Origin of the sequence: Streptomyces sp. H27-C3 (assembly GCF_030063415.1) — a bacterium.
GTDB lineage: Bacteria > Actinomycetota > Actinomycetes > Streptomycetales > Streptomycetaceae > Streptomyces.
This window is the reverse complement of record NZ_JASITA010000025.1, coordinates 1-56,783: the sequence shown is the minus strand read 5'-3', so window position 1 is coordinate 56,783 and position 56,783 is coordinate 1. Positions and strand designations below refer to the sequence as shown.

Below are 56,783 nucleotides of genomic sequence, written 5' to 3'. Positions count from 1 at the left end.
CTCCGACCCTCATGAACCGTCGGCGGGCTCCGGCGCAGTGAAAAGAGCGGCGGCACCTTGTGCGGAGGTGCCGCCGCTCTACTGTGCTTTCCAGGCGCATGTACCGCCCGCCGGGCGCACACGCCGTCGAGGAGGCCCCCGTGAACGCGGACGGCACCCATGCCCGACCCGTCGTGGCCCCCGCCCTCCAGGAGTGGACCGGAGGCTCGGGAACGTATCGGCTCAGTGAGGACTCGCGCGTCGTGGCCGTCGCCCGCGACGCCACCCGACTGCTGCTCCTCGCGCGGCAGTTGACCCAGGAGATCGCCGACCTCACCGGTATCCGCATCGCATCACCACGCGCCACCACCGGGCCCGCCAGGGAGAGCGAGACCCTGCTGCGCTTTGATCCCGGCGCGAACCACCGGCGCTTCCTGCTCGACTGGGAGGCCGCCGCCGGCCGCGACTACGACGTCCAGGTCTCCGAGGACGGCACGCACTGGCGGTCCGTCGTCGAGCGGCGCGGCCGGCGGTCCGCCGGGCAGGACGCGGCGGAGATCGAGCCGGTGGCAGCGCGGTTCGTGCGGCTGCTGGGCCTCGCACGGCAGACCCGGTACGGATATTCGCTGTGGCGTTTCGAAGTCCGCGGTTGAATCGTGTACTGCTGCCCAACCACCGAATCCGTCCAGCCGGGCGAACGCCGGTGTAACGGTGTGAACCACCGGAGTGGAACCCAGGGCAACAAAAGAAAACAGTGGGAGTACAATTCCGCCATTTTCCCGCCGTCCGCCGGTGAAACGGGGCAAGATGTGGTCGACGGACACCCATCCGTCGACCACATCCTGATACCTCTGCCGGCCACGGAGCCGCACCTTCACCGACCGCCGCCAAGCCCAGCAAAGCCCCCCACGGCCTTCACTGTGCTTTTTCGGTCGCTCCGGTTGCGTGCCCGGCTGGGTACAGCATTTCGTTCGGCACAGGGGTGCCGCGATACGTTTCAACTGTGGCTGAAAGACCGTGGTGACGGCCTGTGATGGCATGCATACTCGGTTGCGGGGGGCGATTGCGGATGCAACAGGTGGGGGTTCGGTGCTACGTGTCCATTTCTCCGACGGGGACTTGTCGAAGGTGCGGCTGGCCGCCCGGCCCGACGCGTTGTGGGAAACGATTCTCAGCTTTCACCGAATAAGGGACCGGCGCGGCGCGCAGGTCTTCGGGGAATGGCGCAAGGAATCCCGTACACGGTTGAAAGGTGAAACACGACTGCTCGCCGCCGTGGTGCCCACCCGGGGCTATTTCCCGGATTTCCTGACCCCCCGTGAAGGTCTGAACGGCATGGAGACGGGCCTCGAAGCGATACGGGCCACCGCACCCGAGCGGCTGCGCGGCGAACTGGCCCTGCTCGCCACGGACCGCACGGCCCCGCCCGACCGGCTCGCTCCGCTTGCCGAGGGCCGCAGCAGCGCCGTGGGCCGCCTCAACGGCGCCCTGCGCGGCTACCACCGGGCCGCCGTCGAGCCGTACTGGCCGCACATCCAGGCGCACGTCGAGGCGGACCGGGCGGCCCGCGGCCGGGCCCTGCTGGACGGCGGCGCCGACGAACTCCTCGCCTCGCTGCCGCCCATGCTGCGCTGGCGCCCGCCGGTCCTGGAGGCCGACTACCCGGTCGACCGCGACCTGCATCTGGACGGCCGCGGCCTGCTGCTCCAGCCGTCGTTCTTCTGCCGGGGCACGCCTGTGGTCTACCGCGACCCGCGGCTGGCGCCCGTCCTGGTCTACCCGGTGACCCACACCGGGTCCCCGGGCGCGGACACGGACCCGGGCCCGTCCCTCGCCCGGCTGGTCGGCGCCACCCGCTCGGCGGTCCTGGGCGCCATCGGAAGCGGCTGCACCACCAGCGAACTGGCCTGCCGGTCCGGGGTGTCCCTGGCCTCGGCGAGCCAGCACGCCTGTGTGCTGCGCGAGGCGGGCCTCCTCGTCACCCTGCGGCACGGCAACGCGGTGCTGCACTCACTGACCCCGCTGGGCGCCGCCCTGCTGAGGGGCGGCGCCACGGCGGAGGGAAGCTGGGCGAAGCCGCGCGAGCGGGCCCGTACGACGCCCCGCGCGGCCGGCCGCTACGCCCGGAACGGGCCCGTCACCTCGTAGGTGATGCCCCCTGACGAGCTGCCGCTCGTGCCGCGCTGGCTGGAGAAGTACAGGCGCCGGCCGTCGGGTGAGAAGGCCGGTCCGGTGATCTCCGAGCCGGACTGGCCCTCGATCCGCAGGAACGGTGCCACCACGTCGTCCGGGGTGATCACGCAGATCTCCATGTTGCCGCCGTCCTCCGACACGAACAGGTCGCCGGAGGATGTGCCGGTGACGTTGTCCACGCCGGTGAGCGGGGCGGTGCCGGAGACCAGGGAGTCGTCGTAGGCCAGCTCGATGGTCTGGGCCGCCGCGTTGTACTGCCAGACCCGGTTGTCGCCCTTGGTGGTGAACCAGCAGGTGTCGTAGGCGTAGTGGCAGCCCTCGCCCCCCGTGAAGCGCTTGGCGCCCGAGACCTGGTCGCGGGTGGCGGTCGAGGCGCCGCTCGGGTCGGGGACGGTGGCCCAGGTGACGGGTCCGGACGTGCCCGAGCCCATCTTCAGCACCTCAAGTCGGCCCGCGGAGAGATCTCCCCAGGTGGTGGGTGTGAAGCGGTAGAAGCAGCCGTCGGTCGTGTCCTCGGTGAGGTAGATCGTCCTGCGCACGGGGTCGGCGGCGGCTGCCTCGTGCTTGAAGCGGCCCATCGCGTCCCGGCGCACGGCCGCCTTCACGCCCCACGGGTCGGTCTCGTAGACGTAACCGCGGTCGACCTCCTCGCAGGACAGCCAGGTGTTCCACGGGGTCTTGCCGCCCGCGCAGTTCTGCCGGGTGGAGGACAGGATGCGGTACGCGCCGGTGATCGCGCCCGTCGAGGAGAAGCGGACCGCGCCCGCGCCGCCCGAGGGGTTGATCTCCGAGTTGGAGACATAGATCCAGCCGGTGCCGTCCGCGTAACAGGCGCCGCCGTCCGGTGCGTTGTGCCAGGTGTAGGCGGTCGAGCCGACCTTCTGGCCGGAGCGGGCTATGACACGGCTGCTGAAACCGGCGGGCAGCCGGATGCGGTTCGCGTCGGCCGTACTCAGCGCGCCGTACGGGCCGGCGCCCGGCTGGGCGGGCGCGGCGTAGGCGGCGCCGCGCCAGAGGGTGCCTCCGAAGGCCGCCGCGGAGGTGCCGATGACCGCGCCGCGCAGGAAGTTACGACGTTCCATGTCTCGCTCCAGGGATGGGGGACGGTGAACCCCCGGAATCTAAGGCTCCCGAATTGACGGAACGTCAACGGCGGGTGAGCGGAAGGTGTTCAGTCAGGTGCCCGGCCCTCCAGGTGCTCAGTCGTCGATGCCGGACCTCTCCACCCCGGCCACGATCCACCGCTGGAACAGCAGAAACACCAGCAGCAGCGGAAAGATCGACACCACCGCCGCGAGGAACAGCTCATGCAGATTGATCACCTGTGCGGTGGTCAGCGTGGACAGTGCCACCTGCACCGTCCAGGCCTCCCGGTCCTGCCCGATCACCAGCGGCCACAGGAAGGAGTTCCACGCGCCGATGAACACGATCGTCCCGACGGCGGCGAAGACGGGCCGCGAGTTGGGTACGACGATGCGCCAGTACGTACGCCAGTAGCCGAGCCCGTCCACCCGTGCCGCGTCCTCCAGCTCCTTGGGGAAGCCCAGAAAATACTGGCGGAAAATGAACGCCGCGAACGCCGAGAACAGCGTCGGGACGATCAGCCCGCGCAGCGTCGAGACCCAGCCGAGCGACGAGACGAGCACGAAGCTCGGCACGAACGTGACCGCCGCCGGGACCATGAGCGTGCCGAGGATCGCGTAGAAGACCTGGTCGGCGTACCGGTAGGGGATGCGGGCCAGACCGTACCCGGCGAGCGACGCGAGCAGCAGCGTCCCGAGGGTCGTCGCGACGGCGATCAGCGCGGAGTTGAGGAGCGAGCGCGCCATCGGGACGGCCGGGTCGTCGAAGAGCTCACCGATGTTTGACCACTGGAGCTCGGCCGGGAAGAACGTCCACTGCGGCGAGGTGATGTCCTGCTCGGTGGCCAGACCGTTGCGCAGGAGGAGATAGAACGGGATCAGGAAGAGCGCCGCGAGCACGAGCAGCAGCACGACCCGCAGGGCCCGGCCGGCCCGTAGCAGTGCCTGGTCCATGGCTCAGTCCTCCTTGCGGCCGAGGCCCAGCCAGCGGGCCTGGAAGAGCGTCACCACGGCGATGATCAGCGCCAGGATCACCGCGCCGGCACTGCCGAGCCCGAGATTCTGCCCCTGCCCGAGCGCCGTGTAGTAGAGGTAGACCAGCGGTGGTCTGGCGTACGGCGGATAACCCCGCGCGTCCGACAGCAGGTTGTAGAACTCGTCGAACGCCTGGAACGCGTTGATGACGAGCAGCAGCACCACGGCCACCGACGTGGAGCGCAGCAGCGGAACGGTGATGTACCGCAGCACCTGCCAGCCGGGCCGCGCCCCGTCGACGGCCGCCGCCTCGTACAGCTGGGGCGAGATGCGCTGGAGCCCGGCCAGGAAGAGAATCATGTAGAAACCGGCCTGGAGCCACAGCCGTACGGTCACGATGACCAGCCAGTACCAGGGCGGCTGGGTCGTCGAGAGCCAGGCGACCTGCTCCAGGCCGAAGAAGTCCAGGACCGTGTTCGCCAGCCCGAACCGCACCCCGTTGAAGATCGACAGCTTCCAGACCAGCGCCGCCACGACGTACGAACAGGCGGCCGGGAGGAAGAAGACGGACCGGAAGAAGGCCTGGGCGAAGCGCAGCCGGTTGACCATCAGCGCGAGCGCGAGCGACAGGGCGTACGTCGTGGGCACGATGAACGCCGAGAACAGCGCGAAGGTACCCAGGCTGCTGGTGAAGGCCTCGTCGCCGAGCATCGCCGTGTAGTTGTCGAAGCCGACGAACTCGGTGGGCGAGACGGTGTTGTGCGCGTCGAAGAAGCTCAGGTAGGCGCTCCACAGCAGTGGAACGTAGGTGAAGAGGGCCAGTCCGAGCGCGAAGGGCCCGACGAAGACCCAGAACCAGAGCGTCCGGTTCTGGGTCCCCAGGACCTTCGCCTTCGTCACGGCTTCTTCTTCCGCACGCGCTGGAGCTCGTCGTTCGTTTTGCGTACGACGGACCTGAGCTCGGTGTCGGGGTTCGCGCCGTCCTTGATGATCCGGCTCAGCGCGTCCTGGTACGCCGTCTGTGAGGCGGGCGTCCACAGCAGCGGCTGCGCGTAGCCGCTCTCGGTGGCGAAGCGCACGGCGTCGGCCGCCGGGCCGCTCCTGAGCTTCTGCGCCTTCTTCGCCAGGGAGATGCGCGCCGGGATGTGGAAGCCGTACGACAGCGCGAAGTCCTCCTGGAAGTCGGCCTTTTCGATCCACAGCCACTTCACGAAGTCCTTGGCCGCGTCCTTGTGCTTGCTGCGGGCGCTGACGGCCGCGCCGTACGCGCCGACCGGCACGGTGTCCTTGCCCGAGCCGCCGTCCTTGGGGAAGGGCAGGACGCCGAAGTCGTCGCCGAGCGCCTTCTGGACGGCGGGCAGCGCCCACAGGCCCGACCACTGCATGGCCGTCAGACCCTGGATGAAGGCCGACGGGTCCGACCAGTCGGTGGGCGCGCCGAGGAGGAGCGACTTGTCGGCGTACAGCTGCCGGATCTTCCCGAGGGCGCGGGCGGCGGCCGGGTCGTCGAAACCGACCTCGCCGTCGTCGGTGACGAGGCCGAGCCCGGCGGCGTACAGGGGCGTACCGCCGAGCACGCCCGCGCCGCCGTCGTTGCCGAGAAAGAGCCCCTTGACCTTGTCGCTCGTCAACTCCTTCGCCACGTCGATCAGTTCGTCGAGGGTGCGGGGCGGCCGGACCTTGGCGTCCGCCAGCATGCTCTTGCGGTAGTACAGCAGCTGCGTGTCGATGGTCTGCGGGATCGACCAGAGCCTTCCGTCGTACGTCTTGGGGGCGAGGACGGCCGGATTGAAGTCGTCGCGCACCCCGTCGAAGAGCTCGGTGAGGTCGATGACCTGCTTGCCTTGGATCTGGTCCAGGGAGGGGCCGTTGACCTCGAAGACGTCAGGCCCCGACGCGGTGAGGAGCGCGGCGGCGGTCTGTTGGTCGTAATTGCCGGGCCGCCACTGGACATCGACCTTGGCCTTGTCGTACGCGGCTGCGTACCGGCGTACGGCCTGCTCGGCGCCGGGCTCGCCGTACTGGTGGTACCACTGCGCCAATGCGGGCTTCCCGGCCTCGGAACCCCCGTCTTCCCGACCGGTGTTGGACCCGCACGCGGTGGACATCGCCCCGGTGAGGGCGAGGCCGGTACCGGCTCCGAGCAGCTTTCTGCGGCTGATGGTCATGTGGTGCCCCCTGTTGTCGTTCCCCCTGGGCGTTCGAGCACCGTTGTGCTCCACGGCCCAACGATCAACCATGCGCGGGGATTACGACAGATGGGTTGCGAGTGTGTGTCGCGCCTTTCGGCCGGACCCTTCCCAGAGGCCAGGGGGCGGAGTCTAGGGGGTGTCCAGGTCGTCGAAGACCTGCTGCGCGACGGAGAACGCCGAGTTCGCCGCGGGGATCCCGCAGTAGACGGCCGTCTGGAGCAGGACCTCGCCGATCTCGTCGCGGGTCAGGCCGATGGTCAGCGCGGCCCGCACATGCAGGGCCAGCTCCGCCTCGTGGCCCTGGGCCACGAGCGCGGTGAGCGTGACGCAGCTGCGGGTACGGCGGTCCAGGGTCCCCTCCGTCCAGATCTCGCCCCACGCGTAGCGGGTGATGAAGTCCTGGAAACGGGCCGTGAACGGGGTGGTGCGGCTGATCGCTCGCTCCACGTGGGCGCCCCCGAGCACCTCCCTGCGGGCGACCAGGCCCGCCGCGTGCCGGGTCGCGTCGTCGCGGACCGGGGGCGGCGCGAAGTGCGCGACCAGCGCGGCCGTCACGGCCTGCGGCATCTCCACATTGGCCAGATGGGCAGCGCCCGCGATCTCCAGGAGGCCGGCGCCCGGCACGCCGTCGGCGATCTCGCGGGCCAGTGCGGGCGGGGTCGCCGGGTCGTCGCGGCCCGCGACGACGAGCGTCGGCGCGGTGATCGCGGGCAGCGCGCCCCGCAGGTCGTACGCCGCCAGTGCGTCGCAGCAGGCCGCGTAGCCCGCGCGGTCGGTGGCACGCAGGTCGGCGATGAGGGCCCGCGCCGCCCCCGACGTGGCGAAGGCGGGCGCGAACCAGGTGCCGGGTCGGCTCGCGACCATCGCCCCGGTGCCTTCGGCCCGCACCAGGTCGGCCTTCTCCCGCCAGGCCGCCGGGTCGCCGAAGCGGGCGGCGGAGCACACCACTGCGAGCGCGGAGACCCGCTCCGGGTGGTGCGCGGCCAGGTGCAGCCCCACCGCGCCGCCGAGCGAGATACCGGCGTACGCGAAGGACTCCCAGCCCTGGGCGTCGGCGGCCCGCAGGACGAGCGCCGCCAGGCCGGCGACGGTGGCGGTGCCGTCGTGGGGGAGCAGGGCGGGGTCGGCGGGGGTGCCGCCGTGGCCCGGGAGGTCCCAGCGCAGCACGCGGCGGGTGCGGGCCAGGGGCGCCAGCTGGGGCTCCCAGACGGCCAGCGAGGTGCCGAGGGAGGGGCCCAGGACGAGCGGCGCGGCATCGGCTGGCCCGTCCAGGCGGAGGTGCGGGAGGCGGGTGGCGTCAGGCATGCGGGGCCTCCGGGGCGCGTTCCAGGGCTCGGTCGACCAGGGCCGCCGCAGAGCCGGTGTAGCCGGTGGGGTCGGTCAGTTCGGCGAGTTCGGCGGGCTCAGTGAGTTCTGTGAGTTCGGCGAGTTCGGTCGCGGGGAGCGTGTCGGCCAGGGCCTCGGCCAGCGGGATGCCCTCGGCTGCCGCACGGCGGGAGGCCGCGGTCAGGAGCTGCTTGGCGCGGGCCCTGCCGAGGGCGGGGGCCAGGGCCGCGGCGATGCGCTCGCTGACGATCAGGCCGTCGGTGAGGCCGAGGTTCTCGTGCATCCGGGTCGGGTGGACGCGAAGGCCCTCGGCCAGGTCCGCCGCGTGGTCCGCCGCGCCGCCCGCGAGCCGCAGCAGCTCGCGCAGGGGCTGCCACTCGGCGTGCCAGGCGCCCGCGGGGCGTTCGTCCTCGGCGGCGGCCAGCGAGCCGAGGAGGGTGGCTGCCAGGGCGGGGGCCTGCTGGGCGGCGGAGGTGACCAGGGTGGCGTGCACGGGGTTGGCCTTGTGGGGCATGGCGGACGAGGTGCCGGGGGCGGTGTCGGTAGTTACCGAGGTGTCTGCGGAGGCTGGACTGGCAGAGGTGGCTTCGGTGACCTCTGCGATTTCCGTCCGGGCGAGGGTGCGGATGTCCGTGGCGAATTTGCCGAGCGCGACGCAGGTGAAGGCGAGTGCGGTGCCCAGATCCGTGATGGGGGTGCGAAGGGTGTGCCAGGGGAGGTGGGGGGCGGGGAGGGCGAGTTCCTCGGCGTAGGCGGTGACGAGGGCCAAGGGGGAGGTGGCCGGGATGGGGGCCGGGGTGCCTGCGGCGCGTTCTTCCGGGGCCCCCTCGTGCGGGCCGGTGGGCGCGGCGAAGCCGGCCAAGGTGCCTGCCGCGCCGCCGAGTTGGGCCGGGAGGCGCAAGGCCCGCAGGCGGTCCTGGGCGTCCAGGACCAGGCTCCGCCAGCCCGCTGCCTTGAGGCCGAAGGTGGTCGGGACCGCGTGCTGGGTCAGGGTGCGGCCCGGCATCGGGGTGTCCCGGTGTTCCCTCGCGAGGATCGCCAGTGCCTCCGCCGTGCGGGTCAGGTCGGCCGTGATGCAGGGGAGCGTGCGCGTCGCCACCAGCATCATCGCCGTGTCGATGATGTCCTGGCTGGTCGCACCCCGGTGTACGTATTCACCGGCCTCCTCGCCCGCCGCCGCCGTCAGGTCGGCCACCAGGGGGATCACCGGGTTGCCGCCCGGCCTGGCCCGCAGCGCCAGGTCGCGTACGTCGAAGCGGTCGGCCCGCGCCACGGCCGCCACCGCGTCGGCCGCCCACCGCGGGCCCTGCGCCCGGGTCAGGGCGGCCTCCGCGTCCAGCATCGCCTGGAGCAGGGCCGGGTCGCCGGTCGCGGCTTCCGCCGCCGTTCCCGCCCGTACGGGGGAGAGGAGGCCCTGGTCGAGGTGGTCGGCATCAGGCGAAATCATGTCAGGCTCGGCTGCATCGGGCGGAGTCGTGTCAAGCGCAGTCGGATCGGGCGAAGTGGTGTCAGGCGAAGTGGTGTCAGGCGAAGTCAAGGAAGACCGTCTCTCCCTCGCCCTGGAGGCGGATGTCGAAGCGGTGGGTTCGGTGCGGTTCGGGCTGTGCGATCAGTGTCGCCCGGCGCTCGGGCTCCAGCGAGGCGAGCAGCGTGTCCGGGACCGGGGAGAGATACGCGCGGGTGAACAGGTGGTGGGTCAGGCCGCGCGCGAACACGCACAGGCTGATGTACGGGGTCGCGGGCGCCCCCGGCGGGAGGGTGCGGAGTGTGTAGTGGCCGTCCGGGTCGGTCGGGACCCGGCCGAAGCCCGTGAAGCCGACACCGTTGCGGCGCATCGACCCCGGCTCTCCGGCCAGGGAACCGTCCGGGGCCGCCTGCCAGAACTCCACGATCGCGTCCGGCACCGGCGCGCCCTGGCCGTCGTACACGTGCCCGTGCAGGGTGAACGCGTCCGGGTGGCCGGGCGGGGCGATGTCACCGCCGCCGGGGAAGCGCAGCGCGTGGCCGTAGAAGGGGCCGATCGTGTGAGAGGGGGTGGGGGGCAGCGGCTTCATGAGCGGCCTTCCTTGATCCAGGTCGCGGACGGCCCGTCCAGGACGATGTCCCAGCGGTAGCCGAGCGACCATTCCGGGCGGGAGAGCGTCGGGTCGTACGCCGCGACCAGCCGCTCGCGTGCCGCGTCGTCCGTCACCGACTGGAGGATCGGGTCGTAGGCGCAGAGCGGGTCGCCCGGAAAGTACATCTGGGTGACCAGACGCTGGGTGAAGGCCGAGCCGAAGAGCGAGAAGTGGATGTGCGCGGGCCGCCACGCGTTCTCGTGATTGCGCCACGGGTAGGCGCCCGGCTTGATGGTGGTGAAGGTGTACGAGCCGTCCTGGCCCGTCAGCGCCCGCCCGACGCCGGTGAAGTGAGGGTCGAGCGGCGCGGGGTGCTGGTCGCGGGGGTGCGCGTAGCGGCCGGAGGCGTTGGCCTGCCAGACCTCGACGAGTTGGCCGCGTACGGGCCGGCCCGCGCTGTCCAGCAGTCGGCCCGACACGGTGATGCGCTCGCCGAGCGGCTCGCCCTGGTGCCCGCGGGTCAGGTCGTGGTCGAGTTCCGAGACGTCGGTGTGGCCGAAGACGGGCCCGGAGAGCTCGACCGTCTCCGGGTCCCCGGCGACGGCGACCAGCGGCTGCTTCGGGTGGCGCAGCACGCTGCTGCGGTACGGCGGGAAGTCACGCGGCGGATGATGCCCGCCGGGTGCGCCCCCGGCGCGTACCTCCGCCTGTATCCGGGCGATCTCGTCGTCGATGTCGGACTGGGTGGACTGGACGGACTGAGTGGACTGGACGGATGCCATCAGGTTCTTCCCCTCACGTTCTTCCCTCAACGTTCTTCCTTTCACGCGGACTTGAGGGCGCGCAGGGCGGTGAGTTCCCCGACGGTCGGGGGCTCGGTGGCGCCCACGGTCCGTGCGCTTCTCAGCTCCCAGCCGGTGGCGGCCCGCACCTGCTCGACGGTGACGCCGGGATGCAGCTCGGTGAGGACCAGTTCGGCGGTGGCCGGGTCGGGGCGCAGGATGCCGAGGTCGGTGATGACGGCGACCGGGCCCGCGCCGGGCATGCCCAGCTTCTCGCGGTCGCCGGGGCCCGAGCCGTGGCCGATCGTGGTGACGAAGTCCAGCTTCTGCACGAAGTTGCGGGTGGAGTGCCGCAGCACCATCAGCACCTTGCCGCAGTTGGACGCGATCTCGGGCGCGCCACCGGCGCCCGGCAGGCGGCCCTCCGGCTTTCCCGGGCCGCGGTCCACGACCGTCGTATTGATGTTGGCGAAGCGGTCGACCTGGGCGGCGCCGAGGAAACCGACGTCGATCCGGCCGCCCTGGAGCCAGTAGTTGAACATCTCGGGGACGGGAATCACCGCGTCCGCGGTCTCGGCCAGTTCGCCGTCGCCGATGGACAGCGGCAGCCGGGTCGGCTTGGACCCGATCGTGCCGGACTCGTAGATCAGTACGAGGTCCCGATTGACGGTGGCGCGGGCGAGGTTGGCCGCGGTGGAGGGCAGGCCGATGCCGACGAAGCAGGTCCGCGCCCCGGCGAGGGCGCGGGCCGCATTGACCTCCATCAACTCGTCCCGGCTGAAGGAAGGGTGGGGAGAACCGCTCATCGGACCGCCGTGCCTTCCGCGTGGGTGTGTATGTGGGTCTCGATCCAGCGGGTGAATGTGTCGCGGTCCCGGGCGATCGAATCCCACGCCTGGTAGAAGTCGTTGTCGCGCACCGAGTACCCGGAGGCGTACGAGGGATGGGCGCCGCCGGGAACCAGCGCGACCGCGTCCAGGACCCACGTCGGCAGGACGACACCGCCGGGCCGCGGCGCCAGCTCGTCGACGATCTCCTCGACCGTGACCAGCACCCGGTCGGCGGCCAGCGCGGCCTCCTTCTGGACGCCGGTCAGGCCCCACAGCTGGACGTTGCCGCTGCGGTCGGCCTGCTGGGCGTGGATGACTGTGACGTCCGGGTTGAGCGCGGCGACGGCGGCCAGCTCCTCGCCGGTGAAGGGGCAGGAGACGGTGGAGACCGTGTTCGTGCGGGTGGCGAGCCCGGAGCCGCGGTAGCCGCGCAGTACGGCGAAGGGCAGCCGGGAGGCGCCCGCGACGTAACGGTTGGCCAGGCCGGCGTGGCTGTGCTCGTCCAGCTCCAGCGGGCGGGGCCAGTCGTTCTCGACAGCGTCGCGGAAGCGGTGCAGTGAGCCGACGCCGGGGTTGCCGCCCCAGGAGAAGATCAGCTTCTTGACCAGACCGGCGCCGATCAGCTGGTCGTAGATGACGTCGGGTGTCATCCGGGCGAGGGTCAGATCGGTGATGCCCTGGCGGAGCACCTCGTGCGCCGCGGCGTACGGGATCAGATGGGTGAAGCCCTCCATCGCGACGGTGTCCCCGTCGTGGACGAGGTCCGCCACGGCGTCGTGCAGGCTGCGAATCTCTGCCATCATCACTCCGCTATTTGCTCAGTGTGCTGACTAATACTCGGTTGAGGCCGTACACTTCCATCGAGTTGTGTGGACGTCAACAGCTCAGTACACAGAGCATCTCACGCAGGAGGCTGATCCCGCATGGCCGCGGTCGATCTGAGCACCCACCCCGGGCATCTGGCCCGCCGGTTGCAGCAGGCGCACACGCTGCTGTGGACCACGATGGTCTCGGAGGAGACCACGTCACCGCAGTTCGCCGTGCTCAACGCGCTGATCGACAAGCCGGACATCGACCAGCGCACCCTCGGCGAGCACGTCCACCTGGACCGCTCGACGATCGCCGATGTGGTGGCGCGGCTGGCCGGGCGGGGCCTGCTGGAGCGGGTCCGTGATCCGCTCGACGGCAGGCGCAATGTCCTCAAGCTGACGCGGGAGGGCACCCAGGCGCACCGCAAACTGGTCACCAGGACGGCCCGGATGAACCAGGTGTTCCTCGCCCCGCTGGACGAGACCGAGCGGGAGACGCTGCTCCGGCTGATCGGGCGGGTCACGGATGCGGCGGAGGAACTGCGGGGGTAGCGCGGGGGCCCTGCGGGCGTGTCCTCAAACGCCGGACGGGCTGAAAACCCTGGCCCATTTCAGCTAGTGCCGCGCCAGGCAACATTTGCCCTGTCGCGGTGTCCGGCACGCGCCCCCGAGTTCTCGGCTTCGCTCGAACGGGGAGGGCCCCCCTTCGCCGCACCGGCCGAAAGCCCAGGTACGTCCAGTACGAGGACTTCCGGCCGGCACGCCGAGAGCACGCACCGGGCGCCGCACCTTGACGGGCAAACGGCACCTGCCGCGGCACTAGTCCGTCCGGAGGACCGGGGTCGGGAGACCGAGCTGCCCCGTCACCCGCCCATTTCGGCCCGTCCGGCGTGTGAGGACCGGGACCAGGGCGTGGGACCGCCCCCGCGTTCTCCCATCCCGCCCAGTTCAGCCGTCCGGCGTTTGCGGACCGGGGTCTGGGGCGGAGCACCAGTTGCGGGAAGCGGTGGGTAGGGGAACGCGCCGCAGGCAACCCGCACCCCACACGTCCCCGCCACGCAACCCCCTCAAGACTCCAAAAGCACCTTCAACGTCCCCAACCGCTCCCGCCAAAACGCCTTCGCTGCCGCCACCGCATCCCCGTCGGCCAGCTTCGTATGCGCCAACGACACCCGCGTCTTCGCCTCGCCCGTGGCCGTGAAGCGCACCGAGATCCGGCCGGGAGGGCCGCCGGGCGCGCCCGAGAAGTCCGCGGTCAGCGTCTTCCCCGCCCGGTGCGACCGCACCGAGAACTCGCCGACGGGCAGCCAGCGGCGACGTACGGCCTCGTCGGTGAAAGCCGCGTCGAGCGACGCCACCGGAGCATCCACCGTCCTGTCGCCACCCGCCTGCCAGCCGCCGCCGGAGGACTGGCCGACCGTGCGCAGACCGCGCTCCTGCTCGTAGCCCACCGTGATCGACTGCGCGTACCAGCCGCCCACCCCGTGGTCGTCGACCAGGCGCCGGGCGATCTCCGTGTGGCCCAGCCCGGTCGCGTGTCGGACGGCGCGCTGACGGCGGCCACGGGCAGCGACTGGGCCACCTGGTTCGGCCTGCTCGACGAGTGGGGCACATCGGCCGACACCCCGGCTCACGCACCGCCCGGACACGGCAGTGGCCGGCGGGTGACGGCGAGGGCCTCAGGACTTGAGGCCCTCGTACGTCACACCGGTGGCCTGCTCGGACGCGGACCACAGGCGTTCGCCCGCCACATCGTTCAGCGTCCACGGCGCGCGCCACGACCTGGTGGGCGCGCCCCGCCAGCTCTGGAACCTCGGCCCGGTGAACGAGTCGGGACGTACGTCGGGCGCGGTCGCCGCGTACAGGGTGGGCAGTGCGCCCTCTTCGGCGGACTGCGCCACGATCCGGTTGCCGAACTCGATGAGCCGCTCGGCCGTCCTGCGGCCCTCCATCCGCGCGCCCGCGGTCTGCAGGTTGGTACGGGCGTAGCCGGGCTGTGCCGCCGCCGCGACGATGTCGGAGCCGATCGCGTCGAGCCGCCGCGCCAGCTCGTGGATGAAGAGCAGATTCGCCGACTTGGACCGGCCGTACGCCACCCAGCGGCGGTACTTGCGCTCGCTGTTGAGGTCGCCCATGTCGATGTTGGCGAGCGCGTGGAGCCCGCTGGAGACGGTCACGACGCGGGCGCCGGGCGTCCGGAGCAGGTGCGGGAGCAGCAGTCCGGTGAGGGCGAAGTGTCCGAGATGGTTGACGCCGAACTGCGTCTCGAAGCCGTCGGCCGTCCTTCCGTACGGGAGGGCCATGATGCCCGCGTTGTTGACGAGCAGGTCGAGACCGTCGTGCGGGTACGCACCCGCGAGGTCCCGTGCGAAGTCCCGTACGGAGGACAGTTCTGCCAGGTCCAGCGGCATGAACTGGACTTGTGCGTCGGGCACGTCGGTCAGGATGTCCGCCGCGGCCTTCCTGCCACGGGCCTCGCTGCGGCACGCGAGAATCACGCGCGCGCCGCGGCGGGCCAGTTCCCGCGCCGTGACCAGCCCGATGCCGCTGTTGGAACCGGTCACCACGGCCGTACGGCCGCTCTGGTCGGGAATGTCGCTCGCGTTCCAGCCGGTCGTCATGGCCCCAGCCTACGACCGGCCCGCCCGTCGGGCGGAGGTCCCGCACCGTCAGGCGGAGCTCCCGCCGTCGATCACCAGGTCGGTGCCGACCACGGATGCCGCGTCGGACGAGGCCAGGTAGAGCACTGCGGCGGCGACCTCTTCGGCCGTGGACACCCGGCCGAGCGGCGACTCCTCCTTCATCCGGACGGCGCGCTCGCCATCGCTCTCGCCGGGCCGCAGCGACATGGTGGTGGCCGAGGCGCCGGGGCTCACGGCGTTGATCCGGATGCCGTCGTGGATGTGGTCGAGGGCGGCTCCGCGGGTGAGGGCGGAGACGGCGGCCTTGGACGCTGCGTAGCCCGCGATGCCCGGAACGCGCAGGTGCGCGCCGAGGTTGGAGGAGATGTTGACGATCGCGCCGCCGCCGTCCTGGACGCGCATCCGGTCGATCTCGGCCTGCATGGAGAGCAGTACGCCCGTCACATTGACGTCGAGGAGGGTGCGCCAGTCGGCCTCGGGCAGTTCGGCGACAGGGCGGCCACCGCGGAAGACACCGGCGTTGTTGACGGCGACATCGAGACCGCCGAAGTGCTCGACGGTCCGGCTGACGAGAGCCCGGACGTCCTCGGAGCGGGTGACGTCCGCGGTGATCGCGATCGCGCTGCCGCCCGCCTCGGTGGCCAGCGCGACGGTTTCATCCAGGGGCGTGGCGCCGCGCCCGGAGGCGACCACATGTGCGCCCTCGGCGGCGAAGGCGAGCGCGATGGCCCGGCCGAGGCCGGATCCGGCCCCGGTGACGAGGACGGTCTTGCCGGTGAAGCGGGCGGTCATGGTCATGGTAGTGACTCCTTGAGGAGAGTGCCCAGAACGTTCTGGAATGATCGGTCTGTTATGAAGGCGTGTATAAGGCGCCCGAAGGCGCCGGTGGAACAGGGGGGTCGGTGGACCGTGGGAGGCGGATCAGTCCAGCAGGGTCAGTGCCTGCTCGGTCGCGTCCCGCACCCTGGCCGGGTCGGTGGATGCTTTGCCCACGATCCGCAGGCCCTGCATCAGGACGAGCAGCATCCGCGCGAGTGCCTGTGGATCGCGGCCCGGAGGCAACTCGCCCTGGGCCCGGGCCCGTACGAGCGCCGAGTGCAGCAGGGTTTCCAGGTGCTCCCAGTTCACCTCGACCCGGCGGGCGGCGTCGCTGTCGTGCGGGCCCAGCTCGGCCGCCGTGTTGGTGATGAAACAGCCGTTCAGTCGCTGGTCTTCGGACGCCGACTCGGCGGCGAAGCGGCGCAGCACGGTCCGTACGGCCGGCAGCGCGGGGCCCGGCTGGGACAGCTCGTCGAGCAGGTGGGGGTTACGGACCTCGGCGTACCGGTCGAGGGCCTTGAGGTAGAGCTCGTGCTTATTGCCGAAGGTGGCGTAGATGCTGGCGCGGCCGATGCCGAGGTGCTCGACGAGGTCCGCCATCGACGTCGCCTCGTAACCGCGCCGCCAGAACAGCTCCAGGGCTGCCTGCAGTGCGGCGTCGGGATCGAATTCCTTGGTCCTGGCCACGTGGGTGACTGTATGGGATTGCAGAACGAGCGGTCAAGTAAGGGTGGGGGTTCGTCCCGCCAGTCGGACCCGAAATGTCCCGACCGACACCGAGTCGTCGTCCAGGCAGCGTCCCGTCGCCAGATCGAAGCGCTGCTTGAGGAGGGGGGAGGCGACGAACGGGCTGCCGTGGCTGGCGCCGAGGAGGCCGCGGGAGAGGACGTAGGCGCCGGAGAAGGGGTCACGGTTGTCGATCGCGTACGGGGTGCCCGCGCGGTCCAGGAAGACCGCGACCTGGCGGCCGTCGGGCAGTAGCGCCGCGACCCCGCGGCCGGGGGTCAGGCCGGACAGCGCGCAGACCGTCAACCAGCCCTGGCCCAATTCGAGTTCGATGTCCAGGTCCAGGTCCAGGTCAGGTTCGAGGTCCAGCTCCAGGTCGAGTCCGAGGTTGGGTCCGATGTCGGGGCCGAGATCTGGTTCGGCGTTCATCACGCGGGTGTCCCTTCGAGCGTACGGATGGCGAGCACCGGGCCCGCCAGGAGAGGTGCCGGGTCCGGCTTGACCTGGTCGCGCTCCGGAATGAACGCCACGGACGGATCGGGCGACTCGGGGGCGTTGACGAAGGAGACGAAGCGGCGCAGGCGATCCGGGTCGTTGAGGGTCTCGGCCCACTCGTCGCGGTAACCGATGACGTGCGCAGCCATCAGGGACTCCAGCTCCGCGCACAGCCCGAGCGAGTCGTGGACGACGACATCCCGTACGTGGTCCAGGCCGCCCTCGATCCGCTCCAGCCAGGCCGAGGTTCGCTCCAGGCGGTCGGCGGTGCGGATGTAGAACATCAGGAACCGGTCGATCAGGCGCACCAGTTCGGCGTCGGACAGGTCCTGGGCGAGCAGGTCGGCGTGGCGCGGGTCGGCGCCGCCGTTGCCGCCGACGTACAGATTCCAGCCGTTCGCGGTGGCGATGATGCCGAAGTCCTTGCCGCGCGCCTCCGCGCACTCGCGCGCGCAGCCCGAGACGGCGGACTTGAGCTTGTGCGGCGAGCGCAGGCCCCGGTAGCGCAGCTCCAGGTCGATGGCCATCTTGACCGAGTCCTGCACGCCGTAGCGGCACCAGCTCTGTCCCACACAGGACTTGACCGTGCGCAACGACTTTCCGTAGGCGTGTCCCGACTCGAAGCCCGCGTCGACCAGCCGCGCCCAGATCGCCGGAAGCTGGTCCACCCGGGCGCCGAACAGGTCGATGCGCTGCCCGCCCGTGATCTTCGTATAGAGACCGAAGTCCCGTCCCACCTCCCCGATCACGATGAGCTTCTCCGGGGTGATCTCGCCGCCGGGGATGCGGGGCACGATCGAGTACGAACCGTTGCGCTGGATGTTCGCGAGGAAGTGGTCGTTGGTGTCCTGGAGTGCGGCCTGCTCGCCGTCCAGGATGTACCCGTCCACGTTGATGGTCGGGGCCAGGCTCGCCAGGATCGACGCGACGGTGGGCTTGCAGATCTCGCAGCCGTCGCCGCCCTGCGCCTCCACGCGCGCGTGGCTGTCGAGGAGCTGGGAGTAGGAGGTGATGCGCAGGGTGCGGACGATCTCGTACAGCTCGCTGCGGGTGTGGGCGAAACAGCCGCACAGTCCCTTGCTCCCCTCGCTCTCGGGCAGTAGCTGTCCGATGAGCTTGACGCAACTGCCGCAGCCGGTGCCCGCCTTCGTGCACTTCTTCACTTCGGGGACGGTGGTACAGCCGGAAGCGTGGATGGCGCCCTTGGTGACGTTGTGGCAGCTGCAGATGACGGCCTCGTCGGGCAGCGCGGACGGGCCGAGGGCCGCGGGGACGCCGACGCCCGCCGGGAGGACCAGCGACTCGGGTGCGACGGGCGGCACCGTCCCGGTGAGGGGACGCAGCATGGCGTAGGTGTCGGCGTCGCCGACCAGGACACCACCGAGCAGTATGCCGTCGGGGCTGACGACGAGCTTCTTGTAGACACCGGAGCGCGAGTCCGAGTACACGACGTCGAGGCAGCCTGCGGCGCTGCCGTGCGCGTCGCCGAAGGACGCGACGTCCACACCGAGGAGCTTGAGCTTGGTGGACAGGTCGGCGCCGGTGAAGGCCCGTTCGCGGCCCGCTATGGTCTCGGCCGCCGTCTCGGCCATCTCGTAGCCGGGCGCCACCAGTCCGTACACCCGGCCGTCCGCCGCCAGCGCGCACTCACCGATCGCGAAGACGGCCGGGTCGGAGGTGCGGCACTGCTCGTCGACCGTGATGCCGCCGCGCTCGCCCACGGTGAGGCCGCTGTCGCGGGCGAGCTGGTCCCGGGGGCGTACGCCCGCCGAGAAGACCACCAGGTCGGTGGCGAGCGCGGAGCCGTCCGAGAGCTTCATACCGTTCACCGCGCCGCGTTCGTCGCAGGTCACCTCCTGGGTGCCCACGCCCGCGTGGACGCTCAGACCCATGCCCTCGATGGTCCGCAGCAGGGCGGCCCCGCCGCCCTCGTCGATCTGGACGGGCATCAGCCGGGGTGCGAACTCCACGATGTGCGTGGTCAGTCCGAGCCCCTTGAGTGCCCCCGCCGCTTCGAGCCCGAGCAACCCGCCGCCGACCACCGCTCCGGTCCGCGAGGTCTTCGCGTACTCCTCGATCGCCAGCAGGTCCTCGATGGTGCGGTAGACGAAGCAGCCCTCCGCGTCCTTGCCGGGGACGGGCGGCACGAAGGGGTACGAACCGGTGGCGAGGACCAGCGTGTCGTACGTGAACGTGCGCCCGGCGCGCGAAGTGACCGTGCGCGCCGCCCGGTCGATGGTGTGCGCCGGGTCGTCCAGATGCAGTTCGATGCCGTGGGCGTCCATGAAATCGGGCGCGGCCAGGGCGAGGTCGCCGGGGGTGCGGCCGTCGAAGTACGAGGTCAGCCGGACGCGGTCGTACGCGGGGCGCGGCTCCTCGCACAGCACGACGATCCGCGCGCGCCCGGTGACTCCCCGCTCGGCGAGGGCCTCCAGGAATCGCTGGCCGACCATCCCGTGGCCGACGACCACGATCGTGGGTGTGGGCATCTCAGGAGCCTCCAAGCAGGTGGAACAGGGGGGAGGAGGGGAGCGGCTCGTCGCCCTCCCAGGTACGGGCGAGCTCGCCGACCGCGCCGAGGTCGCCCAGCAGGATTCCGCCGATCAGGCGGTCCCCGCGGACGACGACCTTGCGGTACGCGCCTCGGGTGGCGTCGGTGAGGCGAACGACGTCGTCGCCGGGCAGCGGGGTCGTCACGCCGAAGGTGGCGAGGTCGAGGGGGCCGTGACCGTTCAGGGTGAGGCGGGTCAGGGCGCGGGTGCCGGTGTAGCGGGGGCCGGAGCCGCTGTCGGTGCCGGTGCCGGTGCCGGTGCCGTCCGACGACTGCGGGTGGGGGGTGGGCCGGCCGGGCTGAGGGGTCGCTCCGGCCGTCGTGCCGGGGGCGTTGGTGGGGGCGCCGGCGGCCGGTGCGTCGGCCACGGGTGCGTCCTTCAGTGGCGCGTCCTTCAGTAGAGCGGCCAGGACGTCCGCCTGTTCCAGTGCCGGGCCGGCGAGTCCGTACACCGTGCCGTTGTGCTCCGCGCAGTCGCCGACCGCGCGGATGTGCGGGTCCGAAGTGCGCAGCTGATCGTCCACGACGATGCCACGCCGGACGTCGAGACCGGCGGCCTGCGCGAGGCCGACCCTGGGGCGCACCCCGCAGGCGAGGACCACGAGTTCGGCCGCGAGTTCGTAGCCGTCGGCGAGCTCGACGGCCCGTACCGCGCCGCCGTCGGAGTGCAGACCGCGAACCCGGCACTCCGTGTGGACCTCCACGCCCAGTGCCTCGATGTGGTCGCGGAGCAAGGCGGACGCCGCCGGGTCCAGCTGGCGTTCCATCAGGCGCTCGCCCTGCTGGGCCAGCACCACCCGGGCGCCGCGTGCCGCGAGGGCGCGGGCCGCCGAGACGCCGAGAAGGCCGCCGCCGATGACCACGGCTCGGGTGCCTTCACGGACGGCGGCACCGAGTGCCAGGCAGTCGTCCATGGTGCGGAAGGGGTGCACACCGTCCGGGAGTTCGCGCGGGGGGAGGCCGCGCAGGGGCGGCAGTACGGGGTTCGAGCCGGTGGCCAGGACCAGGGTCGAGTACGGCACGACACTGCCGTCGTCGCACTGCACAACCCGGTCTGCGCGGTCGACGCGGACCACCCGCACCCCGCGCCGCACCTCCGCCGACGGCAGCGCGGCGACCTCCGGCCCGTACCGGCCGGCGAGGACCTCGGCGAGCAGCACCCGGTTGTACGGGGCGTGCGTCTCCTCGCCGATGACCGTCGCGCCCGGCAGTTGCCGGGCGAGCCGGGCGCCCGCCATGCCGCCGCCTATCACCACGATGTCCGAACTCATGGCCTCAGCGTGCGGACCGGGTGTTACCCGGCGGCATCCCGCCCGTTTCCCCCGCGGAACGCTGTCCTCAGCGCAGCGGGCCGCAGCCTGTGAGGTGCGGGAAACCGAAACCCATCCTGTGAGGTGCGGGAAACCGAAACCCATCCCGTGAGGTGCGGGAAACCGAAACCCATCCCGTGAGGTGCGGGAAACCGAACCTCCGGGATCCGTTCGGGCACGATCGATCCGCGCCCGTGTGGGCGGGAGTCTGGACGCATGGACCACGCAGAAACCAGTCCCAGCCGCAGGTGCTCACAAAAGCGCAGGTGCAGGTGCAGGGGGGTGGGGTCTCGCAGGGGTGGGGTAGGGACTGGAGCACGGTCCGCCGACCGTAGGGTCGCGATCATGCCCGAGATATCGCTGACTGTACTCATCGTCCTCTGTCTCGCCGCGGCCGCGGCCGGCTGGATCGACGCGGTGGTCGGCGGCGGCGGGCTACTGCTCCTGCCGGCGTTGCTGCTGGGCCTGCCGCACGTGCCCGCAGCGCACATCCTCGGCACCAACAAGGCAGTGGCCATCGTCGGCACATCGGGCGCGGCGGTGACCTACGTCCGCAGGGCGCCGGTCCAGGTGGGCACGGCGGTACGGATCGGGCTCATGGCCCTGGTGGGCTCCATGTGCGGCGCGTTTTTCGCCGCCGGGATCAGCAGCGCCGTACTGCGCCCGGTGATCATGGTGGCGCTGTTCGCCGTCGGGGCCTTCGTCCTGCTGCGACCGGCCTTCGGCCGCAATGAGGCCGAGGACGAAGCCCCGGTCACCCGGGCCCGTATCGTCACCGCGATCGTCCTCGTCGGCGGCGGCATTGGCTTCTACGACGGAGTCTTCGGCCCCGGCACCGGCACCTTCCTGGTGCTCGCGCTGACCGCCGTGCTCCACCTCGACCTGGTCACCGCCTCCGCCACCGCCAAGATCGTGAACGTCTGCACCAACGCGGGGGCGCTCGCGATGTTCGCCTATCAGGGGACGGTGCTGTGGCAGCTGGGCGCGGTGCTGGCCGTGTTCAACCTGGCGGGCGCGATGCTGGGGGCGCGGATGGCGCTCAGCAAGGGCAGCGAGTTCGTGCGCGGGGTGCTGCTGGTGGTCGTCTTCTCGCTGGTCGCGAAGCTCGCCTTCGACCAGTGGTCGGGCTGAGACCGGTCAACCGGTCACCGTGGCCGGTCGCCGGTCAGCGCACCTGGGTGAGATTGGCGTACGCCACGACGTTGCCCTGATAGCCGTCCTGCCGTGAGAAGCCGCCGCCGCAGGTGATCACTCGCAGTTCGGCGCGCTCCGAGCTGCCGTACACCCGCTGGTCGGGGAAGGCCTTGTTGTCGTAGACCTCTATGGCGTAGATGGTGAACACGGCGGTACGTCCGTCCCGGCGCGTCACCTCGACGGTGTGGCCCTTCTTCAGCGTGCCCAGATGGTAGAAGACGGCCGGGCCCCGCGCGCTGTCCACATGCCCGGCGACGATCGCGGTGCCCCGGGCGCCGGGCGGGGTGCCGTCCTTGTACCAGCCCGCGACATTGCGGTCGTCGGCCGACGGTACGTCGAGGCTGCCGTCGGGAGCCAGGCCAAGCCGCATCACGGGGGCGTCCGCCTTGACCGCGGGTATGCGGATCCGTACGGGCTCGGACGGCGACATCGGCGCCGCGGCCGGTTCCTCGCGGACCTTCTTGGGTGCCCCTCCGGCGATGAACGCCTCGGCAGGGGACGGCTGGGGCGGGGTCCGCTCCTCGGCGCCGTGCTGGACCAGCCAGAGCCCGGTGAAGGCGGCGATGGCGACGAGCCCACCCTTCGTGCGCTGAGCCGTCATGGGAGGTTCCCTCGGGTCCGCGGGGTGTCGGGTCGGTTCGCGGGCGGTACCCCACGTGCCCCCGCTGACGCTGGTCGGGCGGGGGCACGGGGAAACCGGCGGTACTGGGGAGGTGGAGGCCTGCCCTCAACTGTCCTGCGGGCCGCTCGCCCGGCGACGCAGGAACCAGGTACCGCCTACGGCGGTGGCGGCCAGCACGGCCACACCCGCCGCGATCTGGGAGGTGTCGGGGCCCACGCTGCCGCCGACTCCGGTCTTGACGTGGCCCGTGGGATGCGTGGGCTGGACGGGGTGCGTCGGCGAAGGGGGGGCGCCGCCGGTCACAGTGAGGTCGCCGTTGGCGGTCTTGCCGTTGTCGCAGGCCACCGCGATGCCGTAGGTCCCCGGCAGGGTGCCCGCGGGTACGGTGAACTCACCGATCACGACTTCCTTGTGCGTGCCGGGGTACAGGTCGAAATCACCCGCCCCCAGGGACTTCGCGTCCCCCGTGCCGCCGCCTTCGACACCGCAGGCGGTGGTGTTCACGGTGACGTTCGCGCCCGGCGCGACGCTCGCCGGGTACACCTCCAGCGAACCGGTCTCACCCGCGTACGACGGCCCTGCGTACAGGAGCGTCACGGCGGCTGTCAGCGCGGTGCCGGTCAGCAGCTGGGCAGGTCGCATGGGGATCCTCCGGGAACGTGGGACGTGCCTCTGCCTTCGAGATAACGGGCCGCGGGCGCGCGGCGCCTGCTGATGGAAGGTCAGATTCACCGGCCCGTCCCGGCGCGGCGCGCTGGGCAATCGACCTTCCCGCAGGTCAGGCGAGTGGCGATGGGGGGTCACCAAGGCGGCCTCGCGGAACGCGCTGAATGGGTGACGGCGGGCACGGGGTGACGGGCGGGCGCGGATCGTCGCGACGGGTGCGGCCGTCGGTACGGGGTCGAGGGGTTGCCCGTACCGACCCCCGTACCGACCCCTCTCGTCCCGGCCCCTTCTCGAACCAGGTCTCCGCCCCGGACTCCGGACCCCATTCCCCGTACCGGGCGTGCGGAAGGAGATCGAGCCCGTCCTAGACGCGATCCCACGGTGCCGCGTCGTACGCCGACGCCACGGTCTTCATCAGCTGCGGGTCCACCGTGAACTCCGTGTCGTCGATCCGCCGCACCGGCGCGATCCCCTGCGAGTTCGTGACGAACGCGGCGCGGTACGAGGACAGGCCGTCCAATGTCACCGGGCCCCGCGTCGACGGCAGGCCCGCGTCCGGGAGGCGGGGCTCCACCAAGGCCATCGTGATGCCCAACAGCGCAGGGGCGTCCGGCCAGGTCACCGAAGTGCCGTCGTAGAAACCGATATTGGTGATCGCACCCTCCACCACCACCCCGCCGGGACCGGTCAGCAGCGCGTCGTCGAAGCCCGCGCGGCGCGCGAGTGCACCGTAGTGGGTCTGGGCGAAGCCACCCAGGTGCTTGATGTGCGCGAAGGGCCGCTCGTACGGGACGGACATCAGGGCCTGCGGAGCCTCGGACATCGTCATGGGGGCGCGGACGGTGACCATCAGAGTGGCGGCGTCGGCGCCGGGCGCCCACTGCACGTACACCCGCACCGACGCGTCCCGTGTCCCCGCGCCGTCGAGCGCGTGCCGCACCCGTGCCCGTACGAGATCACCGTCCAGGCCGGTGCCGAACACCTCGGCGGTGTTGGCGTCGAGCCTGGCCAGATGCAGGGCGAGACCACGCACCCGCCCGTCCCTGACCTGCATGGCGGTGAAGTGTCCATAGCCGCCGTACAGGGCGGCGACCACAAGATCCTCGGCACTGGGCAGCCGGCCGTCGATCTCGATGTAGGGCACGGGAGGAGTCGTCATGCGCCCACCGTAGAGGCCGCTCAGTCCTCGATCAGGCGCCGGGGGCCGGGGCCGCGCTCGGCCAATGCGTCGCCCGGATTGGACAGCGCGCACTTCTTCAGCGACAGGCAGCCGCGTTCCAGGCGAGTCGAGTCATGTCCGCCAGAATAGCTTGACCTCAACCATGGTTGAAGTATGACTCTTTCCGTATGGACCTCAACACGAATGAATCCGCCCAGGTCAGCGCCCCTGTCCGGCTCGCTGTCATCATCGCGAGCAACCGCGAGGGCCGCTTCGCGCCCATCGTCGCGGACTGGTTCGTCTCCCGGGCCACCGAGCACGTCGGCCTCGACATCGATGTGATCGACCTGGCCGACATCGACCTGCCGACCGCCTTGTCCATCAACCCGTCCGACGAGGTGACGGCCGTTCTGGGAACCGTCTCGCCGCGGCTGGAGGCGGCCGACGCCTTCGTTGTTCTCACCCCCGAGTACAACCATTCCTTCCCCGCCTCCCTGAAAAACCTCATCGACTGGCACGGCACGCAGTGGCACGCGAAACCGGTCGGCTTCGTCTCCTACGGCGGCATGTCGGGCGGCCTGCGCGCCGTCGAGCAACTGCGCCAGGTCTTCGCCGAGATGCACACCGTGACGGTCCGCGACACCGTCAGCTTCCACAACGTGTGGGGCCACTTCGACGAGGACGGCAAGCACAACGACCCCTCGGCCTGCGACGCCGCGGCGAAGTCGATGATCGACCAGATCTCCTGGTGGGCACGCGCCCTGCGCACCGCCAAGACCGCCTCCCCCTACACCGGCTGAGGGTTACCCGCCATGTCGATCCCGCTCCTGCGCACCCGGCTGCACGCCTCGTAGTCCTCGGCGGTCGACGCCTGATGGGCCGCCCGTTCAGTGCCTCCGGCGGGCGTGTTTGGGGCCCGTCGGGCGGGGCCGGGCGTGCCGTGCGTGGCGGCGCCGGGCCGCGCAGGCCTGGGCCTGCACCCGGGCCAGACCCGCGAGCGCGGCCAGGCAGACCGCGGCCGTCACGGTTATGAACGCCAGGGCGGTGCGGTGCAGGCCCCAGGATCCGGCGAGCGTCCCGGCGGCAACGGCGGGGACCGTCATCGACAGGTACACCACGACATAGACCGCGGCCAGCAACTCGGAGCGGCGGGCCGGATCCGCGAGTGCGGCCAGGGCGCGGAACGCGCCGAGGAAGGCCGTGCCCCAGCCGAGGCCGAGCGCCGCGGTGCCGATGAAGAAAAGCGCGGCCCCGCCCGACGCCAGGGCGGCGTGCAGCAGCCCCAGACCGGCCAGCGTCGCGATCACACCGATCGCGGCCGTACGCAGCGGCGGGAACCTGCCGAGCGCGAGCTGGCCGGCGGTGGCCACACCGGCGAACAGAGCGATCGTCAGCCCGCCGACCAGGAGATTGTCGGTGCGCAGAAGCTGGACGGCCAGCGACGGGCCGAGCGAGAGATAGAGCCCGCCGACCGACCACACCGCGACCAGGGGCAGTGACAGCAGGGCGAACGCACGGCGGGCGGGGGCGGGGACCGATATTCGTGAGGGGCGGATCCGCAGGCCGCCGGTCCGCCCCGGCGCCGTTTCCGGCATCACCAGGACACCGAAGCAGGCCAGTGCGAAGGCGGCCAGCAGCAGCGCGTACGTCAGCACGGTCGGCGCCGGCGCGAACTGGACGAGTAGGCCCGCGAGGAGGGCGCCGACAGCGATGCCGCCGACCGGGCCCGCACTGTTGAGCAGGGTGCCGCGGGACGGCGCCGCGGGCGGAGCCAGCTCTATCAGGGCCGCACCGGTGGCGCCGGTGGCCAGCCCGACGGCGACGCCCTGCACCGCCCGCGCGGCGAGCAGCCAGAGCACGTCCCGGGCGCCGATGAACAGCGCCATGCTCGCCACCTCGCCCACCAGCGCGACGAGCAGCACACGGCGACGCCCGAGGGTGTCCGAGAGCGAGCCGAACAGCAGCAGCGCGACGAGCACCGCGACGGCGTAGATGCCGAAGACGACGGTGAGCACGGTGGCCGAGAAATGCCAACGCTGCTGGTACAGCACGTACATGGGCGAGGGCGCCGACGAGGAGAGCAGGAACAGGATCAGGATCGCGCCGACCAGCCAGAACGCCCGGTCGCGGGACATCCTGCGGACGGCGCGTCCCTCCCGGCCAGGTCCGGGCCGTACGCCGGGCCGCCGATCCTCCGGTTCCGGTGGCGGCTGGGACGGTTGTGGTGGGAGGTGCACGGGCAGGCGCAGCTCGATGGTCCCGGTCCGGTCGACGCTCATCTCACCCCGTCCGTCTCTCTGTATCTCCGTCTGTCCGTTTCTCCGTCGCCCGGTCAGGTGGGCAGTGCCTGCTCGACCGTGGAGACCGTGGCGGTGCGGGCGATCACCTTCAGGGCGGCGTCGTGCGTCTCCTGGCTGTCGGTCGCCGTGGCGTCCTCCAGAACCTCGACGCGGTAGTCCCGGTCGTGGCCGTCACGGGCTGTCGACAGGACCACGAGCTCGGTGGTGACGCCGGTCAGCAGCAGCGTGTTGACGCCGAGATTGCGCAGTAGCACATCGAGGTGCGTAGCGAAGAACGGGCTGATGCGGCGCTTCTCCACCACCGGCTCGTCGCCGGCCGGCTTGAGGGCGTCATGGACCTGGGTGCCCCAGGTGCCGAGCACCACCCGGTCACCGTCGCGCGCCGAAACGAACAGCTCCGAGGAAGCGGGCCAGTCGGCGTACCCGGGGGAGAACCCGACCACCACATAGATCACCGGGACCCCGGCGGTCCTGGCCCGCGCGATCGCGGTGGCGGCCCGTTCCAGGACTCCGCGCCGGGCGACCTGCTCGCAGTATCCGTCTGCCGCGTATTTCCCGTCCGGGTGGACGATTTCATTTATCAAGTCGAGTACGAGAAGTGCCGGACGGCGTTCCATCGGAGTCCCCCCTGGACGGTCAAACCTGGACGGTCAAACCTGGACGGTCAAACCTGGACGGTCAAACCTGGACGGTCAAACCTGGACGGTCAAACCTGGACGGTCAAACCTGGACGGTCAATACGCCTTTAATTCAGCGCCATTGGGCAGCGTATCCCCGCCGATGCGGCACCGTAAACACCATGGGGTGGAGACGGGTCGACACATGAACAGAATTGATGCAATGCATGCATTGATCGCTATTGAACGCCGGTAGAGCCGCGCCTAGGCTCAGGGATCGGGGAATTGCATTTCATTTCCGCGCGATTTCGCGCGGGATTGCTAAACGGGGGGACAGAGTGGGGAACAGTGTTGTGAGGGGGCTCCTGGACGCAGTCGGCGTGCACCGCATCGCGGTCGTCGGGAGCGGTCCGCGTGGTCTGAGCGTGGTCGAGCGTCTCGCCGCGAGGCTGGCGAAGGCTGTCGGGGACCGGCCGGTGGAGATCTACCTCATCGACCCGGCCGAGGTCGGCTGCGGCCGTATCTGGCGCAGCGACCAGCCCGAGTGGTTCATGATGAATACCGTCGCCGACGAGATCTCCGCCTTCTCAGGCGTCCCGGACGGCGGACCGCACCGGGCCGGCGCGGGTCCCTCCTTCGGGGAGTGGTGGCGGGCCACGGACCCCGACCACCCGGGACCCAACAGCTACGCGCCGCGCGCCGTCTACGGCCGCTACATGCGGTATGTCCTGAGCGCCGCGCGGGCCGCACTGCCGGCCCGCGTCCGGCTGCACGAGCTGCGGCTCTCGGTCGAGGATCTGACGCGCGCGGGCGACGGCTACCGTCTGCGGCTCTCGGACGGATCACGGCTGTCGGTGGACAAGGTGGTCCTCACCACCGGCCACGCCAGGCCCGAACCGTCCGGCGAGCAGCGGGACCTTGCCGATTTCGCCGCCACCCGCTCACAACTGCGCTACATACGCGGCGACTCGGCCGCCGACATGCCGCTGTCCGGCATCCCGGCCGGCACCGAGGTCGGCATTATGGGCCTCGGCCTGGCCTTCTACGACGTCATGGCGGCGCTCACCATCGGCCGCGGCGGCAGCTTCAAGGAGGACGACGACGGCCGGCTGATCTACCTGCCGAGCGGCGACGAGCCGGTGCTGGTGGCGGGCTCGCGCAGCGGAATGCCGCTGCCCGCCCGGGGACGCAACCAGAAGTCGGCCACCAACCCCTACCGTCCCGTGCTCTTCACAGTGGAGCGGATACGGCACGGGCAGGAGGGAGGCCCTGTCGACTTCCGGTCCGACGTCATGCCGTGGCTCCGGGCCGAGATGAGCCTGGTCTACTACGCCACGGAGATCCGCCGCCGCTCCGGCGCGGCGGCGGCCGGGGCGTTCACCGCCGAACTGGCCGTCCCGATGGGGGCAGCGCTGCCCGATGTGGCGGGCGTCGCCGCCCGGTACGGGGTGGACGATCTGCCGCCTCTGGACCTCGACCGGCTGGCCAGGCCCTTCGCCGACCGTGCCTACCCCGACCACGCGGCCTTCCAGAGGGAGTTGGTCGCCCTGCTGCGCGGTGACCTCGACGAGGCCGCGCGGGGCAACGTCGACTCGCCGCTCAAGGCGGCACTGGACGTCCTGCGCGACACCCGCTGGGTGATCCGCGCGTTCGTGGACTACTCCGGCCTCAACCCGCGCTCGCACCGCGAGGACTTCCTCGGCTGGTATGTCCCCAGGAGCGCGTTCCTGGCGGCCGGGCCCCCCGCGGTCCGGCTGCAGCAGATCATCGCGCTGATCGCGGCCGGAGTGCTGCGCATCGTCGGCCCCGACGCCCGATTCGCCCCGGACCCGGTCACCGGCCGGTTCGTCACCCACTCACCGCAGGTCCACGGATCGCGAGTGGCCGTGGACACCGTCCTCGACGCCCGTATCCCCACGCCCGATGTGCGCCAGGATCCGTCGGCGCTGACCCGAAGGCTGTGTGAGCAGGGCATTTGGACCAGTTACGTCAACGGTTCCGGCGGGGAGTCCTTCGACACTGGAGGGGTGGCCGTCACCGGGTCGCCCTACCACCCGATCGGCGGCGACGGCCGGGCCGACACCGGGCTGTACGTGCTGGGCATCCCGACCGAGCACACCCGCTGGTTCATGCAGGCGGGCAGCAGCCGGCCGGGGATCTGGAGCGACTTCGTCTACGACGCCGACGCCATCGCCGACCACGCGCTGACCCGGGGGGGCGCGCCCGCTGCCGGGTCGCCGTGGGAGCCCGGCGAGCCGGTGGCCCTGCCGGAACTGCGCGCGATCGCGGCAGCGTTGCCCGGATCGCCCTGCGTGCACGGTATGTGAGGCGCACGCGGACTCTCGGGCCCCGCGTGCGGCTCCGCGGCGGCGCCCGGAGCCCGGTCGAAGGACCGGCTCCAGGTGTCGTCGCGGGCCAGTGCCTGGGCCATGGAGACCAGAGCCTCGACGGCCGGGGAGCGGCGGGCGCCCGTCCTGATGCCGATGCCGAGATGGCGCGACAGCGACGGCGCGAAGGGGACGACCCGAAGCTGCGGGTGGGGCAGCACGGAAGGCAGCGCGAGAGCCGGTACCACCGTGATGCCATGGCCCTCGGCGACCATCGAGAGCAGCCCGTTGACGTCGTGGGCCCGGAAGCCGATCCGCGGCTCAGTGCCGACGACCCCGAAGACCGTACGCAGCATCGGCTCCATGCCGCCCACGGGCAGAATGAACACCTCGTCCACCAGCTCCGTCACCCGTACGTCGCGCTGCCCCGCCAGGGCATGGTCCGGGGGCAGGACGGCGTACAACTCGTCCTGAAGCAGCGGGACCGTGCTGAGGTTCCGCTTGGGCAGGGACACGATGCCGACATCGATCGCGTAGCCGCCGAGCCACTCGGCGATCTGCTGGTCAGTGCCCTCGCGGAGCACGATCCTGAGGCCGGGGAGCGCAGCGCGCACGCCGGTCAGCAGCCGGGGGAGCAGCCGGGCGGCGAAGCTCTGGCTGGTGCCGATCCGGACGGTCCCCGCCCGGTCGGCGCGCGCGGCTTCGGCCTCCTGGCGAATCTGCTCCGTACCGAGCACGATCGCGCGGGCATGAATGAGAATGCGCTGCCCGGTCGCGGTGAATTCCACGCCGCTGCGGCTGCGTTTCATCAGAGCGACTCCCAAGGTCTTTTCGAGACTTGAGATCGCATGACTCACCGCGGACTGACTCAGCGAAAGAGCCTTTGCCGCCCGGGTGAAACTGCCGGTGTCGGCGATGGCGACCAGGGCGACGCACTGGGAGAGGTTCATGGGCAGTACGTTCCGTCCGTTCGTGCCTTCGTTTCGTTGGTTTCGCTGGTTCGGTTGGTGCCGTTGGGGCCATTGGTGTACGAGAATTCAGTTGTGGCCGGGAGAGTGGCGCGGCGGCCCCGCTCGTAGGCTGTGATGTCATCCGCGCAGTCGTCCAGCGTCGTGGCGATCGGGTCGCGCCCGGCGAGCAGCCGCTGCCGGGCGTCCTCGTCGAGGGCGAAGGGCTGCACGAGCTTTCCGCAGCGCACCTCAAGTGCTTCGAGGTCGACGGTGATCGCGGTGAAGGGATCCTGCTCGGTCAGCGCCCACAGCCGCTCGACCACCGCCGTCGGCATCGTGACCGTGAGCAGGCCGCGCATCAGTGCGTTGCCGCGGAAGATGTCACCGAAGCGGGGTGCGACGACGGCCCGGAAGCCGAAGCGCTGCAGGGCCCAGACCGCGGACTCGCGTGAGGAGCCGGTGGCGAAGTCGTTTCCGGCGAGCAGCACGGTCGAGCCCTGGTACTGCGGCAGGTTCAGCGGGAAGTCCGGGTCGTCGCGCCAGTCGGCGAACAGCGCGTTGGCGTGGCCCTGCCAGCTGAAATAGGGCACATAGCGGGCCGGGATGATCTGGTCGGTGTCGACATTGCTGCGGCGCAGCGGCAGCGCGGTACCGGTGTGGACGGTGAACCTGTCCATGACTGTTCCTCAACCTTCTGGGGGTCTACAGATCGGCCGGGGCGGAGAGCCGGCCGGCGACGGCCGTGGCGGCCGCGACGGCGGGCGACACGATGTGCGTACGGGAGCCCTTGCCCTGCCGGCCCTCGAAGTTGCGGTTGCTGGTGGAGGCGGCGCGCTGGCCGGGAAGGAGCCGGTCCTCATTGAGCGCGGCGCACATCGAGCACCCGGCGGCGGGCCGGAAATCAGCGCCCGCCTCGGCGAACACCCGGTCCAGACCCTCGTCGACGGCCTGCCGGCGCACCGGGGCCGAGCCGGGCACGATCATCATGTGCAGGCCGTCGGCGACCCTGCGGCCCTTGAGCACCTCGGCCGCGGCGCGCAGGTCCTCGATCCGGCCATTGGTGCAGGAGCCGACGAACACGGCGTCGATGGACACATCACGCATCGCGGTGCCGGGCGTCAGATCCATATAGGCCAGTGCCCGCTCGGCGGCGGCCAGCTCCTGCGGGTCGGCGAAGTCGGCGGGTGAGGGGACAACACCGTCCAGCGGGATGCTCTGGCCCGGGTTGTTGCCCCAGGAGACATACGGGGTGAGCACGGAGGCGTCGATGAGGACCTCTTTGTCGTACGTCGCGTCCTCGTCGCTGCGCAGCGACGCCCAGTACGCGACCTCCCGGTCCCAGTCGGCGCCCCGCGGCATCCCCGGGCGGGTCCTGAGGTACGCGAAGGTGGTCTTGTCCGGTGCGGTCAGCCCGGCGCGCGAGCCCGCCTCGACCGACATGTTGCACAGGGTCATCCGGCCTTCCATCGACAGGGCGGTGACGGCCTCGCCGCGGTATTCGATGATGTGGCCCACTCCGCCGCCCGTGCCGATCCGGGCGATGATCGCGAGGACCAGGTCCTTCGCCGTGACACCGGGTGGCAGCGCACCGGCGACGGTGACGGCCATGTCCTTGGGCCGGGTCATCGGCAGAGTCTGGGTGGCCAGCACATGCTCGACCTGCTTGGTGCCGATCCCGAAGGCGACTGCTCCGAAGGCGCCGAGGGTGGTGGTGTGCGAGTCGCAGCACACCAGGGTCATGCCCGGCCGCACCAGGCCAAGTTCGGGGCCGATCACATGCACGATGCCCTGGCCGGCTGAGCCCAGCCGGTGCAGCGGAATGCCGAACTCGGCGCAGTTGGAACGCATCAGAGTGGTCTGCCGGCGGCCCGCCGGATCCTGGATCACCTTGTCGACGGCGATCGTGGGGGTGTTGTGGTCCTCGGTGCCCACCGTGAGGTCGGGCCTGCGGACGGTGCGCCCGGCGGTCCGCAGGTCGTCGAACGCCTGTGGGGTATTCACCTCATGCAGGAGATGCATGTCGACGTAGAGCAGATCATCACCGGTGCCACCCTGACGTACGACATGGGCATCCCACGTCTTCCGCGCCAATGTCGAACCCATGGAACGCACAACTCCCTACCCGTAATTGTGGTCGCTTCTATTACTCGGACGACACTGGCGCGATTACATTCCTGGGACTCCTGTTATCCACAAGCCGGTGGCCGCCGCGCGGCCCGCTCCCTTACTGTGGATGCGTTGCGACATCGGCCGCCCGGTCCCGCTTCGCGCTCCGGGGAGAGCTGAGAGGGAGGCACTCAGCCTCCTGGACACAACGGGGGAGAGCATTGTGGAAACTCGTATTTTCGACGACGACTGGTTCGCCAATGGGAGCGTGGCCGAACCGGAGGCCCGCATTCTGCTCGCCGACCAAGATCCGATTTCCCGGCATGTACTCGGCGGAGTGGTGCATCGCGCCGATCAACTCCGGCTCGTGGCCAGCGTGGACGTCCGCCAGCCCCTCCGGGAATGGCGGCTCGAACAGGTCGATGTGGCGGTCCTGGGGGTGGGCCACAACTGCGATCCGGTCGACACGATCCGCGAGCTCGTCGCCACCAAGATCCAGGTCCTGCTCATCGGGGTGGGCTGGACCAGGAGCAAGCTCGACGCTGTCTTCCAGGCCGGCGCGAACGGCGTCCTGACGAAGGACGCCCGCATAGGAGGTCTCGCGGCGGCCGCGCGTGCGGTGGCCTCCGGCCACACCGTGCTCTCCCCCGACCTGCATGAGCTCTACCGCTCCCCTTCCGGGCGCCGCCTCCCGCCGCCGTCGGCGACGGCCCAGGTCGTGCCGGTCGGCCGCGAGACGACCACTCAGCGGCTGCTGAGCGCGCTCACCGACCGGGAGCGCGAGGTGCTCGCACTGCTCACCGACGGGCTGTCCACCGCCGAGGCGGCGGCCCGTCTCCACGTCTCGGCGGCGACGATCAAGAGCCATATCTCGCACACCCTCACCAAGCTGGGTGTACGCAACCGACTGGAGGCCGTCCTCCTGATGCAGGGGGTGCAGGGCATGCGGGGCGCGACCGCGTCCCTGCCGGTGGCCCAGCCCTCCTGATCCCAGCCCTTCAGATCCCGATCCCGATCGAGATCCCGAGTCCCGATTCGCGGGAGGGGTCGCACGCTCCCCGTCGAGCGTGCGACCCCGGCCCGTGGCCGGCCTCCGACTGCTAGTCGCCCACCCGGCCACGGACACCGTCGATCCACCGGTCGGCGTGCTGCTCCGCGTTGGCCTCGTTACGGAACGCGTACGTCTTCAGCAGCCAGCGCGAGCGGGCCCGCTCCGGATCGTTGACCTCGACCTTGTCCCTGCTGTGCAGACCGTCCTGGTTGGCGAAGGAGAACAGGTCGCCCGTGACGATCCGGTGGCGCTTCTTGTCGGCCCTCACCAGCGCGTTCTTCAACGCGATCAGGGCGTCCTTGGCCTCCGGCGGGCTGTCGGGGGCCACCCTGGTGTGGGTGTCCAGGTAGCGGATGCTGTGCTCGCGCTCCAGGATCGGGTGCGCCTCGGAGACCGTCAGGCTCTGGTTGTTGTCCCGGGAGAAGACGTCGAACGGTGTGATGAAGTACGGCTTGCGCAGGAGCTCCTGCTCCTCGGCCGTCAGATGGTTCAGCAGGCTGCGGCCCTCGACGAACCCGGTGTAGATGAAGTCGCCCTCGGGGCACCGCATCCCCACCAGGGTGATGAAATCGGCGCGCACCGGGTGCGCGGTCCGGTCGTTGTGGAAGACGAGCTCGCCGTCGCTGAACCCGGTCTGCTTGCCGCTGTAGCGGTTGATCGCGACGACATCGGTGAAGAAGTCCCCGTTGAACCGGGTGTCGTACGCGAGCAGCGGTGTACCGGCGAGCTGCCCGAACAGCTCCAGCAGCGCCTCGCCCACGAAGGTCTTCTTCTTCGCGTACTTGTCCGCCAGCGGGTCGTCGTGGTCGAGCGCCGGCACGACCGGGTCGATGGGGCAGTTGCGCAGAACATGGGCGTCCGACAGTCCGGCCTCGCGCTCCGCGCGGATCCCGGCGACGGCCTCGGTGAAGGAGACCGGGATGTCGCCGCGGTCCACCAGGTCGGCCACCGAGCGGGAGAAGGACGGGTAGTCCTCGTACGGGCTCTTGGTCACCGATGCCAGAGCCGAGGCCAGCTCTTCGCGCTCGGTGTCGGTGAGCTCATGAAAAGGCTGCATGACTCGATTTCTCCCAAATCACTGGACGTCAGTTCGCGATTGATTCTGCTGTCCCACCACCGGGTCGCGTCATCGGCCGATGGATGAATTGAACGAGGCCGTCTCCACCTTCGGTGGAGCGAACCGCTCCCAAAGGTGGAGGCTCATCTCCGCCTTGTTCGGGAGATGTAGGCCACCCTGCTGAGTTTCAAAACAATTCTTGACTCCGGGGCCTGGCCATTGCTTTCATCAATGGGTGCGCGGCGGCGAGGGAGCCGCCGACGGGGGGAGTTCCGGTGAAGTGGTCGAGGGGGTCGCTTCACCGGGCGGGCAATGGGGCCGGCAGAAGAACTCTCCGCTGTTTCGGTTATTCGCACGTATTCCGAACGAGCGTCGACATAATTCAGGCTGATGCAGCCGGAGAGGTTTCAGGTACAACCGTGGGAACGATGAACAGGCGGAGCGATGTTGCCGGCCCAGTGGCGGAGAGCATCGGGGGAAAGGCCATCACCACCGTCCTGCCGGGGGACGACCGCTACCAGGAATTGACTGTCGGACACAACACACGCTGGGTCGGCACACCCGACTCCGTCAAGGTGGTCCACACCACCGGCCAGGTGGTGCAGGCGGTCCAGGAAGCGGTCAACGCGAACAAGCGCGTCGCGGTGCGGGGCGGCGGGCACTGCTACGCCGACTTCGTCTTCAACTCCGCGGTCAAGACGGTCATCGACATGACCCAGCTGGACGAGGTCTCCTACGACCCGTTCACCAAATCCTTCGTCGTGGAGGCGGGTTCGACCCTGCTCCACGCCTATCAGGCGCTCTACAAGGGTTGGGGCGTCTCGCTGCCCGCCGGCCTGTGCTACTCGGTCGGCATCGGCGGCCACATCTCCGGCGGCGGCTTCGGCCTGCTGTCCCGCCAGTACGGCGTCACCGTCGACCACCTGTACGCGGTCGAGGTCGTCACCGTCGACCGGCAGGGCAGGGCCAGGTGCGTCATGGCCACTCGGGAGAAGCGCGACCCCAACCGTGAGCTCTGGTGGGCGCACACCGGCGGTGGCGGCGGCAACTTCGGAGTCGTCACGCGCTACTTCTTCCGCTCGCCCGACGCCACGGGCTCGGTCCCGGCCGACCAGCTGATGACCCCGCCCAAGGACGTGTACCTGAGCGCGGTCGCGTTGCCCTGGGCCGACTTCGACAAGGAGAAGTTCACCGCGCTGGTGACGCGTTACGGCGACTGGCACGAGCGCAACAGCACGGTCGAGTCACGCAGCCACGGCCTGACGAGCCTGCTGGTGATGAACACCAGGGCCGACGGCGTCATCGGCGTCATCACCCAGCTCGACGCCTCGGTACCCGGCGCCCAGCAGCTGATCGAGGACTACCTCGGGGAGATCACCTCCGCGGCCGGAGTCACCGCCCAGCCGTTGACCCAGTCAGTCGGTGAGCAGGGACCGCTGCCGGCATTCTTCACACCGCGCAAGCTGCCCTGGCTGACCTCCGTCCGGATGCTCGGCACGAACAATCCGGAGCTGACCAACCCGACCCTGCGCTCGGCCAACAAGTCGGCGTACCACCGCAAGGGCTTCACAGCCGCGCAGGCAGGGGTGCTCTACAAGCACCTGACCCGCCCCGACTTCACCAACACCGTCGCCAACATCATGCTCTTTGGCTACGGCTCGAAGGTGAACACCGTGCCCGAGGAAACCACCGCGTGCGCACAGCGCTCCTCCATCTTCAAAGCGCTGTACGCCACCCAGTGGTCAACGCCCGCGGATGACGCCAAGAACACCGCCTGGCTGCGTGAGGTGTATGGCGAGGTGTACTCCGCCACCGGCGGCTACCCGGTGCCCAACGCGAGCACCGACGGCTGCTACGTGAACTACCCGGACATCGACATCACCGACCCCGCGCAGAACACGTCCGGGGTGCGCTGGTCGACGCTCTATTACAAGAACCACTACGCGCGCCTTCAGCAGATCAAGAAGGCGTACGACCCGAGGAACGTCTTCCGGCACTCACAGTCCGTCGAACTGCCGTAGCGGGTGTCCGGCGGATCTCCGCCGGACACCCCCGGCCGGCCCACCACAGACAGGAACGGAAATCCCATGTCCAAGAAGCTCGCCTTCTTCGGTGCCAGCGGCACGTTCGGCTCACGCATCCTCACCGAGGCGCTGAACCGCGGCCACCAGGTGACCGCGGTGGTGGTGGACCTCGCCGACCTGAGCGTCACCCACCCCAACCTGACCATCACCACCGGCGATGTGCTGGACGCCCACTCGGTCGCGAAGGCCGCCGAGGGCAAGGACGCCGTCGCCTCGGCCGTCGGCGGCGGCTACACCGACGGTAAGGCTCACGCGGCCTTCGTCCGCAGAGCCGCCGAAGCCCTGGTGGAGGGGGTGCGACTGCTCGGCGACGACGCACCGCGCCTCATCTCGATAGGCGGCGCCGGCTCCCTCAACACCCCCGACGGCAAAAAGGTCTGGGACACCGAGGGGCTGCCGGAGCTCGTCGTGCAGGTCATGCGCGGTCAGGGGGCCGCCCTCGACTACCTGCGCACCGTCACCGACGTGAAGTGGACCCACTTCTCGCCGGCCGCCCAGATCGAACCGGGCGAGCGTACGGGCACCTACCGGCTCGGCCTCGACGACCTGGTCATCGGCCCGGACGGCAACAGCCGCATCAGCGCCGAGGACTACGCCGTCGCGTTCGTCGACGAGATCGACGAGCCGAAGCACATACGGAAGCGCTTCACCGTCGGCTACTGAACAGCACCGGCCGGACCACAACAGACCACCAACCACAGTCGACCACCAGCCACAGGCGACCTCACCGCAAACCACCAATCACAGCAGACCGCCAAGGGGGAAGTCCCAGTGAAGAGCCGCATCGCGTCCCGGCTTGCCGGCCTGGAGAGGTCGGCCACGGTCGCCCTGCTCGACCAGGTCCACGCCCTGCGGGCGCAGGGCGTCAAGGTGCTCGACCTCAACGGCGGGGAGCCGGACTTCGCCACCGCGGACCACATCGCGGCCGAGGCTACCGAGGCGCTGCGCGAGGGCTTCACCCACTACACGCCGAGCCGCGGTCTGCTCGCCCTGCGCGAGGCCATCAGCGAGAAGCTGGCGAAGGACAACGGTCTCGACGCGGACCCCGCGACCGACATCGTCGTCACCCCGTCGGCGAAGCACGCCCTGTTCATCTCGCTGATGGCGATCCTCGACCCGGGGGACGAGCTCATCGTCCCCACACCGAGCTGGGTCAGCTACGGCTCCATGGCCCGGCTCACCGGTGCCAGGTCGGTCGCGGCGGAGCTGAGCGCGGACGACGGATTCCGGATCACCCGGGAGCTTCTGGAGAGCCGGGTGTCGAAGCGCAGCAAAGCCGTCCTGATCAATACACCGAACAATCCGACCGGCCGCGTGCTGACCCGCGAAGAGGCGCGGGACGTGGCGGAGTTCGCCGTCGCGCACGATCTTTTCATCGTCGCCGACGAAATCTATGAGCAGATCCGGTACGACAACGCCGAGCATCTCAGCCTGGCCGCGTTCCCCGGCTGCGCCGAGCGCACTCTCACGGTCAATGGATTCTCCAAGGGGTATGCCATGACCGGCTGGCGGCTCGGCTATGTCGCGGGCCCCACGGACGTCGTCGGCCAGGTGCTCAAGGTTCAGGAACACACGGTCGGCTGCGCCGGGTCGTTCGTCCAGCGCGGGGGCCTGGCGGCACTGACCGGCAGCCAGGACGTCGTACGGGACATGCTCGACGCGTACACGGCTCGCCGTGAGCTGATAGTCGCCGGGCTCAACTCACTTCCTGGGGTGGGGTGTTCGAGCCCGCAGGGAGCCTTCTACGCCTTCGCGGACATCCGGGGCACCGGTCTCGGATCCAGCGAGGAGTTCGCCGCGTGGGCGCTGCGCGATGCGGGCGTGGCACTGACTCCCGGATCGGCCTTCGGCCCCGGGGGAGAAGGCCACGTCCGGCTCTCCTTCGCCACCTCGCGGACCACGGCCGAAGAAGCGGTCGACCGTCTTTCGTCGGCCCTGCTGGAACAGCGCGACCGCGAGAAACGCCACTTGGCGTAAGTCATGAAGTAACCATGGGGGAAACAGAAATGTCCGAACAGCGTGCCACTCGACGTATCTCCGTATTCGACACCACTCTTCGCGACGGTGAGCAGGCTCCCGCGAATGCGATGAACCCGCAGCAGAAACTGGATCTCGCCCTGCGGATCGAGGCGCTCGGAGTGGACTCCGTCGAGGCGGGATTCCCCGCCTCCTCGCCCAGCGACTTCGAAGCCACCCAGCTCATCTCCAAAGAGTTGTCGAAGGCCCGCTTCGCCACGTTCTCGCGGACCGTACGACGGGATGTGGAGACGGCGGTGGCGGCCGGCGGCACGGTGAACCACGAGGTGCAGATGGTCGCCACCGGCAGCGATCTGCACCTGAAGTACAAGCGGGGCATCACCCGCGAGCAGTCCGTCGCCGAGGTCGTCGACACGGTGGCCTTCGCCCGGTCGCTCGGCATCGAGCACATCTCCGTCGGCATCGAGGACGCCACCCGCAGCGAGGACAACTTCCTGCAGGCACTCACCGAGAGCGCGGTGGAGGCGGGCGCGAACTGCATCATCATCGCCGACACGTCGGGCTGCACCACCCCGGACCAGTTCGGCACGCTGATGGGCAAGATCCGCCGCTGGGCCCCGGCGCCCATCCGGCTGTCCACGCACTGCCACGACGACTTCGGTCTCTCCCTGGCGAACGCCCTCGCGGGCATCGAGGCCGGAGCCGACGAAGTCCAGGCGACGCTCGGCGGCATCGGCGAACGGGCGGGCAACACCGCGCTGGAAGAGCTGGCCGGCGTACTCGCGTACAAGCAGGACCACCTAGGGGTGCACACGGACATCGACATCGCCGCCATGTACGACGCGTATACGGCGCTGCGCGAGGTCATCAAGCTGGAACAGCCGCGCAACAAGGCGATCTTCGGGACCTACGCGTTCGGCACCACCGCGGGCATCCACCAGCAGGGCATCCTCGCCAACCCGGAGACGTACGAGTACGTGGAGCCCTCCCGGTTCGGCCGCGAGCGGTCCCTGCTGATCGGGCGGCACTCCGGCCGGGCCGTACTGCGCCATGTGCTCGGGCAGTTGGGCGTCGAGGTTGACGACACGCACCTCAACGAGCTCTACCGTGTGCACATCGCCGAGCGGACCGGCGGCGACTGCGAGGACCTGGGTGTCGTCAAGGAACGTCTGGCCCACGAGCTCGGCCTCGTGCCGGCACTGGCCTCCTGAGCCCGGCGCCGCCCCACTCCAGGCCCGACGGCCCGAGAGCACAAAAGGCCAATGGGTCCCAAGTATCGATCTCCAAGCATCAGTTCCGAGGAGAACCCTGTGCCCAGCACCATCGCCGGACCCCATACCGGTGTGCCCGAAACCGCCCCGGGAGCGGACGACGCCGTCGCCACCGTGGTCCGGCTCCGTCACCGCATCGACGAGACCGACGGGCAGCTGATCGAGCTCATCGAGCAGCGCATCGCCCTGTCCACGCAGATCCAGACGGTCCGCAAGGCGACCGGCGGACCCCATCTGGCGCTCGCTCGCGAGGCCCAGATCATCAGCCGCTACCGCACCACACTCGGCCGCCTCGGCACCGAGGTCGCGATGCTCGTGCTGCGGTTGTCCCGCGGCAGTGCCAAAAGCAGCCGGTGAGGGCCCGATGACCTACGCCTACCTGGGCCCCCGAGGCACCTTCGCGGAGGCCGCCCTGGGGATGCTGCCCGAGGCCGGGGGCCGACGGTGGGAGCCGTACGCCACCGTCGGCGCGGCACTGGCCGCGGTGCGCGACGGCACGGTCTCCACCGCCGTCGTGCCGCTGGAGAACTCGGTCAGGGGCGTCGTGCCGGCTACCCTGGACGAGCTGGCGACCGGGCGGTGCGAGCTGCACATCGCAGCCGAGATCGAGCTGCCCGTCTGCTTCGCGCTGATGGCCGAACCCGGCACGGAACTGTCCGACATCGAGCGCGTGCGGAGTCACCCGCACGCCCATGCGCAGTGCCGCCAGTGGCTGTCGAGCAGACTGCCGGACGCCCAGGTGCTGCTGTCCACCTCGACGGCGGGAGCCGCCAGGGACGTCGCCGAGTCCGGTGCGCCGGGCGACGCGGCCATCGCCGCACCGGTCGCCGCTGAGCGCTACGGCCTGGAGGTCCTGGCGACCGGCATCGGCGAACGGGACGACGCGGTCACCCGGTTCGTCGCCCTGCGCAGGGCGGGCCCCGCGTCGGCGCCCACCGGCCATGACCGCAGCTCCTTCTTGCTCCCGGCCGACGAGATCGGGGGGCGGCCGGTGGCGGAGGTGCTCGCCGAGTTCCCGCACCGAGGCATCGACGTGACCTGGGTGCAGTCCTGGCCCGCCGGCACCAGCCTCGGCAGCTACCACTTCTTCCTCGACGTGGACGCGCACATCGAGGACCGAGGCGTGGGCCGGGTGCTCATGGCCCTGCACCAGAAGGGGATCAACCTCTGCTTCCTCGGCAGCTACCCGCACGCGCTTCGGACAGGTGATGCCTTTGCGGCATGACGGGCCTGCCAGGTCCTTGCGGCGCACGGCACCGGCGCGCATCACCGGTGCACGGCACCCACAGCAACGCCCCACGGAGAACATTACGCAGCGAAACGTCACACAGAGATACAGAGATGAGGATGGGCGGCGGCCGGTCCGGCCGCCGCCCGGTCGGAAATGAGCCTGTCCCAGATCAATTCGTACCGGTCGTTACCCGCCGCGCAGCAGCCCACCTGGCCGGATACCGAGGCCCTCCACGGCGTACTCACCGAACTGCGCTCCTACCCGCCGCTCGTCTTCGCCGGCGAGTGCGATCTGCTGCGCGAGCGGCTCGCCTCGGTCGCCAAGGGCGAGGCCTTCCTGCTCCAGGGCGGTGACTGCGCCGAGACCTTCGACGGGGTCTCCGCCGAGCAGATCCAGAACAAGGTGAAGACCCTGCTCCAGATGGCCGTCGTCCTGACCTACGCGGCCGCCGTGCCGGTGGTCAAGGTCGGCCGGATCGCAGGCCAGTACTCCAAGCCCCGCTCCAGGCCCACCGAGACACGCGACGGTGTCGAACTGCCCGCGTACCGCGGGGACTCCGTCAACGGGATCGAGTTCACCCCGGAGTCCCGCAACTCGGACCCGGAGCGGCTGAAACGGATGTATCACGCGTCCGCGGCGACGCTGAACCTCGTCCGGGCGTTCACCACCGGTGGCTACGCGGACCTGCGTGAAGTCCACGCCTGGAACCAGGACTTCGTGGGCCTCTCGCCGTCCGGTGAGCGCTACGAGCAGTTGGCCAGGGAGATCGACAACGCGCTGTCCTTCATCCGGGCCTGCGGGCCCGACCCGGAGGAGTTCAGGACGGTCGAGTTCTTCGCCAGCCATGAAGCGCTGGTGCTGGACTACGAGGCGGCGCTGACCCGGCTGGACTCCCGCAGCGGTGATCTCTACGACGTCTCGGGCCACCTGGTGTGGATCGGTGAGCGCACCCGTCAACTGGACGGAGCGCACATCGAGTTCGCCTCCAGGATTCGTAACCCGATCGGCGTCAAGCTCGGCCCGTCCAGCACGCCCGACGACGCGCTGGCCCTGATCGACAAGCTGGACCCGCGCCGGGAGCCCGGCAGGCTGACGTTCATCACCAGGATGGGCGCGGCGCGGGTCCGCGACCGGTTGCCGTCGCTGGTGGAGAAGGTCACCGCCTCCGGGGCCCAGGTGGTGTGGCAGTGCGACCCGATGCACGGCAACACCTTCTCGTCGGCCAGCGGATACAAGACCCGCAAGTTCGACGACGTACTCGACGAGGTCAAGGGCTTCTTCGAGGTGCACCACGGCCTCGGCACCCACCCGGGCGGCATCCACGTGGAGCTGACCGGCGACCACGTCACCGAGTGCGTCGGCGGTGGCGACGAGATCCTGGACACCGATTTGAAGCAGCGCTACGAGACGGCGTGCGACCCGCGGCTGAACCGCCGGCAGTCGCTCGACCTGGCGTTCCTGGTCGCCGAGATGTACCGCGACCGCTGAGGGGGCGGGGTGGCGGGGCGGGGCCGACCAGCCCCGCGCCGCCACCCGGTCCTCCCGCCCCGCCACGTCCTCCCGTGCCTCACGCCTCGATCGCTCCTCGATCGCCCCGCGGCACGCCACGATCACGCCACGGTCATGAAATGTCTACGCCGGGTAGCCGTCTCATCATTCGCTGTCGTTCGATCGCGGTGGCCCGGAAGGACGGACCACGGGGGAGTGATGGGCGCGCGGTACGAGTTCAAGGTGCTGGGACCGCTGGAGGTCCGGCGGGACGGGCTCGTGGTGTCCACCGGGGCGGCGAAGCTCAGAGTCCTGCTCGCCGACCTGCTCGCCGACGCCATCCGGGTGGTCTGCCTGGACACTCTCGTGAGCCGCCCGTGGGGCGAGGAGACACCCGGCCGGGCCCGCAACACCCTGCAGAACTGACGACCTCGGGGGCAATGGAGTGTGGATCAGCGAGTGGCGTCATGCGGCTTCGCGTCCTAGGCGGAGGAGGGAGGCGACGCGGAGCGTCGTCGACCGACGACAACGCCGGAGGCGGAGTCGCAGGGCGTCGGGAGCCCGCGCACTATTGCCCCCGAGGTCGTAAGTCCTGCGACTGCGCCGCGCCCTCGACTGCCCGGCAGGCGCCGGCCCTGTGCTCACCCACCCCCGCGGCTACCTCGTGGAAGTCGGCCCGGACGCGTTCGGCCCGCACCGCTTCACCGACCTGGTCCGCCGGGGCCGCGCCGCGCTGGGCGAAGGGGCGGCGGCCCGAGCGGCGCCGCCGCTGCGCGAGGCCCTCGGGCTGTGGCGCGGTGAGCCCCTGTCCGACCTGCCCGCCGCCGCGCTCCAGGACATCCTGCCCGGGCTCAACGAACAGCTCCTGGACGCACGGGAGTTGCGGATCGACGCGGATCTGGCGCTGGGCGACCCAGTCGACGTACTGCCGGAACTGCGCACGCTCAGCGAGGCGCACCCCTTGGCGGGAGCACTTCTGGGCCCAGCGGATACCCGCCGGAACCGGGGCAGCCTCAACCCGGGCAGTCGGAACCGGGAGAGCCGCGATCTGGACGGCCGGAACCGGGGCAGCCGGAACCCGCGGCTCATGAGCTGCCCACCGGCAGGTCCGGGCCGGTGATCGTGGCGAACCGGGCGAACGCCTTCATCCGCGGATCGGCGCGCAGGATCGCGCGCAGAGCCGGCCGATCCACGGCGGCGACTGGCTCGGCGGGACTGGCGGGACAGGCAGCGCGGGCGCGCTCAGTCCGCAGGCCCGATCCGTACCGCACACACCTTGAACTCCGGCATCCTTGACGTCGGATCCAACGCCGGATTGGTGAGGTTGTTGGCCCGGCCCTCGCCCGGCCAGTGGAACGGCATGAAGACCGTGTCGTCCCTGATCGCGTCGGTGATCCGGGCGGGCGCGACGGCCCTGCCGCGCCGGGACACCACGGCGACGGGGTCGCCGTCGGCCACCCCGACCCGGTCGGCGAGGCGAGGATGCAGCTCGACGAAGGGGCCGGGCGCGGCCGCGTTCAGCTCCGCCACGCGGCGGGTCTGGGCCCCCGACTGGTACTGGGCGACGACCCGTCCCGTCGTCAGCAGGACGGGGTACTCGGCGTCCGGCTCCTCGGCGGCGGGCCGGTGCACGACGGGAACGAAGCGGGCGCGCCCGTCGGCGGTGGCGAACCTGTCGAGGAAGAGCCGGGGCGTACCGGGATGGACCGCCTCCGGCGCGGCGCTCGCGGCCGGGGCCGGCCCGGTACCCGGCCCGGCGTCCGGCGCAACTCCTTCCCCCGTCCCCGGCGCAACTCCTTCCGCCGTTCTCGGCGCAACTTCCTCGACCGTCCCCGGGGCGCCGCCATCCACCGTCCCCGCCACACCTTCCTCCAACTCCCCCGGTGCCGTGTCCGGGCACGGCCAGAACACGCCGTCCTCGTCGGTGATCCGGCGGTAGGAGATCCCCGAGTAGTCCGCCGGGCCGCCCGCCGACGCGCGGCGCAGCTCCCCGAAGACCTCCTCGGCGTCGGTGGGAAAGCCCTTCTCGTGGCCGAGGAGCCCGGCGATGCCGTGCAGGACCTCCAGGTCCGTCCGTACACCGGGCGGCGGGTCGATCGCCTTGCGGCGCAGCAGTACCCGCCCCTCCAGACTCGTCGTCGTGCCCGTCTCCTCGGCCCACTGGGTCACCGGCAGCACCACGTCCGCGAGCGCCGCCGTCTCGGACAGGACGACATCGGCGACGGCGAGGAAGTCCAGGGAGCGCAGGCGCTGTTCGATGTGGGCGGCGCGGGGCGCGGAGACGACCGGGTTCGACCCCATGAGCAGCAGCGACTTGATGTCGCCGCCGAGGGCGTCGAGGAGTTCGTACGCGCTGCGGCCGGGACCCGGCAGGCTGTCCGGGGCCACGCCCCAGACGCCCGCCACATGGGCGCGCGCTGCGGGGTCGGTGAGCTTGCGGTAGCCGGGCAACTGGTCGGCCTTCTGGCCGTGTTCGCGTCCGCCCTGCCCGTTGCCCTGGCCGGTGAGGCACCCGTATCCGGACAGCGGCCGGCCCGCGTGCCCGGTGGCCAGGCACAGGTTGATCCAGGCGCCGACGGTGTCCGTGCCCTTGGAGTGCTGCTCGGGTCCGCGTGCGGTGAGCACCATGCCGGTGGGCGCGTCGCTGAACATTCTTGCCGCTGTACGGAGTTGGGGCACCGGGACGCCGGTGATGCGCTCCACCATCTCGGGCCAGTGCGCCATCGCGCCCGACCGTGCCTCCGGCCAGCCGCTCGTACGCTCCCGGATGAACTCCTCGTCCGTACCGCCCTCGGCCACCACCAGATGCAGCAGCCCGAGCGCGAGCGCGAGGTCCGTGCCGGGGCGCGGCGCGAGATGCAGGTCGGCCTGCTCGGCGGTCCGGGTGCGGCGCGGGTCGACGACGATCAGCGTGCCGCCGTTCTCCTTCAACTCCGTGAGGTACCTCAGCGCGGGCGGCATGGTCTCGGCCAGATTCGACCCGACGAGGATCACGCAGCCCGTGCGCGGGATGTCCTCCAGGGGGAAGGGCAGACCACGGTCGAGCCCGAATGCCTTCTGGTGCGCGGCTGCCGCCGACGACATGCAGAAGCGCCCGTTGTAGTCGATCTGGGAGGTGCCGAGCACGACCCGGGCGAACTTGCCCAGCGCGTAGGCCTTCTCATTGGTGAGGCCACCGCCGCCGAAGACGCCGACCGCGTCGGGGCCGTGCGCCACCCGGGTGCCCCCGAGGCCCTCCGCGATCTTCGCCAGGGCCTCGTCCCAGGTGGCCGGTTCGAGCGCACCGGTGGCCGGGCGGCGGATCAGCGGCTCGGTCAGCCGCACCCGGGAGGAGAGCACGGCGGGCGCGGTACGGCCCTTGCCGCACAGTGCGCCCCGGTTCACCGGGAAGTCCGTACGCTCCACCACCTCTACGGTGTCGCCCGCGGGCCGCAGGTTCATGCCGCACTGGAGCGCGCAGTACGGGCAGTGGGTCGCGACGGTGGGTGCGGGCTGTCCGGGCGGCGGTGCGGGGGAAGTGCGGGGCATGCCGTCAGCGTGCGTCGGCCGTGTTACGGCGGCGGGCGCACCGGGTTACGCCCCGGGTACGCGGCCCTCCGCCCCGCCCAGGTCACCCCGTGAGGTCGGCCGAAGGGTCAAAAACCCCAGGTGGGTCCCTACTGCCCCGCCAGGGCCAGCGCGTCGTCGACCCCGGGCTCCTGGCGCCCCAGGAACCGCGGATCGGGCTCGATCGTGGCATCGAGCGCCGCCTTGCCGGCCGCGAGGATCTCCCGTACGCCGCCGTAGTACCAGGTCGCGTCCCGCTTGGCGTCGACCCCGACGCCGTACGCGTCGATGCCCGCGGACCGGCACAGCGCGATCGCCCGCCGGATGTGGAAGCCCTGGCTCACCAGCACCGCCCGGTCCACCCCGAAGATCTTCTTGGCGCGTACGCAGGAGTCCCAGGTGTCGAAGCCCGCGTAGTCGCTGACGACGCGGTCGTCCGGCACGCCGTGTCGCACCAGATAGGTGCGCATCGCGTCCGGTTCGTCGTACTCCACCCGGCTGTTGTCCCCGGTGACCACCACGACCTTGACCTTGCCCGTTCGGTACAGCTCGGCCGCCGCGTCCAGCCGGTGCGCGAGATACGGCGAGGGGCCGCCCCGCCACAGCCCGGCCCCGAAGACGACGGCGACGTCCTGCGCGGGGGCGTCGGCGGTGGTGCGGACGCGGCTGTCCGCGACCGCGTGCATCCAGGTCGCGGGCGCCAGCGCGAGCACGCAGCCGAGCATGACCGCTTGCGTCGCGCGGCGCCGGCCGCGCCGGGTCCCCGGTATCGGGCGCAGCCGTTTCCCCCGTCGGACCGCTCTTTTCACGACCGCGCCCGTCGTGCGCTTCGCGCGCTTCGTGCGTGAAAACCGCATGTCAGTGCCCGCCTCCCCCTGCGATGATCCCGGCATGTCCCCTCAATTCTGGCCCCTGTACGGCCTACGGATCATGACGCCACATCTTGAGCTGCGGGTTCCGCACGGGGATGTACTGGACGAACTCGCAGCCGTCGCCGCCGCCGGTGTGCACGACGAGGCGTCCATGCCGTTCTCGGTGCCGTGGACCGAAGGGAGCCCCGAGGCCCGGGGCCTGGCCACCTTCCAGCACGTGCTGGGCACCGTCGCGGGGTGGAGCCCCAAGGCGTGGACGCTGAGCCTCGCCGTACGGCACGAGGGCAGGACGGTCGGCCGGCAGGACCTTGCGACGACCGACTTCGCGGTGACCAGGGAGGGCGAGACCGGATCCTGGCTCGGCCGGGAACACCAGGGCGCCGGCATCGGCACCGAGATGCGGGCGGCCGTGCTGCACCTGGCGTTCGACGGCCTGGGCGCGCGGTACGTCACCTCCGCAGCCATGACGGACAACCCCGCTTCGCTGCGGGTGTCGCAGAAGCTCGGCTACCAGGAGGACGGCCTGACGGTGATCTCCGTGCAGGGCCGGGCGAGGACGCTGCGGCGGCTGCGCCTGAGCCGGGGCGACTGGGAGACGCACCGGACGGTGCCCGTCGAAACAACGGGGCTGGCACCGTGCCGGGAGCTGTTCGGCATCTGATTCGGCATCCAAGGGGTGGCGATCCGCGCGGCGCGCCCGCCGACGAGCGTGTCACCTCCGCCTGACAATGCGGCGACCCGGGCGGTGAGGGCCCGGAAAACACTCGTCATTCCGACGCAACGACGCGGCAACGTCGGCCCGGCAGTATCGGTCCATGACGGAGTCGGCAGCACACCGCGAGTCACTGCCCCTCGACAGTACGGCGCAACTGCTCACCCGCATCACAGCTGAGCTGGGCACCCGGCTCAGCCATGTCTCTCTAAACGGAAGCGGCAGGCACATGACCCCGCCCACCCTCGTCGCCGTCGCCCACGGCAGCCGCGACCCAGGAGCCCTGCGCACCGTCACCACGCTCCTGGAGCGGGTCCGCGAGCTGCGCCCGGGGCTCGACATCAGGCTCGGGCACATCGAGCTGAACGCACCGCTGCTGTCCGACACCCTCGCCGGTGTCGACCGGGGCGACGTCGTTCTCGTACCGCTGCTGCTCGGCCGCGGCCACCACGTCAAGCACGACCTGCCGCAGGCCGCGGACACCGCCCCGCACCTGCGCACCCGCATCGCCGCGCCGCTCGGCCCGCACCCGCTGCTCGTGGAGACGCTGTACACGCGCCTCACCGAGGCGGGCTGGCGCGACGCCGACGGCGCCGACCGGGGCAGTGGCGTCGTGCTGGCCGCCGCGGGCTCCCGGGACCCCGAATCGGCCGGGGACACCCGCCGCACCGCCGCGCTGCTCAGCGAACGCCTCGGCGGTGTCCCCGTCCTCCCCGCCTACGCGTCCGCCGCTTCGCCCACCGTCCCGCAGGCGCTGCGCGCCCTCGCCGCCCGGGGCCGCCACCGGGCCGCCGTGGCCTCGTACTTCACCGCGCCCGGCCGGTTCGCCACCCAGAGCGCCGCCGCCGCACCCTGGCTGGCGGCCGCGCCGCTCGGCGCCCACGCCGCCATGGCCCGGCTGGTCCTGCTCCGCTACGACCAGGCTATCGCCACCCGCCCGGCGATCCCCCTGCGCGCACTCGCGACGGCCTGAGGCCGAGCGACGCCCCCGCGCCCGTTCGCGACCACCCGAAGCCGGGTCCCCGTAACGGCCCCGCGCCGGCTCGTGACCCTCTGGGGCGGCGCCCCCGCGCCCCGGGGCAGTCACGCCCGCCACCACCTCGAACCGCGCGCCGGAAACCGCCGGACCCCACCCTGCCCCGCCTGCGCGTCCGCCTGTCGGCGGCGCCGTTTACTGTCGGGGCATGGAAGGCACTGCACACGACACCCTGTACGACGCCGCCGACACCGATCGCTGGGCCACCGAGCCCGACAAACGGCCCGGCAGGACCGCCTTCCAGCGCGACCGCGCCCGGGTGCTGCACTCCGCCGCGCTGCGTCGTCTCTCGGGCAAGACCCAGGTGGTCACCCCCGGCTCCCGCAGCCAGGTGTGGGACGCCAGCCCGCGCACCCGCCTCACCCACTCCCTGGAATGCGCCCAGGTCGGCCGCGAGCTCGGCGCCGCCCTCGGCTGCGACCCCGACCTCGTCGAGGCGGCCTGCCTGTCGCACGACATGGGCCACCCGCCCTTCGGGCACAACGGCGAGCTGGCACTCAACGACTTCGCCAAGGACTGCGGCGGCTTCGAGGGCAACGCCCAGTCGCTGCGGCTGCTCACCCGCCTGGAGCCCAAGCGGTTCGTGCCCTCGGCGGAGACCGGTGAAATGGTCAGCGTCGGGCTCAACCTCACCCGGGCCGCCCTCGACGCCGCCACCAAGTACCCCTGGGCACGCGGCGGCCACCCCACCGACCCGGCCTCGGTGAAATTCGGGGTGTACGAGGACGACCTGCCGGTCTTCGACTGGGTCAGGCAGGGCGCCCCGCCCCACCGCAAGTGCTTCGAGGCCCAGGTCATGGACTGGTCCGACGACGTGGCGTACTCCGTGCACGACTTCGAGGACGGCCTGCACGCCGGCCACCTCGACCCGAACTATCTGCTCGCCGAGCCCGAGCGCCACGAGATCTTCGACGTGGCCATCGGGAGGTACGTACCGCAGGACACCGCACCCGAGGAGCTGGCGGCAGCCCTGGACCGCCTCCTGGAGCAGGAGTGGTGGCCGCACGGGTACGACGGGTCCGCCGTCGCCCAGGCCCGCCTGAAGGACGCCACCAGCCAGCTCATCGGCCGTTTCTGCCTGTCCGCGGAGGGCGCCACCCGCCAGGCGTACGGCACGGGCCGCCTCACCCGGTACGCCGCGGAGCTGGTCGTCCCGCGCGAGACACGGCACGAGTGCGCCGTCCTCAAGGCCGTCGCCGACCGCTATGTCATGCAGCGCGACGAGCAGGAGCGGCTCCGCGCCGACCAGCGCATCGTCATCGCCGAGCTGGCCGAGGAGCTCACGGCCCGCGCCCCCGAGGGCCTCGACCCCCAGTTCCGCGCCCTGTGGGACTCCGCGCCCGACGACCGGGCCCGCAAGCGGGTGCTCGTCGACCAGATCTCGTCCTTCACCGACGCGGCGGCCCGCTCCCTGCACGCCCGCCTCACGACGCGAACGCCACGCCGTTCATGAGCGCGTCCCCCAGCGTGGTCCGCCGGTGCAGGACATGGCTGCCGCGCCGCTCCGACGCGATCAGCCCCGCCTCCCGCAGCACCGTCGCGTGCCGGCTCGCCGTCGACAGCGTCAGCCGCAGGGTGTCGCCGAGCTGAGTCGTGGTCATCGGCCGGTCCAGTACGTCGAGCACGGCGGCCCGGGTGTGGCCGATGAGATGGGCGACGGGCTGCCCGGCCGCGCCCTCGCCCGCCCCGCCGGTCGCGCGGAAGCGGGCGAGCCAGCCCGGCTCGGGCGTCATCGGATGGACGAGTACCGGCGGCAGCGCCGGATCGGCCAGTGCGATCGGGCGCTGGACGCAGAAGAACGAGGACAGCATGGTCAACGGCCGTCCCCGCAGCTCCAGTTCGCGCTCCACCGGATACGAGGCCTCAAACATCCCGTCGTCCCGCCGCGTCAGCACGGGCCGGTAGGTCGCCAGCAGCCCCTCCGGGCCGTACTCCAGCGCCGCCTCGGCGCGGCCCCGCCGGTCGGCGGCCACCGCAGAAGTGATCGCCTCCTGATACGGCTCCACCGCGACCGCGTAGTAGCGGCGCAGCGCGTCGCCCAGCCGCATCAGCGCCCGTGGGTCCCCCTGCGCCAGCAGCCGGGCGACCGGCGGCACGGGACCGCCCTCGTAGAGCCGGCTGAGCTCGTCGGCGAGCCGGGACACCGGGGTGGACAGCATCCGGTCCACACCCGTCTCCAGATCCGCGATGCCCTGGCCCGGCGTGAGGAAGTCCGGGAAGTAAGCGGCGGAGGGGCACAGCCGGATCAGCGCGGCCACCGTCCTGGTCAGGCCCGCGCGGGTGAGCGCCGCCCGCACCTCGCGGCGCCACGGGTCGAAGACCAGCGCCGCCTGCCGGTTCTGCAGCAGATGCAGGCTGTGCACGATCTCCCACAGCGGGTCGGGCTGCGCGGCCACCCGCAGCCGGTTCAGATCCTCAGTGCTGAAGTGGATGCGCAACATGCGCCCGCACGCCCCGCTCTCTCCCCGCGCCCTGCTCCCTTGTGCAACTCCGGTGCGTCAGAGACTAGTCATCTCCAGGCGGAATGGTGCGGTCCATTTGCGTTGTGCACGAAAGCCCCGCACGTCGTCCATATGGGCGTGACCCTTGAGGAGTGGTGGTTGCGGGCATCAACGGGGGAGACGTCCGCAACCACCGTTTTCATGCCCCCGAGCAGTCTTTCGGCCCATCCGCCTCCGGTGTCCGAGGGCCGGGTCCCAGGGCGGAGCCCCCACACTGCGGCACCGCGAAGTGTCGCAGCGGGAAGAGGCGGGGGCGGGAACAAGCCCACCGCAGGCGCACCGCGCCGCACCCCCTCTTCCCCCATCACCCTCTGTGCGGGACGCTCGAACCCGGCGGCGTAGCGTAGGGGCAGGCACAGAGGAGGCACCAAGTGGTCGACGCAGATCAGACGTTCGTCATCGTCGGTGGGGGACTGGCGGGGGCGAAGGCGGCGGAAACTCTCCGTGCCGAGGGATTCACCGGCCGGGTGATCCTCATCGGCGACGAACGTGAGCATCCGTACGAGCGTCCGCCCCTGTCCAAGGGATTCCTGGTCGGCACCGAGGACCGCGACAGCGTCTTCGTCCACGAGCCCGGCTGGTACGCGCAGGCCGACATCGAGCTGCACCTCGGCCAGACCGTCGTCCACCTCGACCGCGCCACCAGGACGGTCCTGCTCGGCGACGGCGCCACCGTCCGCTACGACAAGCTGCTGCTTGCCACCGGCGCCGAGCCGCGCCGCCTCGACATCCCGGGCACCGGCCTGGCCGGCGTCCACCACCTGCGCCGCCTCGCCCACGCCGAGCGGCTGCGCGGTGTGCTGGCCACCCTCGGCCGCGACAACGGCCACCTCGTCATCGCCGGGGCCGGCTGGATCGGCCTTGAGGTCGCCGCCGCCGCCCGCGGTTACGGCGCCGAGGTCACCGTCGTCGAACCCGAGCCGACTCCGCTGCACCAGGTCATCGGCCCCGAGCTCGGCCAGCTCTTCACCGACCTGCACAGCGAGCACGGCGTGCGCTTCCACTTCGGCGCCCGCCTCACCGAGATCATCGGCCAGGACGGCATGGTGCTCGCGGCCCGCACCGACGACGGCGAGGAGCACCCCGCCCACGACGTCCTCGCCGCGATCGGCGCCGCTCCGCGCACCGCGCTCGCGGAATCCGCCGGCCTCGACCTCTTCGACCCCGCGCACGGCGGCGGCATCGTCGTCGACGCCGCGCTGCGCACCTCGGACCCCGACATCCACGCGGCCGGTGACGTGGCCGCCGCGCACCACCCCCTCCTCGGCGCCCGGCTGCGCGTCGAGCACTGGGCCAACGCGCTCAACAGCGGCCCGGCCGCGGCCCGCGCCATGCTGGGCCAGGAGGTCGCGTACGACCGTGTTCCGTACTTCTTCTCCGACCAGTACGACCTCGGCCTGGAGTACTCGGGCTGGGCGCCCCCCGGCTCGTACGACCAGGTCCTCATCCGTGGCGACGCGGGAAAGCGCGAGTTCATCGCCTTCTGGCTGAAGGACCACCGGGTCCTCGCGGGCATGAACGTGAATGTGTGGGAAGTCACCGAACACATCCAGCAGCTGATCCGCAGCGGGGTCTGGGTCGACGCCGACGCCCTCTCCGACCCCACCGTCGACCTGGCTTCACTGCTCGCCTGAGCGTCGCACCGACAGGAGTGTCCGAGCGCCGCCGTACACTTCACGCGTGGCCGGCAGGATCAACGATGACGACGTGAAGGCGGTTCGGGACGCGGTCCCGATCGACGCCGTTGTCTCCGAGTACCTCCAACTGCGCAGCGCCGGTGGTGGCAACTTCAAGGGGCTGTGCCCCTTCCACGACGAAAAGTCCCCGTCCTTCCAGGTCAGCCCGAGCAAGGGTCTCTTCCACTGCTTCGGCTGCCAGGAAGGCGGCGACACGATCGCCTTCGTGATGAAGATCGATCATCTCTCCTTCTCCGAGACGGTCGAGCGCCTCGCCGCCCTGGCGGGCATCACCTTGCGGTACGAAGAGGGCGGGTACAACCCCACCCACCAGCGCGGAGAGCGCGTCCGCCTGGTCGAGGCCCACAAGGCCGCCGCGGAGTTCTACGTCGAGCAGCTGGACTCCGCGGAGGCCGAGATCGGCCGCAAGTTCCTGGCCGAGCGCGGCTTCGAGCAGAGCGCGGCCCAGCACTTCGGCGTCGGGTACAGCCCGGCGGGCTGGGACCACCTCACCCGCTATCTGCGCGGCAAGGGCTTCACCGACAAGGAGCTGACGCTCTCCGGCATCTCCCAGGAGGGCCGGCGAGGCCCCATCGACCGGTTCCGCGGCCGGCTGATGTGGCCGATCCGCGACATCACGGGCGAGGTCGTCGGCTTCGGCGCGCGCAAGCTCCGCGACGACGACAACGGGCCCAAGTACCTCAACACCCCCGAGACCCCGATCTACAAGAAGTCCCAGGTCCTGTACGGCATCGACCTGGCCAAGAAGGAAATCGCCAAGACCAGCAAGGCCGTCGTCGTCGAGGGGTACACCGACGTCATGGCCTGCCACCTGGCCGGCGTCACCACCGCCATCGCCACCTGCGGCACGGCCTTCGGCGGCGACCACATCAAGATCCTCCGTCGGCTGCTCATGGACAACGCGTCGGCCGAGGTCGTCTTCACCTTCGACGGTGACGCGGCGGGGCAGAAGGCCGCGCTGCGCGCCTTCGAGGACGACCAGAAGTTCGCCGCCGAGACCTCCATCGCGATCACCCCGGGCGGCATGGACCCCTGCGACCTGCGCCTCGCACAGGGCGACGCGGCCGTGGCGTCCCTGGTCGAAACGCGCACGCCGCTCTTCGAGTTCGCGATCCGCCACGTCGTGTCCCGGCACAACCTGGAGACCCCGGCGGGGCGGGCCGCCGCCCTCGACGAGGCCGCGCCGATCGTCGCCAACATCAAGAACATCGCGATCCAGCACGAATCCGCCGTCCAGCTCGCCGGGATCCTCGGCATCATGGACATCCAGTTCGTGATCAAGCGCGTCGCGCAGCTGGCCCGTTGGGCCCGTGACCGTGGCGGCCGGGGACCCACCGCCCCCCAGGGCCGGCGCCCCGTTCCCGCGCAGGACCTGGGCGGCGGCCACCCGGGCCCCTCGGGCCCCGCGCTGAATCTGCGCAGCCCCGCCCACCGCACCGAGCGCGAGCTGCTGAAGCTCGCCCTCCAGCGCCCCGACCTGGTCTCCCCGGCCTTTGACGCCTACGGGATCGACGAGTTCACCGCCCCGCCGTACGCCGCGGTGCGCCAGACCATCGAGGACGCCGGCGGCGCCGAGCAGGGCGTCGTCGACCCCTCCGACTACCTGACGCGGGTGCGGGACACCGCGCCCAACGACACGGTGCGCGCCCTGGTCACCGAGCTCGCCGTCGAAGCGATCATGCGCAAGACCGTCGACGACATCTACGCGGGCATGCAGTTGGTCCATGTCAGGCTGCGTGCGGTCGACCGCCGCATCCTCGACGTCCAGGGCACCTTCGCCCGCCTTGGGCCGCACGTGGACCCCGAGCACCTGGCCGCCGTACAGAGCGAGCTGTGGGTCCTCCAGCAGTACGGCGAGGCCCTGCGCAACAACGGAGCGGCCGCGCTCTGAGGGCAGTGCCCTGCGGCCCCACGAGTCACCCCGCGGCTCCTGCGTGACCGGCAGGTCACGGACCGGACTCAAAAAGTCACCGCACGCCCCTCGTGGCGGTGATGTGTCGTACCCCACACTGGTTGCGGTGCCGGAGTCCTCGGAGCGCGGCCGGCCCACGCCGAGTGGGCCACACACCCGCGGATCCGCTCTTTGTGTACGGGACGGACGGCGGCCCGGTCGCCGCCACCGTTCCGTTGCCGCACGCCCCCGAACCGGCAGCGATCACCCTGGAGGTCGCCCCCGTGCAGACCCAGACTCAGACCTTGAAAGACGCCGATGCCGACGCTGATGTCGCCGTCATTGCCAAGGTCCCTCCGCAGAGCCGGGGCGTACACCACCCCGAGGCCGAGCCCGCAGAAACCGAGGCCGAAATCCTCGTGGACGACCCGGCCGACACCCCCGAAAAGCCCGAAGTGACCGAGCGGCGCAACAGCCGCACCGACACCGGCGGACCGTCCTCCGACCTCTTCCGGCAGTATCTGCGCGAAATCGGCCGCATCCCGCTGCTCACCGCCGCCGAGGAGGTGGACCTGGCCCGCCGGGTCGAAGCGGGCCTGTTCGCCGAGGAGAAGCTCCGTACCGTCCCCGATCCGGACTCCCGGCTCGCGGTGGACCTCGACAAGCTGGTGGTCATGGGCCGGATGGCCAAGCGCCGTCTGATCGAGGCGAATCTGCGCCTCGTCGTGTCCGTCGCCAAGCGCTACGTCGGCCGCGGCCTGACCATGCTCGACCTGGTCCAGGAGGGCAACCTCGGCCTCATCCGCGCCGTTGAGAAGTTCGACTACGCCCGCGGCTACAAGTTCTCGACGTACGCGACGTGGTGGATCAGGCAGGCGATGTCGCGGGCGCTGGCCGACCAGGCCCGCACGATCCGGGTCCCGGTCCATGTCGTCGAGCTGATCAACCGGGTGGTGCGCGTCCAGCGCCGGATGCTTCAGGAGCGAGGCTACGAGCCGACGCCCCAAGAGGTCGCCACCCACCTGGAGTTGACCCCCGAGCGGGTCAGCGAAGTCCTGCGCCTCGCCCAGGAACCGGTGTCGCTGCACGCGCCCGTGGGCGAGGAGGACGATGTCGCCTTCGGCGACCTCATCGAGGACGGCGACGCGGCGTCCCCCGTCGAGTCGGCGGCGTTCCTGCTGCTGCGGGAGCACCTGGAGGCGGTGCTCTCCACGCTCGGCGAGCGCGAACGCAAGGTGGTGCAGCTCCGCTACGGGCTGATGGACGGGCGGCCCCGGACGCTGGAGGAGATCGGGCGGATCTTCGGCGTGACGCGCGAGCGGATCCGCCAGATCGAATCCAAGACCCTGAACAAGCTCAGGGACCATGCGCTCGCGGACCAGCTACGGGGTTACTTGGACTGAGGCGGTGCGGGGGCGCGGGCGGGTGTGGGCGGGCGGGCCGCTGCGCGCGGGGCTGTCCCCACCCCGCCTCTTCCCGAGGCCGGGGAGACTCCCGGCCCCCCCAGACCCCCGGCCCCGGCCCCTCCGGCCCCCCGGACGCCCTGCGGGCGTGTCCTCAATCGCCGGACGGGCTGAGTTCGTTCCCGGAAGCTGCGCATCTTCAGCCCGTCCGGAGGACCGAGACCGGCAGGCGAAGCTGCCCCGCGCCCCTACCCCGC

At 70.9% G+C, this 56,783-nt stretch carries 49 protein-coding genes and 2 pseudogenes; 22 read left to right on the top strand and 29 right to left on the bottom strand.

What is annotated here, in order from left to right:
• The first annotated feature begins 140 nt into the window (after positions 1 to 140).
• Complete coding sequence (locus QMK30_RS23765; protein ID WP_283520332.1) at positions 141 to 632, top strand: discoidin domain-containing protein; 492 nt, start codon at positions 141 to 143, stop codon at positions 630 to 632.
• A gap of 436 nt (positions 633 to 1,068) precedes the next feature.
• Positions 1,069 to 2,127 carry an ArsR/SmtB family transcription factor gene (locus QMK30_RS23760; protein WP_283520331.1) on the top strand — a complete coding sequence of 353 codons (1,059 nt, stop codon included), beginning with the start codon at positions 1,069 to 1,071 and terminating at the stop codon, positions 2,125 to 2,127.
• Here the strand turns inward: QMK30_RS23760 and QMK30_RS23755 are convergent.
• The 10 genes from QMK30_RS23755 to QMK30_RS23710 form a co-directional block, all read right to left on the bottom strand.
• Positions 2,097 to 3,254, bottom strand: a complete 1,158-nt coding sequence (locus tag QMK30_RS23755) for an alkaline phosphatase PhoX (protein ID WP_283520330.1) — start codon at positions 3,252 to 3,254, stop codon at positions 2,097 to 2,099. The two genes, QMK30_RS23760 and QMK30_RS23755, sit on opposite strands and share 31 nt — an antisense overlap.
• Before the next feature lie 117 nt (positions 3,255 to 3,371).
• Positions 3,372 to 4,208: a carbohydrate ABC transporter permease gene (locus QMK30_RS23750; RefSeq protein ID WP_283520329.1), complete on the bottom strand. Its 837-nt coding sequence runs from the start codon at positions 4,206 to 4,208 to the stop codon at positions 3,372 to 3,374.
• 3 nt (positions 4,209 to 4,211) lie between these two features.
• Entirely contained in the window at positions 4,212 to 5,129 is a 918-nt protein-coding gene (locus tag QMK30_RS23745) for a carbohydrate ABC transporter permease (protein ID WP_283520328.1), read from the bottom strand.
• Positions 5,126 to 6,397 carry an ABC transporter substrate-binding protein gene (locus tag QMK30_RS23740; RefSeq protein WP_283520327.1) on the bottom strand — a complete coding sequence of 424 codons (1,272 nt, stop codon included), beginning with the start codon at positions 6,395 to 6,397 and terminating at the stop codon, positions 5,126 to 5,128. Before QMK30_RS23740 ends, QMK30_RS23745 begins: the two co-directional genes overlap by 4 nt.
• 153 nt (positions 6,398 to 6,550) lie before the next feature.
• On the bottom strand, positions 6,551 to 7,726 hold the full coding sequence (gene pcaDC, locus QMK30_RS23735; protein ID WP_283520326.1) for a bifunctional 3-oxoadipate enol-lactonase/4-carboxymuconolactone decarboxylase PcaDC: 1,176 nt from the start codon (positions 7,724 to 7,726) through the stop codon (positions 6,551 to 6,553).
• Positions 7,719 to 9,194, bottom strand: a complete 1,476-nt coding sequence (locus QMK30_RS23730; protein WP_283520325.1) for a lyase family protein — start codon at positions 9,192 to 9,194, stop codon at positions 7,719 to 7,721. The genes pcaDC and QMK30_RS23730 overlap by 8 nt, the downstream gene beginning before the upstream one ends.
• 76 nt (positions 9,195 to 9,270) lie before the next feature.
• Entirely contained in the window at positions 9,271 to 9,801 is a 531-nt protein-coding gene (pcaG, locus tag QMK30_RS23725) for a protocatechuate 3,4-dioxygenase subunit alpha (RefSeq protein ID WP_283520324.1), read from the bottom strand.
• A complete protein-coding gene (gene pcaH, locus QMK30_RS23720; protein WP_283520387.1) occupies positions 9,798 to 10,586 on the bottom strand; it encodes a protocatechuate 3,4-dioxygenase subunit beta in 789 nt (262 codons plus the stop codon). The genes pcaG and pcaH overlap by 4 nt, the downstream gene beginning before the upstream one ends.
• Positions 10,587 to 10,627: 41 nt before the next feature.
• The gene (locus QMK30_RS23715; protein WP_283520323.1) at positions 10,628 to 11,392 is read right to left on the bottom strand and encodes a CoA-transferase subunit beta; all 765 of its coding nucleotides are present in this window, start codon (positions 11,390 to 11,392) and stop codon (positions 10,628 to 10,630) included.
• Positions 11,389 to 12,216: a CoA transferase subunit A gene (locus tag QMK30_RS23710; RefSeq protein WP_283520322.1), complete on the bottom strand. Its 828-nt coding sequence runs from the start codon at positions 12,214 to 12,216 to the stop codon at positions 11,389 to 11,391. The genes QMK30_RS23715 and QMK30_RS23710 overlap by 4 nt, the downstream gene beginning before the upstream one ends.
• A 123-nt stretch (positions 12,217 to 12,339) precedes the next feature.
• Here QMK30_RS23710 and QMK30_RS23705 point away from each other — a divergent pair, with 123 nt between their 5' ends.
• Positions 12,340 to 12,777 carry a MarR family winged helix-turn-helix transcriptional regulator gene (locus tag QMK30_RS23705; RefSeq protein WP_283520321.1) on the top strand — a complete coding sequence of 146 codons (438 nt, stop codon included), beginning with the start codon at positions 12,340 to 12,342 and terminating at the stop codon, positions 12,775 to 12,777.
• 515 nt (positions 12,778 to 13,292) lie between these two features.
• Here the strand turns inward: QMK30_RS23705 and QMK30_RS23700 are convergent.
• The 7 genes from QMK30_RS23700 to QMK30_RS23670 all read right to left on the bottom strand — a co-directional run bounded on the left by QMK30_RS23700 (position 13,293) and on the right by QMK30_RS23670 (position 20,729).
• Positions 13,293 to 13,859 (bottom strand): SRPBCC family protein, encoded by a 567-nt coding sequence (locus QMK30_RS23700; protein WP_283520320.1) that lies wholly within the window; start codon positions 13,857 to 13,859, stop codon positions 13,293 to 13,295.
• 45 nt (positions 13,860 to 13,904) lie between these two features.
• Complete coding sequence (locus QMK30_RS23695) at positions 13,905 to 14,846, bottom strand: oxidoreductase (protein ID WP_283520319.1); 942 nt, start codon at positions 14,844 to 14,846, stop codon at positions 13,905 to 13,907.
• A gap of 48 nt (positions 14,847 to 14,894) precedes the next feature.
• Positions 14,895 to 15,659 (bottom strand): SDR family NAD(P)-dependent oxidoreductase, encoded by a 765-nt coding sequence (locus QMK30_RS23690; RefSeq protein ID WP_283520386.1) that lies wholly within the window; start codon positions 15,657 to 15,659, stop codon positions 14,895 to 14,897.
• Between the two features lie 129 nt (positions 15,660 to 15,788).
• A complete protein-coding gene (locus QMK30_RS23685) occupies positions 15,789 to 16,373 on the bottom strand; it encodes a TetR/AcrR family transcriptional regulator (RefSeq protein WP_283520318.1) in 585 nt (194 codons plus the stop codon).
• Positions 16,374 to 16,406: 33 nt separating this feature from the next.
• Positions 16,407 to 16,841: a nitrite reductase small subunit NirD gene (gene nirD / locus QMK30_RS23680; protein ID WP_502963210.1), complete on the bottom strand. Its 435-nt coding sequence runs from the start codon at positions 16,839 to 16,841 to the stop codon at positions 16,407 to 16,409.
• Entirely contained in the window at positions 16,841 to 19,396 is a 2,556-nt protein-coding gene (gene nirB / locus QMK30_RS23675) for a nitrite reductase large subunit NirB (RefSeq protein ID WP_283520317.1), read from the bottom strand. Before nirB ends, nirD begins: the two co-directional genes overlap by 1 nt.
• Before the next feature lies 1 nt (position 19,397).
• Entirely contained in the window at positions 19,398 to 20,729 is a 1,332-nt protein-coding gene (locus QMK30_RS23670) for an NAD(P)/FAD-dependent oxidoreductase (protein ID WP_283520316.1), read from the bottom strand.
• A gap of 384 nt (positions 20,730 to 21,113) precedes the next feature.
• On the opposite strand from QMK30_RS23670, the gene QMK30_RS23665 reads away from it, so the two are divergent.
• Entirely contained in the window at positions 21,114 to 21,899 is a 786-nt protein-coding gene (locus tag QMK30_RS23665) for a TSUP family transporter (protein ID WP_283520315.1), read from the top strand.
• A 34-nt stretch (positions 21,900 to 21,933) separates the two neighbouring features.
• On the opposite strand, the gene QMK30_RS23660 is transcribed toward QMK30_RS23665, so the two are convergent.
• From QMK30_RS23660 to QMK30_RS23650, 3 genes are all read right to left on the bottom strand, one after another.
• Complete coding sequence (locus tag QMK30_RS23660; RefSeq protein WP_283520314.1) at positions 21,934 to 22,563, bottom strand: class F sortase; 630 nt, start codon at positions 22,561 to 22,563, stop codon at positions 21,934 to 21,936.
• A 126-nt stretch (positions 22,564 to 22,689) separates the two neighbouring features.
• Entirely contained in the window at positions 22,690 to 23,226 is a 537-nt protein-coding gene (locus QMK30_RS23655) for a GVDTG sorting domain-containing protein (RefSeq protein WP_283520313.1), read from the bottom strand.
• A gap of 388 nt (positions 23,227 to 23,614) precedes the next feature.
• Positions 23,615 to 24,409 carry an aminotransferase class IV family protein gene (locus QMK30_RS23650; protein ID WP_283520312.1) on the bottom strand — a complete coding sequence of 265 codons (795 nt, stop codon included), beginning with the start codon at positions 24,407 to 24,409 and terminating at the stop codon, positions 23,615 to 23,617.
• A 188-nt stretch (positions 24,410 to 24,597) separates the two neighbouring features.
• Here QMK30_RS23650 and QMK30_RS23640 point away from each other — a divergent pair, with 188 nt between their 5' ends.
• Entirely contained in the window at positions 24,598 to 25,209 is a 612-nt protein-coding gene (locus QMK30_RS23640; RefSeq protein ID WP_283520311.1) for an NADPH-dependent FMN reductase, read from the top strand.
• Positions 25,210 to 25,296: 87 nt separating this feature from the next.
• Here QMK30_RS23640 and QMK30_RS23635 read toward each other — a convergent pair whose 3' ends face one another.
• Both QMK30_RS23635 and QMK30_RS23630 read right to left on the bottom strand, forming a co-directional pair.
• Positions 25,297 to 26,688, bottom strand: a complete 1,392-nt coding sequence (locus QMK30_RS23635) for an MFS transporter (protein WP_283520310.1) — start codon at positions 26,686 to 26,688, stop codon at positions 25,297 to 25,299.
• 53 nt (positions 26,689 to 26,741) lie between these two features.
• Positions 26,742 to 27,326 (bottom strand): cysteine hydrolase family protein, encoded by a 585-nt coding sequence (locus QMK30_RS23630; RefSeq protein ID WP_283520309.1) that lies wholly within the window; start codon positions 27,324 to 27,326, stop codon positions 26,742 to 26,744.
• Positions 27,327 to 27,664: 338 nt separating this feature from the next.
• Here QMK30_RS23630 and QMK30_RS38905 point away from each other — a divergent pair.
• Positions 27,665 to 28,198 (top strand): annotated as a pseudogene (locus QMK30_RS38905) (FAD/NAD(P)-binding protein); the annotation flags it as partial.
• Positions 28,199 to 29,499: 1,301 nt separating this feature from the next.
• Here QMK30_RS38905 and QMK30_RS23620 read toward each other — a convergent pair.
• From QMK30_RS23620 to leuC, 3 genes are read right to left on the bottom strand one after another with little or no spacing between them, the layout of a single operon-like run.
• On the bottom strand, positions 29,500 to 30,603 hold the full coding sequence (locus tag QMK30_RS23620) for a LysR family transcriptional regulator (RefSeq protein WP_502963209.1): 1,104 nt from the start codon (positions 30,601 to 30,603) through the stop codon (positions 29,500 to 29,502).
• Positions 30,600 to 31,280: a 3-isopropylmalate dehydratase small subunit gene (gene leuD / locus QMK30_RS23615; protein WP_283520307.1), complete on the bottom strand. Its 681-nt coding sequence runs from the start codon at positions 31,278 to 31,280 to the stop codon at positions 30,600 to 30,602. Before leuD ends, QMK30_RS23620 begins: the two co-directional genes overlap by 4 nt.
• A gap of 25 nt (positions 31,281 to 31,305) precedes the next feature.
• A complete protein-coding gene (leuC, locus tag QMK30_RS23610) occupies positions 31,306 to 32,706 on the bottom strand; it encodes a 3-isopropylmalate dehydratase large subunit (RefSeq protein WP_283520306.1) in 1,401 nt (466 codons plus the stop codon).
• A gap of 226 nt (positions 32,707 to 32,932) precedes the next feature.
• Between leuC and QMK30_RS23605 the strand changes: the two genes are divergently transcribed.
• A complete protein-coding gene (locus tag QMK30_RS23605) occupies positions 32,933 to 33,697 on the top strand; it encodes a response regulator transcription factor (RefSeq protein ID WP_283520305.1) in 765 nt (254 codons plus the stop codon).
• A 112-nt stretch (positions 33,698 to 33,809) separates the two neighbouring features.
• Here the strand turns inward: QMK30_RS23605 and QMK30_RS23600 are convergent, their stop codons facing one another.
• Positions 33,810 to 34,817: a TauD/TfdA family dioxygenase gene (locus QMK30_RS23600; RefSeq protein WP_283520304.1), complete on the bottom strand. Its 1,008-nt coding sequence runs from the start codon at positions 34,815 to 34,817 to the stop codon at positions 33,810 to 33,812.
• Between the two features lie 428 nt (positions 34,818 to 35,245).
• Between QMK30_RS23600 and QMK30_RS23595 the strand changes: the two genes are divergently transcribed.
• The 9 genes from QMK30_RS23595 (at position 35,246) to QMK30_RS23555 (ending at position 43,988) form a co-directional block, all read left to right on the top strand.
• Positions 35,246 to 36,838, top strand: coding sequence for an FAD-binding oxidoreductase (locus QMK30_RS23595; protein ID WP_283520303.1), 1,593 nt, complete (start codon positions 35,246 to 35,248; stop codon positions 36,836 to 36,838).
• Positions 36,839 to 36,904: 66 nt separating this feature from the next.
• The gene (locus QMK30_RS23590; protein WP_283520302.1) at positions 36,905 to 37,564 is read left to right on the top strand and encodes an NAD(P)-dependent oxidoreductase; all 660 of its coding nucleotides are present in this window, start codon (positions 36,905 to 36,907) and stop codon (positions 37,562 to 37,564) included.
• A gap of 108 nt (positions 37,565 to 37,672) precedes the next feature.
• A complete protein-coding gene (locus tag QMK30_RS23585; RefSeq protein ID WP_283520301.1) occupies positions 37,673 to 38,878 on the top strand; it encodes a pyridoxal phosphate-dependent aminotransferase in 1,206 nt (401 codons plus the stop codon).
• Positions 38,879 to 38,907: 29 nt separating this feature from the next.
• Positions 38,908 to 40,089, top strand: a complete 1,182-nt coding sequence (locus tag QMK30_RS23580; RefSeq protein ID WP_283520300.1) for a LeuA family protein — start codon at positions 38,908 to 38,910, stop codon at positions 40,087 to 40,089.
• A 99-nt stretch (positions 40,090 to 40,188) separates the two neighbouring features.
• The gene (locus QMK30_RS23575; RefSeq protein WP_283520299.1) at positions 40,189 to 40,506 is read left to right on the top strand and encodes a chorismate mutase; all 318 of its coding nucleotides are present in this window, start codon (positions 40,189 to 40,191) and stop codon (positions 40,504 to 40,506) included.
• A 7-nt stretch (positions 40,507 to 40,513) separates the two neighbouring features.
• Positions 40,514 to 41,374: a prephenate dehydratase gene (gene pheA, locus QMK30_RS23570; protein ID WP_283520298.1), complete on the top strand. Its 861-nt coding sequence runs from the start codon at positions 40,514 to 40,516 to the stop codon at positions 41,372 to 41,374.
• 159 nt (positions 41,375 to 41,533) lie between these two features.
• Positions 41,534 to 42,868 carry a class II 3-deoxy-7-phosphoheptulonate synthase gene (locus tag QMK30_RS23565; RefSeq protein WP_283520297.1) on the top strand — a complete coding sequence of 445 codons (1,335 nt, stop codon included), beginning with the start codon at positions 41,534 to 41,536 and terminating at the stop codon, positions 42,866 to 42,868.
• 219 nt (positions 42,869 to 43,087) lie between these two features.
• Positions 43,088 to 43,294 (top strand): AfsR/SARP family transcriptional regulator, encoded by a 207-nt coding sequence (locus QMK30_RS23560; protein WP_283520296.1) that lies wholly within the window; start codon positions 43,088 to 43,090, stop codon positions 43,292 to 43,294.
• 211 nt (positions 43,295 to 43,505) lie between these two features.
• Entirely contained in the window at positions 43,506 to 43,988 is a 483-nt protein-coding gene (locus QMK30_RS23555; RefSeq protein ID WP_283520295.1) for an AfsR/SARP family transcriptional regulator, read from the top strand.
• A gap of 122 nt (positions 43,989 to 44,110) precedes the next feature.
• On the opposite strand, the gene QMK30_RS23550 is transcribed toward QMK30_RS23555, so the two are convergent.
• Both QMK30_RS23550 and QMK30_RS23545 read right to left on the bottom strand, forming a co-directional pair.
• Complete coding sequence (locus QMK30_RS23550; RefSeq protein WP_283520294.1) at positions 44,111 to 46,396, bottom strand: molybdopterin oxidoreductase family protein; 2,286 nt, start codon at positions 46,394 to 46,396, stop codon at positions 44,111 to 44,113.
• Positions 46,397 to 46,524: 128 nt separating this feature from the next.
• A complete protein-coding gene (locus QMK30_RS23545; RefSeq protein WP_502963208.1) occupies positions 46,525 to 47,271 on the bottom strand; it encodes a SanA/YdcF family protein in 747 nt (248 codons plus the stop codon).
• 34 nt (positions 47,272 to 47,305) lie between these two features.
• Between QMK30_RS23545 and QMK30_RS23540 the strand changes: the two genes are divergently transcribed.
• The 3 genes from QMK30_RS23540 to QMK30_RS23530 all read left to right on the top strand — a co-directional run bounded on the left by QMK30_RS23540 (position 47,306) and on the right by QMK30_RS23530 (position 50,487).
• Positions 47,306 to 47,947: a GNAT family N-acetyltransferase gene (locus tag QMK30_RS23540; protein WP_283520292.1), complete on the top strand. Its 642-nt coding sequence runs from the start codon at positions 47,306 to 47,308 to the stop codon at positions 47,945 to 47,947.
• Positions 47,948 to 48,101: 154 nt separating this feature from the next.
• Complete coding sequence (locus tag QMK30_RS23535) at positions 48,102 to 48,971, top strand: sirohydrochlorin chelatase (protein ID WP_283520291.1); 870 nt, start codon at positions 48,102 to 48,104, stop codon at positions 48,969 to 48,971.
• A 211-nt stretch (positions 48,972 to 49,182) separates the two neighbouring features.
• A complete protein-coding gene (locus tag QMK30_RS23530; protein WP_283520290.1) occupies positions 49,183 to 50,487 on the top strand; it encodes a deoxyguanosinetriphosphate triphosphohydrolase in 1,305 nt (434 codons plus the stop codon).
• On the opposite strand, the gene QMK30_RS23525 is transcribed toward QMK30_RS23530, so the two are convergent.
• Complete coding sequence (locus QMK30_RS23525; protein ID WP_283520289.1) at positions 50,459 to 51,475, bottom strand: ArsR/SmtB family transcription factor; 1,017 nt, start codon at positions 51,473 to 51,475, stop codon at positions 50,459 to 50,461. The genes QMK30_RS23530 and QMK30_RS23525 overlap by 29 nt on opposite strands.
• A 431-nt stretch (positions 51,476 to 51,906) precedes the next feature.
• On the opposite strand from QMK30_RS23525, the gene QMK30_RS23520 reads away from it, so the two are divergent.
• The 3 genes and pseudogenes from QMK30_RS23520 (at position 51,907) to QMK30_RS23510 (ending at position 56,526) form a co-directional block, all read left to right on the top strand.
• Entirely contained in the window at positions 51,907 to 53,169 is a 1,263-nt protein-coding gene (locus tag QMK30_RS23520; RefSeq protein ID WP_283520288.1) for an NAD(P)/FAD-dependent oxidoreductase, read from the top strand.
• Between the two features lie 46 nt (positions 53,170 to 53,215).
• Positions 53,216 to 55,123 (top strand): DNA primase, encoded by a 1,908-nt coding sequence (dnaG, locus tag QMK30_RS23515; protein WP_283520287.1) that lies wholly within the window; start codon positions 53,216 to 53,218, stop codon positions 55,121 to 55,123.
• A 127-nt stretch (positions 55,124 to 55,250) separates the two neighbouring features.
• Positions 55,251 to 56,526, top strand: a pseudogene (locus tag QMK30_RS23510) (RNA polymerase sigma factor).
• Positions 56,527 to 56,783: the final 257 nt, after the last annotated feature.

Coding starts and splice junctions, on each gene's coding strand:
- QMK30_RS23740 (WP_283520327.1), bottom strand. CDS start 6,397: ATGACCATCAGCCGCAGAAAGCTGCTCGGAGCCGGTACCGGCCTCGCC.
- QMK30_RS23595 (WP_283520303.1), top strand. CDS start 35,246: ATGAACAGGCGGAGCGATGTTGCCGGCCCAGTGGCGGAGAGCATCGGG.
- QMK30_RS23705 (WP_283520321.1), top strand. CDS start 12,340: ATGGCCGCGGTCGATCTGAGCACCCACCCCGGGCATCTGGCCCGCCGG.
- pheA (WP_283520298.1), top strand. CDS start 40,514: ATGACCTACGCCTACCTGGGCCCCCGAGGCACCTTCGCGGAGGCCGCC.
- QMK30_RS23665 (WP_283520315.1), top strand. CDS start 21,114: ATGCCCGAGATATCGCTGACTGTACTCATCGTCCTCTGTCTCGCCGCG.
- QMK30_RS23660 (WP_283520314.1), bottom strand. CDS start 22,563: ATGACGGCTCAGCGCACGAAGGGTGGGCTCGTCGCCATCGCCGCCTTC.
- QMK30_RS23695 (WP_283520319.1), bottom strand. CDS start 14,846: ATGACGACCGGCTGGAACGCGAGCGACATTCCCGACCAGAGCGGCCGT.
- QMK30_RS23710 (WP_283520322.1), bottom strand. CDS start 12,216: ATGGCAGAGATTCGCAGCCTGCACGACGCCGTGGCGGACCTCGTCCAC.
- QMK30_RS23670 (WP_283520316.1), bottom strand. CDS start 20,729: ATGAGTTCGGACATCGTGGTGATAGGCGGCGGCATGGCGGGCGCCCGG.
- QMK30_RS23590 (WP_283520302.1), top strand. CDS start 36,905: ATGTCCAAGAAGCTCGCCTTCTTCGGTGCCAGCGGCACGTTCGGCTCA.
- QMK30_RS23730 (WP_283520325.1), bottom strand. CDS start 9,194: ATGATTTCGCCTGATGCCGACCACCTCGACCAGGGCCTCCTCTCCCCC.
- QMK30_RS23655 (WP_283520313.1), bottom strand. CDS start 23,226: ATGCGACCTGCCCAGCTGCTGACCGGCACCGCGCTGACAGCCGCCGTG.
- QMK30_RS23640 (WP_283520311.1), top strand. CDS start 24,598: ATGGACCTCAACACGAATGAATCCGCCCAGGTCAGCGCCCCTGTCCGG.
- QMK30_RS23580 (WP_283520300.1), top strand. CDS start 38,908: ATGTCCGAACAGCGTGCCACTCGACGTATCTCCGTATTCGACACCACT.
- pcaDC (WP_283520326.1), bottom strand. CDS start 7,726: ATGCCTGACGCCACCCGCCTCCCGCACCTCCGCCTGGACGGGCCAGCC.
- QMK30_RS23630 (WP_283520309.1), bottom strand. CDS start 27,326: ATGGAACGCCGTCCGGCACTTCTCGTACTCGACTTGATAAATGAAATC.
- QMK30_RS23545 (WP_502963208.1), bottom strand. CDS start 47,271: ATGCGGTTTTCACGCACGAAGCGCGCGAAGCGCACGACGGGCGCGGTC.
- nirB (WP_283520317.1), bottom strand. CDS start 19,396: ATGCCCACACCCACGATCGTGGTCGTCGGCCACGGGATGGTCGGCCAG.
- QMK30_RS23715 (WP_283520323.1), bottom strand. CDS start 11,392: ATGAGCGGTTCTCCCCACCCTTCCTTCAGCCGGGACGAGTTGATGGAG.
- leuC (WP_283520306.1), bottom strand. CDS start 32,706: ATGGGTTCGACATTGGCGCGGAAGACGTGGGATGCCCATGTCGTACGT.
- leuD (WP_283520307.1), bottom strand. CDS start 31,280: ATGGACAGGTTCACCGTCCACACCGGTACCGCGCTGCCGCTGCGCCGC.
- pcaG (WP_283520324.1), bottom strand. CDS start 9,801: ATGAAGCCGCTGCCCCCCACCCCCTCTCACACGATCGGCCCCTTCTAC.
- QMK30_RS23525 (WP_283520289.1), bottom strand. CDS start 51,475: ATGTTGCGCATCCACTTCAGCACTGAGGATCTGAACCGGCTGCGGGTG.
- QMK30_RS23650 (WP_283520312.1), bottom strand. CDS start 24,409: ATGACGACTCCTCCCGTGCCCTACATCGAGATCGACGGCCGGCTGCCC.
- QMK30_RS23550 (WP_283520294.1), bottom strand. CDS start 46,396: ATGCCCCGCACTTCCCCCGCACCGCCGCCCGGACAGCCCGCACCCACC.
- QMK30_RS23750 (WP_283520329.1), bottom strand. CDS start 4,208: ATGGACCAGGCACTGCTACGGGCCGGCCGGGCCCTGCGGGTCGTGCTG.
- QMK30_RS23560 (WP_283520296.1), top strand. CDS start 43,088: ATGGGCGCGCGGTACGAGTTCAAGGTGCTGGGACCGCTGGAGGTCCGG.
- QMK30_RS23530 (WP_283520290.1), top strand. CDS start 49,183: ATGGAAGGCACTGCACACGACACCCTGTACGACGCCGCCGACACCGAT.
- QMK30_RS23535 (WP_283520291.1), top strand. CDS start 48,102: ATGACGGAGTCGGCAGCACACCGCGAGTCACTGCCCCTCGACAGTACG.
- QMK30_RS23565 (WP_283520297.1), top strand. CDS start 41,534: ATGAGCCTGTCCCAGATCAATTCGTACCGGTCGTTACCCGCCGCGCAG.
- nirD (WP_502963210.1), bottom strand. CDS start 16,841: ATGAACGCCGAACCAGATCTCGGCCCCGACATCGGACCCAACCTCGGA.
- QMK30_RS23540 (WP_283520292.1), top strand. CDS start 47,306: ATGTCCCCTCAATTCTGGCCCCTGTACGGCCTACGGATCATGACGCCA.
- QMK30_RS23600 (WP_283520304.1), bottom strand. CDS start 34,817: ATGCAGCCTTTTCATGAGCTCACCGACACCGAGCGCGAAGAGCTGGCC.
- QMK30_RS23620 (WP_502963209.1), bottom strand. CDS start 30,603: ATGAACCTCTCCCAGTGCGTCGCCCTGGTCGCCATCGCCGACACCGGC.
- QMK30_RS23635 (WP_283520310.1), bottom strand. CDS start 26,688: ATGAGCGTCGACCGGACCGGGACCATCGAGCTGCGCCTGCCCGTGCAC.
- QMK30_RS23690 (WP_283520386.1), bottom strand. CDS start 15,659: ATGACCGCCCGCTTCACCGGCAAGACCGTCCTCGTCACCGGGGCCGGA.
- pcaH (WP_283520387.1), bottom strand. CDS start 10,586: ATGGCATCCGTCCAGTCCACTCAGTCCGTCCAGTCCACCCAGTCCGAC.
- QMK30_RS23755 (WP_283520330.1), bottom strand. CDS start 3,254: ATGGAACGTCGTAACTTCCTGCGCGGCGCGGTCATCGGCACCTCCGCG.